The sequence below is a fragment of the Dorea sp. AGR2135 genome, assembly GCF_000420885.1.
Taxonomy (GTDB): domain Bacteria; phylum Bacillota; class Clostridia; order Lachnospirales; family Lachnospiraceae; genus Dorea; species Dorea formicigenerans.
On sequence record NZ_ATVU01000013.1, the window covers coordinates 1 to 57,671 of the forward strand.

Here is a 57,671-nt window from a genome sequence, read left to right on the forward strand (position 1 = left end):
ACAGATTAACAAACATCCGTAAAAACTATTTGAATCAGACCATATCTGAGATCGTAAATCGAAAGCCAAGATTTATTTGTATTGAAGATCTGAATGTCAGTGGAATGATGAAAAATAGACATTTATCCAAAGCAGTACAGGAACAAGGATTTTTTGGGTTTAGAAAACAGCTTGAATACAAATGCAATGATAAAGGGATCCAGCTTATTATGGCTGAACGGTTTTATCCATCATCAAAGCTTTGCAGCTGCTGTGGAAACATCAAAAAAGATTTGAAGTTATCTGACAGGGTTTATAGATGTGAATGTGGGAATATGATTGACAGAGATTTCCAGGCATCTATAAATCTTAAGGCCTATGGAGAACGATTTGCAAGCTAACACTGAAACGTTAATGCAAATATGTACGGATACGTTAGTTCGGAATTTACGCCTATGGAGAGTACAAGAACTTGTGAGTAGATAGATATTTATATCATCAAAAGCATACTCGTTGAAGTAGGAATGAAACATGGGAGTTTATAACTTTTTATAAGTTTTCAGTAACGGAAACCAATAATGACATCACTTAGTACTTTATGTTATATAGAAAAAGATGGGCAATATCTAATGCTTCACCGTACAGTGAAGAAAAATGATGTGAATAAGGATAAATGGATCGGTGTGGGCGGACATTTTGAAGCAGATGAAAGTCCGGAAGAGTGTGTGCTTCGTGAAGTGAAAGAGGAGACAGGATATACGTTGACTTCTTATCGGTTCCGTGGGATTGTGACATTTGTATCCGGAAATGGTGTGACAGAGTATATGCATCTGTTTACTGCTGATGAATTCGAAGGAAAATCCATAGCATGCGATGAAGGTGAACTGGAATGGGTGAAAAAAGAGGACGTGTTGAAACTAAATATCTGGGAAGGCGACCGGATATTTTTACGGCTTCTTGCAGATGAAGAGCCATTCTTCTCACTGAAGCTTGTCTATGATGGTCATGATACACTGGTGTCAGCAGTGTTGAATGGAAAGCCAATGGAGCTTTTTTGAGTCAGACATTCGCGAGCTGAAAGAAGAAGTGGAAGCGGTGCGCTGGATGGATTACGAGGAGTGCAGGCAGAAAGTTCATGACGGCACGATGCCGAACTGTATTTACGAAGATGAATTTCGAATGGTCGGGAAATACCTTGACAGAGTAAGTGTCGGCCGTTAAGATGAAGTCAGAGAAAATATAGTACAGACAGGCTGCACAAAGATGCAGTTATAAAAAATGAATCTGTGCAGATAATGAATAGATGAAAGGAAGGTAAGCATATATGGCAGTTGTACATGTAACAGGAGATACATTTGAACAAGAAGTATTGAAAGCAGAAGGAAAGGTACTGGTTGATTTCTGGGCCGGCTGGTGCGGACCATGTCAGATGCTGGGACCGGTTATTGAAGAAGTGGCAGTAGAAGTAGATGACGTAAAGATTTGCAAAGTGGACGTAGACCAGTGCATGGATCTTGCAAGACAGTATAAGGTTGTGTCCATTCCGATGCTTGTTGTATTTGAAAACGGAGAAGTGACAGGAAAGCAGCTTGGACTGATCAGTAAAGAAGAAGTATTACATTTAATTGGGAAATAAAAAGGAAACGGGTATACAAATGACAAGAACGGGAATTGTAAATGGAAGATTTCAGGTGCTTCACCTGAAACATATGGAGTATATTCTTGCAGCAAAGATGCACTGCGACAAATTATATATTGGAATCACGAATCCGGATGGAGCTCACACGCGGGATACGGTGCATGATGAGAACAGAGGAACGAAAGCAGGGAATCCATTGACCTATTTTGAGCGGTGTGAAATGATCCGTGGTGCAATGGAAGAATTTAATGTGCCTGCGAAAGAGTATGATTTTATTCCATTCCCGATCAGCATGCCGGAGTATATCACACAGTATACACCAAAAGAAGCAGTATACTATGTAGGAATGTTTGATGCCTGGGATGAGGAAAAGTACAAGATTTTACGAAGCCTTGACCTGGATGTGAATATTCTTTGGAGAAAAACGGAAGAAGAGAAAGGAATTACTGGATCAAAAATACGAGAGCTTATCGCCACAGATCAGGAGTGGAAACAGTTTGTTCCCAAAAGTGTGTATCATTATCTGACAGAAAATGAACTGGACAAGCGTGTAAAGCGTCTGGAACTTATGAGGATTGAAGAAAAAAAGGTCATTGAACAGATGAACATTGCAGAGGCAGTGGAACGTCTCGAAATGATGGAATCCCAGGATATGGATTAAAGGAATAGACAAAAAGTATGGCTGATAACAATTGAGAGAGATTTTTGTTATCAACCATACTTTTCTTTTAAAACATTTTTAAATTCAAGATGAAATCTAACGAATCACTGTTCCGGTCTTTCCTTCCAGCGCCTCGTTTAATTTATCGTAAGAAGTGATGAGTGCACTTCTGCCTTCTCTGCCTGCTACAAAGTTTACGGAAGCATTGAATTTCGGGAGCATGTTGTAAACTCCAAAATGTCCTTCTTCCATATATTTTTTAGCCTGATCGACTGTAATTTCGCCAAGGTCTTTTTCATCGGCACGTCCCATATGGATCTTAACTTTCTCAACACTTGTCAGAATGATCAACATATCAGCATCTGTCTCTTCTGCCATCTTACCGGCAGTCAGATCTTTTTCAATAACAGCGCTGGCTCCTTTAAGATGATTGTCCTGCTCAAGTACCGGAATTCCCCCACCGCCACATGCGATAACAACCTGATCTGCATCTAACAGGGCTTTGATCGCATCAATCTCGACAATGCTGACTGGATTCGGTGCAGATACGATTCGACGGAATCCCTTTCCCGGCTCTTCCACGATATAATTTCCCTTTTTCCGCTCCAGATTAGCTTCTTCTGCATTCAGATAACGGCCGAGAACTTTGGTTGGTGTATAGAATGCCTCATCATAAGGATCCACAACAACACTGGTAAGAATGGTACTGACTGTGCGGAAAATCCCACGGTCTAAAAGCTCTTCGCGAATGCTGTTCTGGAGATCATAACCGATATATCCCTGACTCATAGCTGAACAGATACACATAGGTGCTGCTGTATAATCTTCATGCTGCTTTGCAAACTCATTCAATGCGGTATGTATCATTCCGACCTGAGGTGCATTACTGTGTGTAATAGCTACTTGATATCCGTTCTGGATGAGATCGGCAATTACTTTCGCTGATTTTTTCACTGCCTCTAACTGTTCCGGCAATGTTGTTCCAAGTGCCCGGTGTCCCAGAGCGACAACAACTCGTTTCTTCATAGTATAGCCTCCTGCTAAAAGTATTCTACCTTTAATCATACATGAGTGGGTTAAAATTGGCAAGATTTTAAGTGATTCTTGAAGAAAAAACAATGCATAAATCCATGAAGGACCTCGACATTCTTACTGCATATATTATATTAGCTGGGAGATGGCTCCCACCTCTATAGGTGGTGAGAAACAAGCTGGTATCAGTGGTGGGAGTCAATCCCCCAGCTGATATAGCCTCCGGCAGGATTGCAGAGGTGCGCAGTAGAAGTATGTCATGCAATTGCATGACGCGCACCTCGCAGCAAGAATGCCGAGGCATTCTTGAATAAAAATATATGTGGAGGATGAATATGCGCCTGAACGATTTTCAAGGAAAAGAAGTCATCAACGCCTGTGACGGTAAAAAATTAGGCTACATTGTAGATTTTGTCTTTGACGAAAAATGTGGACAGATCGAAGCAATCATTATTCCAAAGACATCAAAGTTCTGTAACTTCTTCTGTGACGGCTCCGAATATATCATTCCTTACAAATGCATTTGCAAAATCGGACCAGATGTCATACTGGTAGAAATGCATGAGAAAAAATAAGAAAAATTTAAGAAAAAGTCCGGGAAATGGGAGTAATAGTGGTTTGACTTCTCGTACGCCACAAGATATACTAATAAGGAAAGATTAGGAAAAGGAGCGCGAAAGAATATGAAATGTCCATATTGTGGAAATCCTGACACAAAAGTAATTGATTCCAGACCTGCAGAGGACGGAAGCTCCATTCGAAGAAGACGTGCCTGCGATATATGTGGGAAGCGTTTTACAACTTATGAAAAGATAGAGACAATCCCTCTTATAATTATAAAAAAAGATAACAACAGAGAACAGTACAGCCGTCAGAAGATTGAAAACGGAATTATCCGGGCATGCTACAAGCGTCCGGTGCCGACAGAGAAGATCCAGCAGGCGGTGAACAATATAGAGACAAAGGTATTCAGTCTGGAAGAAAAGGAAATTCCGAGCAGTGTGGTCGGCGAACTTGTCATGGACGAACTGAAAGACCTGGATGAAGTAGCATATGTGAGATTTGCATCTGTATACCGTGAATTTAAAGATGTGAATACTTTTATGGACGAGCTAAAGAAGATATTAGATAAGGAAGAAAAATGAGAACATACAAATTAACAATTTCTTATGATGGCACCCGCTATCAGGGGTGGCAGAGACAGGCGACGACAGATAATACAATTCAGCATATATTAGAGTGGAGCATTGGAAAACTGGTCGGATACAGAGTCCGTGTAGATGGCTCCGGGAGAACTGACGCAGGGGTTCACGCACGTGGACAGGTTGCAAGCGTACAGCTCTCCAAGCTTTACGATGTAAAGGAATTGAAGGATTCCATTAACAGATATTTACCGGAAGATATCCGGATCATGAAAGTGGAACTGATGAAAAATGGGTTCCATGCGAGAAAAAGTGCAAAAGGCAAGAAGTACGAATATTATATTGACTGCAGAGAAAAACCAGATGTATTTTCCAGAAGATATTGCTATCATTATCCACATAAGCTGGATATCGAAGCAATGCGCGAGGCAGCAGATTATATGATCGGACCGAAGAATTTTACAAGCTTTACGGATGACAGTGAGAATAAGGATCCAGTCCGCAGGGTTACCAACATTAAAATTGTAAGTAATGGAGAAAAGCTCCGTATTACTTATTATGGAACCGGGTTTATGTATCATATGGTCCGGATTATGACAGGCACACTTCTGGAGGTCGGAACAGGAGAGCGTGAAGCCTCTATGATTCCGGTCGTCATTGCAGCAGAAGACAGAAGCCTGGCAGGATTTCTGGCACCGGCAAGGGGTCTGTTTTTAAGAAAAGTGTATTACTAATGCCGTTACTGTCAATTTTGAAAATGGAAAAAAATAGAAGACAAGAACACAGGAGACTAAAATGAAATTTATATCATGGAATGTAAATGGTATCCGTGCATGTGCCGGAAAAGGATTTATGGATTTTTTTCAGGAGACGGACGCAGACATTTTCTGCATTCAGGAGACGAAGATGCAGGAAGGACAGCTTGAACTGGACACACCGGGATATCATCAGTACTGGAATTATGCGAAGAAAAAAGGTTATTCGGGGACAGCAATATTTACCAAGCAGGAACCAATCAGCGTAAGCTACGGACTTGGAATCGAGGAGCACGACCAGGAAGGGCGTGTGATCACATTGGAGTTTGAAGATTTTTACTTTATTACCGTGTATACACCAAACTCCCAGAGCGAGCTTGCAAGACTGGATTATCGTATGAAATGGGAGGAAGATTTTCTTACATACTTGAAAAAGCTGGAAGAGACAAAGCCGGTTATTTTCTGCGGTGATCTGAATGTAGCGCACACAGAGATTGATCTGAAGAATCCAAAGACGAATCGGAAAAATGCCGGATTTACCGATGAAGAGCGTCAGAAATTCACAGAGCTTCTGAATGCCGGATTTGTAGATACATTCCGGTATTTTTATCCGGAGCAGACAGGTATCTACTCCTGGTGGTCTTACAGATTTAGTGCAAGAGCCAAGAATGCAGGTTGGAGAATTGACTATTTCTGTGTATCCGAGAGTCTGAAAGACAGACTGGAAGACGCGAAGATACTGACAGATATTATGGGATCAGATCATTGCCCGGTGGAATTGGATATAAAGTAACTTTAAATTTTAAAATGCGGTTTTGGATTTTAACTATCAAAATCGCATTTTCTCTTGAAATATAGGGATTTTGTGGGTATAATAATGTCATTAAAAAGAGGTTGAAAAATCCAATGGTGGAACAAGCTTATTGGTTTTTTGCACCTCTTTTTTCGATATCAGGAATAAAATTTCCAATATCAGATGCTTCCGGAAGAATGTATAAAAGCATCTTTCCAATGGATTTCTAAGAAAAAAACAGGAAAAAATAACAGAAACAACACATGAAAAGAGAGGATGACAGACATGAAATTTAAAGAGATTAATCCATCACCACGTACACTTATGACACCGGGACCAGTTGAAGCAGATCCTCGCGTACTTCGCGCAATGGGCGCACACATTCTCGGACAGTTCGATCCGGAATTTACAGCACTTATGAATGAGACAATGGAGATGGAGCGCTATGTGTTCCAGACACAAAATAAAATGACATATCTTGTAGATACCACATCAAGAGGAGGTCTTGAGACAGTTCTGACAGGAGCAATCTGTCCGGGAGACAAAGTTTTGATTCCTGCATTCGGACGTTTTGGATATCTGCTTGCAGAGATTCTGGAGAGATGTGGAGCAGATATCACACTTCTTGAGAGAGAATGGGGAACTGTATTCGAGCCGGAAGAGATTGAAGAGGCATTAAAGAAAGACAGCTACAAAGCCGTTGCATTTATCCACGGTGAGACTTCTACATCTATGATGCAGCCATTGAAAGAGATTGGTGAAATCTGTGAGAAATATGGTGCACTTCTGATTGTAGATGCAGTTGCAACACTTGGCGGAGCAGAGGTACACGTTGACGACTGGAAGTTATCCGCATGTATCTCCGGTACACAGAAATGTATTTCAGCACCTTCAGGTTCTGCACTGATCACATACAATGAGCAGATTGAAGAGATTGTTAAGAAGAGAAAGAAAGTAGAGAAAGGAATCCGTACAGCAGATGATGTAAATGGTTCACTTGCAGGAATCCCAAGCAACTATCTGGATCTTGCACAGCTTGAGGATTACTGGAGTCCAAGACGTCTGAACCATCATACAGAGGCTACAAGTATGCAGTATGCAGTACATGAAGCACTCCGCTGTATCGTGGACGAGACTCTGGAAGCAAGATGGGCAAGACACAGCCTTAATGACAAGGCTCTGTGTGCTGGTCTGAATGCAATGGGTCTTAGCATTTTCGGAGATATCGAGCACAAGATGCCGGTTGTAACAGCAATCAATATTCCGGAAGGAGTAGACGGAAAGGTAATCCGTGGAACACTTCTCAACGAGTTCGGAATCGAAATTGCAACATCATTCGGACCACTGGACGGCAAGATTTTAAGAATTGGTAACATGGGATATTCAAGCCAGAAGAGAAATATTCTGATACTTCTTGGTGCTCTTGAAGCAGTTATGCTTCAGAATCATGTTAAGATTGCTACAGGCGAAGGTGTGGCAGCAGCTATGGAAGTATACAAAAATGCTGAGAAATAAATAATGATATTGAAAAATATATGACAGATAAATGCCTCTTGGTGAATTGATTGCCAGAGGCATTTTTAATTGCATGTGTAATAATAATTTAATATTTATTTATACTAAAAGTATAGATAATTAAAACATAACATGTTATAATGTGACATAAGGATTTACAGGAAAGGAGCAATACAATATGCCGTTATTGAAAGAGGACATTTACACAATAAAAGATATATATGCATTACCAGCCGGAGAACGTGCAGAACTGATTGAGGGAAAAATATATGACATGGCACCGCCGTCAGCAGCTCATCAAAGAATATTAATAGCATTAAGTACAGCAATATATAATTATATTGATAGTAATAAGGGCTCTTGCGGTGTATATTTAGCGCCGTTTGCTGTTTTTCTGAATGAAGATGACAAGAATTATGTAGAGCCGGATATATCTGTGATTTGCAATCCGGATAAGTTGGACGATAAAGGGTGCAATGGGGCACCGGACTGGGTGATTGAAATTGTATCGCCAAGCAGTCAGAGAATGGATTACATGATAAAGTTGTTTAAGTACCGTACCGCAGGGGTTAGGGAATATTGGATTGTAGATTCATTGAAAAATAGAATTACTGTATATAATTTTGAAGAAGATACCATGCAGGAGTACACATTTTCAGAAGATATACCTGCAGGAATATATCAAGGCAAGCTTACAATTAATTTATCAAATATTCAGAGATAAGTGTAGAATATATGATTTACTCCGGAACATATACTGTTATAAAGGCAGATGTTCCGGAGTTTTTTCGTAGGTTGAAAATAGTAATTATATATATAAAATATCTATATGCATATGATGATTATAGAGAAAAGCAATTTGAAAAAGCTGATTATGAGTGCTAAAATATTCAAAAATACAACAAAAAAGAAAGAGGAAAAAGTATTATGAAAAGAATGAAGAAATTTGCAGCTCTTCTTCTTGTAGTAGCCATGACATTTGGTATGGTTGCCTGCAGCAGTTCAGACAAAAAAGAAGAGTCTACAAAAAAAGAAACTAAGACAGAAGAAAAAAGTACCAAAAAGCTTGATGGTACTTTGAAAGTTGTTACAACTGGAGATGCTTATCAGCCATTATTTGATAAGTTTACTGAAGAAGTTGGACCTAAAGTAGAATTTATTTCTATGTCTTCCGGAGAGGTATTATCAAAATTGAAAGCAGAAGGTGGAACGCCAGCAGCAGACCTTTGGTTTGGTGGCGGAATTGACGCATTTATGGACGCAAAAGATAATAATCTTCTTGAAAAAGTAGATTTTGATGCGGCAGATGAACTTTCACCAGACTTTAAGGATAGTGATAATTACTGGTTCTCTAAAGGTGTTACTGTAGTAGGATTTATTGTAAACAATGATATTTTAAAAGAAAAAGGACTGGAAGCTCCGAAGACATGGGATGATCTCACAAAGGAAGAGTATCAGGGAGAGGTACTGATGTCTAATCTGGCTATCTCAGGAACAAACTATGCAGTAGTAAATGCACTTCTTCAGACAAAAGGACAGGACGAAGGTTGGAAGTATTTTGAAGCACTTAATAAGAATGTAGATTATTATTCAAAACGTGGTTCAGATCCAAGTACTAAGACGGCAGCAGGAGAAGTTGGTATTGGTATCACATATATCAATGGTACACTTGATGAGTTAAAAGAACAGGCAGATGTTGATGTTATCTATCCTGAAGATGGAATGCCATATGTCCCAGAAGGTGTTGCAGCATTTGCAAATGCAGAGAACACAGAGGCAGCAAAAGCATTTATCGAGTGGTTCTTCTCTGATGATGAGAACATGAAAATGATGGCTGGTATTGACAAGAATAATACATGCCTTCTTGTAAAACCAAGCTTGAAGGGACTGGAACTGAATTTTGACGAGAGCCAGCTTATGAAAGAGGATCTGTCATTATTTGGATCAGAAAGAACAGAAATTCTTGACAAGTGGAGTACTTTGATGGGAGATAAAGGTGAACAATAGAAAACCTATAAAAAAACGGGCATCATTATATGATGCCCATTTTTATAATATATTAGATTATTTTATATTGGCAATACTGGTAGCCGGAGTATTGATATTTATTCTTTATCCGCTTCTTTGTATGGTGAAGCAGAGCTTCGCAGGAACAGAAGGATTTTCAACGGAAGTTTATAAAAGTATTTTCAGTGATAATCTGGTGTTAGTAAAAAATAGTGTATTTGTCGGAAATTTATCAGCATTTTTTTCTACGATTGCAGGACTTCTTGTAGCAATTTGTGTGTGGGCAGCTGGAAAGAAAATGGGAAAAGTCCTGGAGACAATTTTATTGATTAGTATGGTCTCCCCGCCATTTATTGCATCGCTGGCATACATTCAATTATTTGGAAGAAATGGATTGATTACAAAAGGAATTTTAGGCTTGTCATTGAATCCATATGGCTGGCTTGGGGTTGTTGTTATGCAGACTCTATTTTTTGCTTCATTAAATGCACTTATGATTCTTGGAATGCTGAAGAAAATGGACATGTCATTGGTCAGGGCATCTTTTGATTTAGGAGCATCATCGGGCTACACTTTATGGAGAATAGTAGTACCGTTGTTGCGCCCAATACTTTTAAGTTGTTATTTGCTTTCCTTTATCCGCTCAATTGCTGATTTTGGAACTCCAGTAGTAATTGGAGGCCGCTTTGAAACAGTTTCAACAGAAATATATATGCAGGTCATTGGCTATTCTAGATTGGACAAAAGTGCTGCGCTTAATGTATTGCTTCTTGTTCCTACAATTATTGTATTTGTATTATACCGTTATTTGATGAAGAAAAATGAAAAAGTTATTGATGGAAATAGCAATAAGACGATTGAGGCTGGAAATACTTTCAGACTACGAGGTATGTCGGCAATTGTTGTATGGCTGGGAGCAGGTTTCTTTTTTGTTATGATGGCGCTGGAATATGGATCTATTTTCTTGAATAGTTTCAGTAGAAATCTGCGAGGCAAAATTACATTTACAACCATGTATTTAAAAGCATTGCTTGAACGAGATATGGACACTTTTGTACGAAGTGTGGAATATGCGTTGATTGTTGCAATAGTAGGAAGTGTGATTGGAATGTTGCTTTCTTACTATATTGAAAGAAGAAAAATAAAATTAGGAGGAGTGCTAGATTTTATTATTACATTACCATATATGCTTCCGGGAAGTTGCTTTGGAATTGGTTATATTCTTGCATTCAATCATAGTCCGTTAAAGTTTACCGGAACAGCAGCTATTGTTGTGTTAAATATGATTTATAAGCAGATGTCCATTACAACAAAGGCTTCGTTTTCTTCACTGCAACAAATCAGCATAGAACTTGATGCTGCAGCAAGAGATCTTGGGGCAAACAAATTTTTGGTGATGAAAGATGTAATTCTTCCTAATATGAAACAAGCTTTTGCAACAGGATTTATTAATAATTTTACAAGTGCAATGGTTACGGCAGGTGCTGTAATCTTTCTGGTGACACCAGGACAAAAGATTGCTGTATTTACATTATTTGACTGTATTAATACAGGGCGATATGGCGAAGCATCAATGATTGCAACATTTATTATTGCTATTACAATTACTGTAAATGTGATATTTTCAATACTTGTTGCTTGGAAAGGAAGAAGAAAACGTGTATTTAGAACTGAAAAATGTAAGTAAAAGTTTTGGTGAAAAAGAAGTAGTAAAAGATTTATCACTTTCGCTTCCTAAAGGAGAGCTGTTATGTTTGTTAGGAGCATCAGGTTGTGGAAAGACGACAACGCTTAAAATGATTAGTGGTTTCTTAAAGGCGGATAAGGGGCAGATTTTGATTGATGGACATGATATTACTGAACTAGATCCAGAAAAGCGCCCAGTATCAACTGTTTTCCAGTCATATGCATTATTTCCGCATATGACGGTTTTGGAAAATGTAATATATGGATTAAAATTTCAGGGAATTAAAAAAAAGAAAGCCAGAGAAATGGGGATGGAGTATTTGAAAATCGTGGATATGGAAGAATATGCAGGATTTTCAATTGGCGAAATATCTGGTGGACAACAGCAAAGAGTTGCATTAGTCAGATCGTTAATTACAAAGCCGAAGGTACTTCTTTTAGACGAGCCACTTAGTAATTTGGATGCGAAACTTCGAGTCAAGATGCGTGAAGAAATTCGGGAAATTCAAAAAAAGTATGAGATTACAATGGTTTTTGTAACCCATGACCAAGAAGAAGCAATGGTACTTGGTGACAAGATTGCTATTATGGATCAGGGTAAACTTGTCCAAATCGGAAGACCGGAAGAAGTGTATTTGCATCCACAAAATGATTTCGCAAGAGATTTCTTGGGAATATCGAATCAGTTTACCGATATGCGAGGAAACCATATATGTTGTAGACCAGAAGAACTCGAATTTGTGGATAATGGTACTGTAAAAGGAATTGTAAAGCAGGAAGAGTTTTTAGGATTTTACCGACAATATTGTGTTGAAACAGAAACCCATGAAACCATCATTGTAAGAACGGATAGAGGGGTAAAAAAGGAAGTAGGAAAAGAAATTCAGCTTCAAGTTAAATAGAAGATTAAAAAGGATATAATTTATCAAAAAATAAAGATTCTTATAGAAGAATATATGATTTACTCCGGAACATATACTGTTATAAAGGCAGATGTTCCGGAGTTTTTTATGAGAAAGTTAATAAAACTTGAGAAAATAAGTATCAATTGCAAGCGTATTCAAAAGAAATGGAATAAGAAATGGTTGACTCGTGGGATTTTTACATGTGTGGTTGCAGTAGCATTGATAGGTTCATGTAGGTACATATCAGGAATTGTCAAGGTTTCAAGCAATGTCAATGGGAAAGAACTTCCGATTTACTGTGTCCAGACTGATGAAAAGAAGGTTGCGCTCTCATTTGATGCGGCATGTGCTGGTTGTTGATTGCGCAAATATGGTATGTATTCCCCAGTATATATGGGGAGTAGAAATGTATTGAGATTAGATAGCCTTTTTCTCCAAGTCCTCACAGTAAACGCTTGAAAATAAATGTTCCAGCTCATTTCCGAAGTTGTATGAGATTTTAAGTTTGCGGTTTTCATAAACTGTTATCTGGTCTATCATTTCCACAATAATATCTCTGTCTAATTCTTCAATGTCTTTCAGTTCCAACAACCGCCTTAACCACGGTGTTTCAAAAACATCTTCTGTTACATTTTCTTTTTTCTTTTCTTCCAGCGTTTCAATCTGTTTGGAGTAAAGCTTTTCTTTTTGTTGATAGTCCTCTCGATAAGAAAGAAATTCTTCTTTAGAAATCAGTTCGTCTTTGTAATCTTCATAAATTGACTTTTTCAGCTTCTTCACTCTTTCAAGCTCTGTTTTTAACTTTGTCAGTTCTATGTCGGTTGATTTTCTGATTTTTGTTGCTGTGAAAGATTGTGATTTTACAAGTTCCTGCAAATTCTCTACATTGCGGATAATCTGCTTTAAATCTCCCAGCACAATATCATTCAATACTTGAAACGGGAGCGTATGCGGAGTGCAATAATCTTTTCCACTTCTTTTGTAAGTTCCACAATAAAATGAATAGGACTTGCTTCCGTCAGCACGTCGCCAGAAATTTTTCATCATTGCCCGACCACAATCGCCACACTTGATAAAACCTGCAAAGATATTTTTATTTGTTTCCAAGTCAATATCCCTATGCTTTTTCGTCAGCAGTTTTTGTACCTTATCCCACAGTTGACGGTCTATAATCGGCTCATGTGTATTTTCAACCCTTATCCAGTTTTCTTTCTCAACTGGACGCTGTTTGCTTCTCATACGCTGATGTTTCTTTCCTTGTACCATATTTCCAATATAAAGCTCATTTTGTAACATCACTTTAATCGTGGAATACGTCCAATAAGAAGTTTTCTCTAAACGGTTGCAATTTTTGTAGTTTTCGCCGTTGAGCTTTTTATATTCCGACGGACAAAGGATACCCTCTGCATTTAGTATTTTGGCAATGCTTTGTTTTCCTACTCCTTGTGCATACATAGTAAACACTCTTTTTACAACTTCGGACGCATATTCATCAATTACAAGTTTATTTTTATTTGCAGGAGATTTCTTATAACCATAACTTGTGAAAGCTCCGATAAATTCTCCTGCTTTCTGCTTTGATTTTACAGTCGCTTGAACTTTATTAGAAATATCTCTGGCATACTGTTCGTTGAATATATTTTTAATAGGAAGTAACATATCGTATGCCTGCTTCATACTATCAATATTATCTGTTACAGAAATAAAACGAACATTAAGCTCTGGAAATATTCTTTCCAAATATCGCCCCGTATCAATGTAATCTCGTCCGAAACGGGAAAGGTCTTTTACAACAACGCAATTTACCTTGTTATCTTCAATATCAGCAATCATTCTATGAAAGTCTGGTCTATTGAAATTCGTTCCCGTAAAACCGTCGTCAATGTAAACATCATATAAGATAAAGTCATCATGCTTGTTCACATATTCTGTTAAAAGTTTTCTCTGATTTCCTACACTATCGCTTTCTTCCTTATCTCCGTCCTCTCGTGATAATCTGATATAAATAGCTACGTTAAATAAGTTTGACCCTTTTTGATAAATCATTTTTCTACCTATTCAACTGCCGTACCTATGATAATATTATACCATAAAGTACGGCTTCTTTCCATTGTTTTCAAAGGTTTTGCCCTCTTGATATGCCTTTTTTTACATGAGATTTCACGATACGGACAAGTAATTCTTCTACGGAAAATTTACCTAAAAATTCCCGTTCCACGATATATTGTGCAGGTTCTTTTTTAGCCAAGTTATCAACCCCCTTAACCAGCTATCTATTCTCAACATACGCACATAGGCTTATCCAATATGCGTATTTTTCACAATGTTATAGAAGCAGACAGACGGCTTTGGAAAGCTCCGTTAGTATCTCAACTATTCCCATTCTTGTGGGCAGAACCGCACCATGCGGACGTATCATTATTCTGTGAAGATAGGTCATGGCAAAACGACTTTTCCAACAGTCGCTCTCGGATCACTATACGGGTCGCTCGCTTTCTTTTGGAAAGGTCGTGGCGTACAGTCCCCGTGGCTCGCTATCTCACAAACGTATCCAGAAACAGGACTGTGGCGAAAGCGTGTTGCTTTCATGTATAAGCAGAGGCAGAGCAGGAAAGAGGGGATTGAACAAATCATGCTCTGCGGTTACTGCTTGTTATTTTTCGGTTTCTAAAGGAATATCAAAGTCCAAAATCATTTTGATAAGTGCTTCTCTGATACGTCCTTTTAATTCCATGTCTACGACTATGCAGACATTACCATATTTGTCGTAGAACGGACGCAAACAACATTTTGATATGTACGGGTCATACAATGCCAGTATCTTTTCAATCGAATTTACGTTGCCGTCCACAGCCGACGAGATAAGGTAAAATGACGGGCGTGTGTTATTCATCATTCATGTTCTCCTTTAATTTTTTCTTGATTTCTTCAAGTGAGTTCTTCCTACTGCGGAACGACGTTGAACGGTTAATCTTTAATTTTTTACCGATTTCTGTATCACTCATATCTAAGAAGAAATACATCAATAAGATTTCTCTGTCTTTTACAGGCAGATACTTAATTGCTTCTGCTAAATCATCATCAAGGACACGAACCTCAATACCACATACATCAAAGGCGGTATAATCGCTTTCGTATTCGTCCCAGACTGCCAGCTTTTCCACGACGATTTCCGGAAGTTCACAATAAGAAATTTCCTTATTTCTTCGCCGCTTTAATTCTTTGCGATAATTACGGACAATGCCTTTCACTACACGTTTGAGCTTGCAGTCAAATTGACATTGTATTGTCTTTTGGAAGTCCGACGGTTTCATATCATCACACCCCCTTTCCGCTATGACGTGAAAAGTGTTTATCCCTCTTTCCGCACCATATCTGTACAGCAAGGTGTGATTTGTTGCATGAATTTGAAAAAAAGTGAAAAAATTTTTTCGGGTACAAAAAAAAGCCCGCACAAAACATATAGTCTGTACGAGCTATTAAAGCTGTGAGATATTCAGTTGTTAATAAAATGCTGTTAGGTAGTGTATAAGTATATAAGATTATGTGGTGCTAGAATATAAATAGTACAAGTCAAAATGAGAATTCCTTATACAGTATTTCATGGTATGATGTATGTATGCACTGAAGGAGGATCTCATTATGGCAAAGCACTATGATAAACAATTTAAAATTGATGCGGTTCAATATTACCATGACCACAAGGAGTTGGGATTGATAGGTTGTGCTTCAAATCTTGGTATCAGTCACCAATCTCTGTCTCGTTGGCAGAAAGAACTTCGAGAAACAGGCGATATTGAAAGCCGTGGCTCTGGTAATTATGCTTCTGATGAGGCAAAAGAAATCGCACGGTTAAAACGCGAATTACGGGATGCACAAGATGCACTTGATGTATTAAAAAAAGCCATCAACATTCTGGGAAAATGACAGAAGCCATTTATCTCGAAGTTGCTGAGAAGGCAGAAAACGCCCACAAGGCTCGACGCCAGGTTTCTGTCTCCGGAATGTTGAAATATCTTGGCGTTTCCCGTTCTGGCTATCATGCGTGGATGAAACGTGTTCCTTCGAACACAGCCAAACGTCGTGAAGCTGTGAAAGCTCGCATTAAGGATATTTATGATGAATCCAAACAGAATTATGGTGCTCCGAAAATCACCAGGAAGTTACGTGAATCAGGAGAAATCATTTCTGAGCGAACAGTTGGTAAATATATGAAACAACTGGGTATTAAAGCCCAGTGGATCAAACCATGGACAATCACCACAAAAGATTCTGACTTCAGTAGTAAATTACAAAATATCCTTGATGAGCAATTCAATCCAGAACGTCCGAACGCCGTTTGGTGTTCTGATATTACCTATATTTGGACAATAGACGGATTTGTCTATTTGACCAGCATTATGGATTTATATTCCAGGAAAATCATTGCGTGGACACTTTCAAAAAGTTTGGAAGTATCCTGCGTGATTGAAACTATAAATAAAGCAAAAGCAAGACGCAACATTGAAGAGCCTTTAATTTTGCATTCAGACCGTGGCAGCCAATATGTATCCAAAGAATACAGACGTGTTACCGCCGATATGCAATGCAGCTATTCTAAAAAGGCTTATCCATGGGATAATGCATGTATTGAATCGTTCCATTCTTTGATTAAGCGCGAATGGTTGAATCGTTTTAAAATTCGTGATTACGATCATGCATATCGACTGGTATTCGAATATTTGGAAGCATTTTATAATACAAAGCGAATTCATAGTCATTGCAATTACATGTCGCCGAATGAATACGAAGAACTGTATTATAAGTTCCAGCGGGACGAATTAACCTTAGTAAGTTAAGATGAGGAAAACCTCATTTTAACTTGTACTAAATCTTGACATAGGACCAATGCTTAAAACTTTCCATAATACAAGCCCCCTTACAGCACTTAATTTTTATTACACTTTTGTCTTTTTTGTAATCTTGTAAATATATTCTTCTGGCGTAGGGCGTTTATTTCCAAAATACTTTTTGAAATTTGCCTGCACCGCTGGGTCTGTACTGTTCATAGCTTCATCAATCGTCGCTTCAATATCCGCACGAACATCAGCCAATGATACACCGCCAGCTTTTGCACCAGCTTTCAATGCTTTTTTAATATCACGTTTTTTTAATCCTATCATAATAATCCTCTATATTCACTTTTCCTCGTCTACAAATTCAAATAATTCTTCGACAGTTACATGAAATACTTTGGCTATATCCATAGCTAGTTTTAATGACGGATTATATCTTCCACCCTCAAGATGTACAATAGTTTCTCGCCTTGCGGAAACAAGTTCAGCTAATTCATTTTGCTTTAGTCCTGCTTTTTCCCTATATTCTTTGATTTTTGTTTTTAACATAAGCAATTACATTCCTTTCTTGTCAATAACAGTAAAAATAATTGCTCTTATAATCGCCAATAATACAATGCCTCCAACAACAAAATATCCTGCAATAATTCCTGCAAAATCGGCAAACACGCAAGCAAGAGTAGCAATCGTCATTAGCACAAAGGCAACTTTTAAACAAATAGAGTCAGTTGTCTTTAAGTTTTCAAGACCAAACTCGTCAAATATGTCATTTTTCTTTGCGTAAGAGATTTGCCACAAAACAAGTCCGCCTGCAAGTACAAGGGTAGAAGCATGAATATATCTAAAAATAGGATTATACCCATCTACTGTACATAACCAGTAATAAATTAAAAGTAATACTGCTGGTGTGATTTTAAAAAACATCCATGCTCTTAAATTTGTTTCTTTTTTCTTAGTTTTCATAGTTAATACCTCCGTGTGAATTATTTCTAACTTTGATGTTATAAATATATCACTCAGCTAAACAGAAGTCAATAGAAAATGTGAAATATTTTTAACTTTCTTTTATCCCACAATCTTCCAGTTACTATCCTTATGTAGCACAAGCTCATACTGTGAAACTAAAGTTGCTTTTGTCTGATTATCAAGGAATTTCACAGCTACCTTGACTTTCACATTGTCCCCGTCCTTTGTAAAGATAGGGTTTACCAGTTCAGAATAAAGGTAGTCCCTGCCGATAGGTTCAAGGACATTTCCTGCCACATAGTAAGCAAGTTCCTTTTCCGTTGCGGTCGGGTAGAGCTTAAAGAATGTTTCCAGAAATGCGGTAGCGTCATTGAAGGTATCAGCGTCTACACTTGCGTCTGCTTCTGGTGTCTTTGGCTCATAATCTGATTTTTCGATTGCTGGTGCAAGGGTAGGGTTCTGAACGATTACCATATCCCCGTCAGCATCCACATGGACTTTTACCGTATAGGTTGCCTTGACATTGCTTATCTGTTCTCCCTCTTTTATCTGCTGATCTACTTCGTAGGTAGCAGAAAAAGTGTCCGTTCCCGATTGCTCAATATGCCATACAATCACATCTGTAACTGTGGAGCTGGTCGGTATATCCGTTCTGATTGTATCCACATTCAAGTCTTGCAATTCCTTTGTCAGATAACCGCTGATTGCTTGCGTCCTTGCTTCAATCGCTTCTTTGCTGTTATTCCATGTGTAATAAGACTTCGCAAAGTTCTTCACGAAATTTTCTATCCCGTTGGTGTCCTGCAAGCGAAGCTCAATGATTTCTTTTTCATGGGTGGTGTGCTGGTCGATAGCGGTAAAATTCTTATACACCCCGAAACTCACGCTTGCGATAAGCACCACCCACAACGCAATCACGGTTTTCTTATGTGTGCCTACCTTGACAGTACGCACCTTTTTTTCTTTGACATTTTCAGTCGATTTCTTATTCTTCTTAAACATATTTTTCAAGTCCTTTCTATTGTTTTACTCGTCCTGCACCGATTAAGTGCTGTTGCCAATAACTACTGCTTAGGTCTGCATATCCTATCGGGTCGCCTGCATGGTACATCTGGTTATTCCCTACATAAATTGCAACGTGCGTTACATAAGTACCAGCGTTATAGGTAGAATGGAAAAACACCAAGTCCCCCGCCTTTGCCTGCGAAAGTGGAAGATGTTGGGTAGCGTCATACTGGGCTTGTGCCGTTCTCGGTAAGGAGATACCAGCTTTTCCATAACACCATTGCGTCAGTCCCGAACAGTCAAAAGAAGTGTTGGGATTGCTACCGCCATACACATATTTCCAGCCTTGATATTTTAACGCTTCATTCATTACCTTTTGTGCCAGCTCTCCCGATACCTGCGGAACAGTCAAATACTGATTGACTAATTCGACGTAAAATTGATTGCCATACTGATACCGCCAACCCCCGTTCTTCGCAACGGCTATCGGGTTGGTGTAGGTTACTTTCTTTCCACCCGATTTTTCACGGGCGAAGCTCTCTGCAAGATTGTATGTATGTTTCTTTCCTTTTCCTGCCACATATCCCACATAGCCACCGCCATAGTTATAGGACTGTATCGCTACATTCAAATCGTCGATACCTTGATTTTTGCAGGAAGAAAGCAGGGACGCAAAATACTTACACCCCTGCTTGATTGAGCTTTCCGTATCTAAAGAGTTAGGCGGTAAACCAAGACTTTCTGAACTTTGCATGACATCTTCTGCCGTACCGCCACTTTCTACTTGAATGATAGCCAGTAGCACATTGACATACTCGGAGATACCGTTTTCTCTGGCGTATTTTTCCACCATAGGCTGATGTTTCAAGACTTCTGCGGATAAATTCATACCCGCAATGCCAGAAGAAAAGTTGCTGTTCTCGTCGTCGCTGTCCGCACTAATCAACACCCCAAAGAAAAGCACCAGAGAAAAGAGGATAGGAAACAGACTGCCGATAATAGCGATATGTTTCAGTTTCATTTTTTCTTCTGTCCTTTCTTCGTTACAAGACTACGGTTCTTTTCGGTATGTTCTGTTGTACGCTTTGATTGTTCAAAGGTCTGTGTCTTTGTAGTACGCTCTGCTTTGTAATTCTGGCGTGTTTCCTGCGATACCACTTTTTCTACATTCTGCCTATGTACTTGCTGTGCAGGCTGGGTCGCTTTTCTATCAGAAGCACCAGAAGATAACGGACGCTCTTTGATAACATTTGTCTTGACTGGCTCACTTATCTTTGAAGTGGTCGCTGTGGCAGGGCGTTTCACTTCCTGCATTTTTTCCACACTCGGCTTTGGAATGGTTGAAGCTGTGGCTGGTCGCTCATGGGGACGGGTAGCTCCCGTTGTCGCTGATCCGTCAGCCTTTCGCTGTGCCTGCCTTGCTTCTTGTGCCTTTTGAAGCTCCATACGCTTGTCAGCGATATTTTGTCTATGCTGTTCCTGCCTTTCCAAGCGTCCCGTCTGTCTGGACTGCTGTTCCTGCACCATGCCACGCTTGAAGTCGGACACGCTGGACTTTGCTTTTTCCTTTGCGGAATACACCGCATAAGCGGTCTGTGTCGGCATATCCTTGATGTTTTCTTTGACAGCGTTAGCCTTGTCCTTGACTTTATTTTTCGTATCTAAGACAGCACCGACCTTTGAGCCTGCACGCTGTCCCATGCTGGAAGTGGTATTGCCCCGATTTTCTTTAGAAGCCGTATTTTTTCTTTCTGCCCGTTTGCCAGCAACGGTACTTCCAACCACCGCACCAGCCACACCGCCCGAAATACCGCCAGCACTTACCGCCCTTGCAATACGGTGTTCCATACGCCTAGCTCTATGACGCATAAACAGATACGGTCTGCGGAATATGCGTCGTCCCATGCTCTGACTGTCGTTAGCATTAAGTGAGAACATACTCATTAAATCGCCCAGCTTCATATAAATACCAGCGAAACACACTATCTGCAAGAACGCCACCATGAAAAACGGGTAATCTGTGGAGATGTTATAAAACATACTGGAAATGCTGAACGCCACCGTTACAATGAGCGTTATTCCTGCCCGTGTCATTATGGTATTAAATACCCTCACGATTGCCTGCTTTGCCATGCTTTCATAGCTCGGTATCATGGAAAGTAGAAAGCTGATAGGTAAAAACATTGCAAAAATAATAAAAAGTATCTGGCTGAACAACATCATGCCCGTAAGCAAGAATACAAATATCGTGATACCTAAGTTGAAGAACAGCAGGAAGAACACCATACCTAAACGGTTTACCACCTGTGGTATCGTCAGATTGTTGTTGTCGTTGTCCTCGATTTCTGTTTTCACGACTTCCTCTCTGGTCTTTCCGTCCTCGTCCTCTGGGCTTGCCGATACGAGAGCTTCCACACGGTCTGTCCCGATTTCCTCTGCGTTGCTGTTCCCGAATTGCAGAAGTAGCCACGGCTGTTCCACTTGAATAGAAAATAGGCTGTCCCGTATCAAGTCCACGCTGTCCTTGCCCACGCTGTCAGAATTGGGGAGCATGATTTTTGTTCCCAAGTCAAGTGAAGCGGTACTGATGTCTGATGAAAATTCATTTATCTTCTTGATATAGTCGGGAGCGTAGGCAATAAAGGAAGCGGACAGCACGAACACCACCACAAAGTTGATAACAGCGTGAAGTGCCTTGCTGGTTTCCCGTTTTATCAGTCCCGTATAGGCTACATAAAGCCCCACCACCAAGATAATGAGAAGCAGGAAACCGACATAGAAGCCCGTAGAAGAAAAGCCGTTCTGTGTTACGCCTGCTAAGGTCTGTATGCTCTTTCCGATACTGTCTGCCATATCGTTAATAAAATCAAGTTTATAGGCTTCCTGCACCACATAACCCGTTGCATTGCTTAAATAAAGGCTTATCGTCCAGACAAAGTTGGTAATACAGTAAAGCCCGTACTGCACCGATTTTCCAATCCCGTCCAGCCAGTTCCACGGCAACCATGACCAGCTATTATCTACATAAAAATCAAGCTGGTAGTTAGACAGCGGATATTTTGAGTAAAGATTTTCTGCGTTTATGGTATCGTCCACAAGCCCCGTCGCATGAGCCACCGTCCCCAGAAGTGAAAGCAGGATAAGGGAGAGTGCCACGACAAACAGAGCCATTTTGAGAAAGTGGAAAATCTTCTTTTTTGTGAACGCACCTTTTATCCTTTCTTTCATCACTCCACCTCATTTCTCTGTACGGGCGGTCTGGTATCAAAGGCGTGTAGCAGTTCTTCAAAGACTGGGTGTATCTGCACCACACCGACACGCCCGTATAAGTCCTGCAATAAGCATTGTCCGTTCTCCAAATCACGCAAGCGTTTCTGGTTGTTCTCGTCGTCCTTGTCGATACCGAAAAATTCTAAGGTCTGCTTTATCTCGTTAATATCCGTGCTTCTAAAGGCAAACTTCAAACCGATATTGTTTTTCAGACTTTCCTTTGACACGTCCCCAGAGGATTGTGTAACAAAATATACGCCTGCCTGCATAGCCCGTCCAGCACGCACCAGCTTATTTGATAAGGTTTCTCCTTGTGCCACATTTAAAAACGCCCACGCTTCGTCTAAATCGACAATCTTAAAAATACTTCTGTTCGAATGGATAAAATCAAGGGCAAAGGTACTAATCACAATCAGCATAGACACAGACAACAATTCAATGGTCGTGTATTCCTCAAAGGTCGTGTCCTTATCTGGCAACACAAGGTCGGCTACTTGAATGATGTTGAGCTGATTATCCAGACTGATAGCATTTTCTACCGTACCGTCTGAAAACAGCAGGTGTGCAAAATCGTAGTCCGTGAAGCTGTCGATATGGTCTGCGATATTTCTTGATACTAGCGTATCTTCACGGCGTAGCTCGTCTATCACATGGAGCAAGCCCCGACTGTCGCTTTGGGTAACGGAGCGAACCGCTTTACGAAGTACGGGGAATTTTTCGCCGTCCCTAGAAGAAATACCCGTAAGGAATGTTAAGATGTCGATTGCCAGACTTTCAGCGTCTTTTTCATTCTTCATAATCACAAACGGGTCAAGAAGTCCTGCATTGTCCTTGTCGCTGGTAAGATTTACGATATTGATTTCATGGGCGATTTCTGGGAGCGTTTCTTTCCAGTTGCCACGCTCTGATTTTGGGTCTAAGATAACCGCTTGTCCCCCAAAGAGAACCGAATAATACACCAGAAGATTATTGCAGAACGACTTACCACCGCCAAGCGAACCGACAAAAGCAGAAGCTAAAGCGTTGGTAACTGTACCTTTTACACCCTGCGAAGCTAAAGACGGTTGCAGGTACACATTTCTTCCCGTATCAACGGAATATCCCATATAGATACCCGTAGTTTCTCCTAACTGCTGGGTCGCTCCAAAGCCCAGCCCAGCCAAGAAGTCTGATTTTACATACTGCACATAATCATTGATATATCGCTTGCTGGCTGGAAGAAATTCAGAATGAAGCCCCAGCATATCCCCAGCAGGACGCACCAGCTTTACATTGAGGTCGTCGTAAAAGTCTTTGACTTCATCACAACGGCGTTTTAATTCGTCCAAATCATCAGCCGATACACGCACTACATAAGAGAGCTTATACATACTTTCTTTGCTCTGGTCTAAGTCTGTTTCCAGCTCGTCCACGCTGTCTAATGCGTCCACCACATTTGAACTGGTTTCACTTCCAGCTTGATAAGCGTGATTGTCAAGGTCTTTCAATTCCTTTTTCTTATTTCTTACGGTGGTAAGTGCTTTTCGGTTCTCCACGATTTCTACATTCATAGAAGTATCAACGGGGAATGTGAATTGCTGTTGCTGAAAATAGAAGATTTCACTTGACGGAAAATCAAGCTCGCCTACAATCGCATTGACGGTAAAGTAGGACACATAGCTTTCCTTGTCCTCATGTTCCAAGCGTAAATACCTTTGGCTTTCCTCAATCACACATCTTGTCGGACGGATAAGGTCGTAGTATTTTATCTGCGTTTCTCTCCTCAATTTCTTCTTTGGTAACTGATACTCATAATCTTCATAAGCGACACCGTCCCTACCGTAAAGATGTTCTATGAGATACCCGAAGTCGTTTGTTTCCAAGCGTCGCACCTTAAAGCGACGGGAGATTTTATTTTCCAGTAACTTTTCCATTTTCATGTAACGGTTGATTTCATCATTCGGCATGGAAACAAAATCATTCATCAGCGTGTGGTTCACTTCATGGAGAAATTCCGTGAACGTCAGCCACGCCGATTTTTTGATGTTCTTCAGATTGAGCTGTTCTTCCGTAACCATGAGCTTAAAGCCAAGAAAAAAGCGGTAGTCCACTTGATTATCCCCAATCATAGATACTAACGCTTCGGTCTGTTCGTCTATCTTCTGGTAGGCAACTTCCTTTAATTTTCCCGTTACCAGTTTCTTTGACTGCTCCTGCATACTTCGTATTGAGCTTTCTGTGGCAATCTGCAACGCATGAATTTTACCCTCACGGGACTGTGCAATGAGCTGTCGAAAGCTGTCATGCACGATAAATTTCTGCTCTGCGGATAAGAAAGAATAGTTGTACGGTATCAGCTCATAATAGGCAAACACCTCATTGTCCTTGTTCCAGACAAGGTTATTGTCAATATATTTTATCGGGAACATAGTTCACACTCCTTACTGCCGTGATTGTTTCATTGAGTATCTGCTTATGCAGTTTTACGGCTTTTCCTGCATAAGTGATTTTCGGTCGCAGGGCATAGGTTATCTGTGATTTCAAAAAGCTGTACGGCTTCTTTCCGTCAAAGGTTTTCTGCGACATAAACCAAGTGAGAGCAACGGGAATACCGAAGTATTTGAGAAATGCTCCCTCAATCATGGAAAGTGGGGGAATATCCCCAAACAGAATGATGATAAATTCCGTAATCACAAACCATGTAATCTGTGTAAAAGTAACGGGAAAGGGTAAGTTAAAGTCATTGATTGCATACAAGACTTTTTCCACGTTCCAGATACCCGTATAAGATTTAATCTTTTTCAAGTTCTTTCAGCTCCTTTCGTAAGCTCTTCAAAGAGAAAAGGACAGCCATGTTTCAGACTGTCCCTTAAAAGAGAAATACGCTGTCAGTAGCAACCATGCTTGTCGCTGATCTTCCAGCGTTAATATGGTATCTCGCACATACCTCGGCTTGTTTCAATAAAGCAACCGCCCATATCCAAATCTCGCCCGTAGGCTTCATAGTCAATGTAGTTCTGTAAGCTGGGTGGAATGTCCCCAAGTGCCTGCAATTCGTCTATGTAGTAATAGGCAACGTCTGTCATAGTTTCACAGTCGGGATAATAATAAATGTCGTCCTTGTGTTCCACGACTTCTTCCAGCGTCCCGTAGTGACTGATAAATTCGTCCAGACATTCTACGATATAGTCGGGAAGTTCCTCTATCATTTCATACATAGAGTTCAGTTCTTCAATGGAAACATACTCGCCAATCGCAATGGGAAAGTTATCGGTATCATGGATTGCGTATTCCTCATACTGTTCATTCAAGCCGATTTTTTCTTTCACATCTTCCCCGTCAATAGGAAATGTGAACCAAGCACCAACTAAATAGCCCTCATTGTATTTGCCAAGATTAGCAATGTAAACCGCCATATCATCAATCATAAACACCACCTCATTTCTTACTCTGGCAGTTCAAAGATACCGTGTTCTGTTACTAAAAATTTCCCGTGTTCCTGCAAGTGAGAAGCATAGGCTTCAAAGTCAAAGTAATATTCTTGACATTCCTCGGATAAATGCTTAAATGTCGGGTCGTTCATCAACTTTTGCCTTGCAACATCAATCATGCTTTTGCAGTCGGGATAAACCGTAATCACGTTCCTGCAAATATAAAGTGCTTCTAAATTCTCAAACACCGTAAGTAGTGATACATATTCTTCCTGCATATCACTTGAAAGCTGGCGGTACATAAAATCTAATTCGTTGAGCTGGTACACGCTGGTATGTTCGTGGACTTCATCAGCATAAGGCAACACCTTTTCGATAATACGATAATTCCCACTTTCTGCACCGATACCTAACTTTTCTTCAAACTCGGCAACATCTATCGGCAGTTCAAACCAGTATGATATTGTTTCCTCGCCAGTTGTTCCTCTCGTTTCCACCAGCACCCTTGTTTCCTGCATTGTTCCTCACGTCCTTTCTGTTGTTTCATCACATCTTTTATGGTCTGGTACGACATACCAAACACATACTTTGAGAAATCTTCTAACTGTCTTTCTTCATAGTCGGCAGGGTTCAGCCGTTTCATTTCATGCCATACCTTACGCTTGTAAGAGGGCAGGTCAGAAATATAATCACAGCCGACTTTTGACTGCATATCCTTAAAAATATCGCTCATTTCATCACTCCAATCTGAAATTTTGGTAAGAAAAAAGCAGTCAATCCTAAGACTAACTGCTTTGTGTATATGGATATAATTTGATTAAGTTTTAAAACCAGTTTGTTTTTTCATCTCTAAATTGAGGGTTATCGCTGTGCTGATATGGATTGTAGTTATTCAGATTGCAACCATATTCTTTTAATGATTTGATTTTGTTATCTTCTGTCCATTCAATTAAGGAAATACCGTCAAATTTTTCAACATTTCCCGTATTCATTTCATTTTTAAAATACCATTCTACGACAGTTTGATTTTCTTTATGAAAGAACTGTTTAATATCCCAAATAATGACTTTACCACGGGTATTCCATTCATTAAACCAATGTTTTACTGTTTTTAGATTTTCATATTTAGGACACCAGCTTTCCGTATAAACAACATCTTCTGTAAAAATTTTATCCATTCCTAAATCTTGCTGTTTCAGCCACATATCAAACCATAAACGAATGATTTTTTCTCTCTCACTCATAATAGAACACCTCAATCCCTAAGACTAAATGCTTTGTGTATGGATATGAAATCGTAAAACTGAAATTTTGCGATTACCTATTCAAATAATATTTATCAGTTTTTGTTCTAATTAAAATCTTATCTTTTACCAATTTGTCATTTAATTTTGAAAAAGCATTAGGATTAAATACACCTATTTCTTCTAATGTTTTTGCAGTTTCTTCTGATATTGCACCATTTTGTTCTAGTTTCTTTAAAATTATTCTTTTTCTCATCAATAATGCTGGTGATCCAAACATATTTCTCATCTCACTTTCAAATTCTAATTCGTCACTTTCTTCATATCCATATCATAACATTATCATATCAGCACTGCAATAAAATTTTATGCACCGATAATCTTATTGAACAGTTCTAACAGTACATCTTTCACACCGCCAGCATTGAATACTAAGCCGACAGCAATCAAGGCAACTACCAAGAAACCGATAAGTTTGGAAAACTCACGCTTGAACCCTAAGTAGATACCGATAACCACAATCGCCATAAGCACTAAGCTCTGTGCGTTTGATAAAAACCATTGATACAAATTTTGTCCGAAATTCATTTAATTGTCCTCGCTTTCTTCTAATTGTTTCATTTCACGGTCAGCTTCTTTGCCAACATTCAAAATACACATCAAGACCACACCGATACCCATTCCCATAGATACCAGCAGGAAGTCTTTTAATAATATCCACATTTTTCATCACTCCTAACTTTCTACTAAATCTTTTGCAGGGGTCGTCTGCTGTTTGATTATCATTTCATGTTTTTCTGTAAGTTTTGCCTGCTGTTCGATTGTTTCCATGTAGTCTGTACCGTTTCCTTTATCAATCTTTTTCAGCATTTTCAAGGTTGGTGCTACCTGCCTTTGTACCCACCGCAATGTACGGTCTAAGGTGTAAGGCTCTGGCTTTGTCGTCAGCTTCAAGCTCTGTCTGTTATCGCCGATAAACCAAGCCCAGCGGTCATTGAGTTTCCAGTCATTTTTCCGCTTGTCTGGTTCTTCATCAACAAACCGCACATACTGGTTGATGATAGAAAAGGCGGTCTGCTCTGCGTCGTAATAGGTCAGCAAATCTCGTACTGCATAATAGGCTCGTTCATTGCGAAGCCTTATCTCAAAACGATTGATAATGTCGGCTTCTTCAAGCGGTGTCCCTAACTTGACGTACTGCTCATAGTCCTTTTCATAGATACAGAAATACACATCTGATTTCAGCGAACCAAGATAAAGGGTACGTCCCATATATTCTCTTTCGTCCTCTCTGTGCTTGATAAGCTCGCCCGACTGATAAAACTTATAGCTTCTGGACTTTCCGATATATTCCCGTTTCCTGCATTTTTCCGCAAGCTCTGGAATATCCAAAATGCCCGTATGGTCGTTGATAGCAAGGTCGATACGCTTCATCACGCCACCGTCTATGAGTGCGTCCATGAGAAAGTCATACCAGCTTCTTTGCTGTGCCAGCAGGTAACTTTCAAACTGTCTGCAACCACGCCCCTTTAACTCTAAAAGGACACCTTTTTCTTCGTCAGCCGACGTATAGATAAAGATGTCCCCTAAAGAGTAATGCTCCGTATAACTATAATGTCCGTAATCTTCATGGAGCATATAATTGATATTCAGTTTTAATATATCTTTGATGATGTGCTGTATATCCAGCGTGGGAAAACGAATTTTTACATAATCAAACAGCATGGTAAGCGGTGCTTCTGGATTGAACCTTGCCAGTTCTTTATACAGCATTTCCAGAAGTTCCTTTGACGGCTTCATTTTTCCGCTTTCTATCTTGTTGAGATATTCCCTTGTGATACCAGAAGCTACCGCCAGCCTGCCTTGTGAGATACCGTAAGCAATCCGTTTCTCCCGTAATTCTTTTATCCATTGTTCTTCATTCAGAACCATACCCCCAATCTGTCAAGTGTGAAGTTTTTTAAGGCGACTTCACAGCCGATTTTTGCTAGGAAATCATGCCAGAAGCCTTATGTTTCCTATGTTTTTTGCCTATTGTCTATTTGCAAACGTACCCCTCTGTTAGATACCGAGGGGTTTTACCTGCTGGCGTGGCTTACGCCACACCAGCAACGGCTAGTCCGTGCCGTCGCCTTTCGCTTCGCACGTCGCCGTCCCGTCCTGCCTTGCTTGTGCAAGAGAGCCAATAATCTGCAAAAAATCATGTCCTTTCGGGACTAAAGGCGTGTAAAATTCACTGATAACGCTTGTTCCCACATCACAATAGCCACGCCCCTTGATACGCTTCTGGAAAAACTGCTTTTTCACATCTGAACCAAACAGCATACCGTAACCTAATTCGCTGATACGTCCAAGTCCCACACGGAAATTGAAGTTATCTCTGATACCGTCCGAGAAATACTTTGCGTCTGGACGCTGGCAGGCGACGATAAGGAAATATCCTGCTTGTCGTCCTAACATAACGATTTTCTTTAACTGGCTAAGTAAGCTCACGCTTTCTTTCGTCCCCAGCATTTCAAAAAATGCCACATATTCATCAAAGATAAGAAAGCGGGGTGGCAGTCCCAGATAGGCGTAGTTTTCGCCCGTCTTATAGTTCGGGTGTCGCTTCATTTCCTCACTTCGCTGTACCATTCCCTCATAAAAGGCATTGACGCAATCAATCATTTCTTCTTTGGTGTGATACACATTTCCCATAACTGTCCCTAAGTCTGCAAGGTCAGCGTTCTTCGGGTCTAAGATATAAAGGACAGCGTTGGTATGCAGTAAGGCTTCAATGAGCGTCAGCAGAAAATAGGTTTTACCGCCACCAGTCCCACCAGCAATCAGAGCGTGAGGGAGTGCGTCATATTCCCAGACAAGATTTTTCATCAATCTAAGACAGCCGTTCTCTGCCCGTACTTCATCAATGGTAATGCGGTTCGCTATCATATCATAAAGCAGGGTATATTCGATATAACCGTCACGTAGGGTCTTGTCGGTCAGCTCACAATACAAGCCACTTTCCAATTTGTCCTCTAACCGTAAAAGCTGGTCTTGATATTTCCCCAGCGTAATTTCACAGCGGATATGAAGCAATCCTTTTTCCATTTGATAATAAATCTTTGGAAACCAGACGATTTTTTCCCTTGATCTGCTTTGCAGGTCAGTAAAAAAACCGCTGTCTTGTACGGTATCGGCTTCATACCACTTATTTTCCAGTATCATTCGTGCCAGCTTTTGACGGTGCAGGAGCTTCTTGAAACTGTCGTAACAGAAGCGGTAATACAGAAAAGCGACCAATGCACAAACACCAGTCGCTATCAGTATGGTTATGAAGTTGTAAGGGGAGAGCGTCAAGCCGTTCTCTAACAAACTGAAATGTTCCCAATCGGTACGCATGAGCTGTTTCATATTCAGTAGCAGGAGAACCGCCACGAATACAAACAGAAGCGTTCCTATGGAAAAGTGGTAGACAAGGTGCTTGTCGCTGGCTCTGATACGGTGTCCTTTGTTCCAAATAGTACGCATAAATCAATCACTCCTTTCTGGGTATGAAAAAAGCAGTCAATCCTAAGACTAACTGCTTTGTATAATGGATATGAAGTTGTCAAACTAAGATTTGCATTATTTCTTTTTCTTACTTGCAATCACACCTGTTCCTATTGCAACAACTGCACACACCATAATTAACCAAAAATTAGGATGCATATTTCCACCTCCCTAAATTCTTTTTTTCTATCATTCAACTGAGCAAACTGAAATTTGTCCGTTTCTTCATACCCATATTATAGCAGTTCCATATATCCGTTACAATGAAAATTTATTCGGCAAGCCTATTTTTTCGGCTGTCCCTGCATGTTATTATTCTGTGGACTGCCTGCGTTTTGGTTGCCTTTGTTCTTCAAGACAATATCCTCTGCTTTTACATACCAGTCCACATCTGCACCACCAAACGTCTTTCTTGATACCGTATCGGCTACGGGATTGACAAGCTCCACGACTGCATTGTACGGAAATTCCCTTAACGGCACTTCTGGCGGTACAGATACGGGGATAATTCCACCATGCAGACTGCACTTCAAATCATAGATACGCTTTTTAAGCTGGGTACTCGGTGTCCCGTCCTCATTCTGTAAGAACACATCACGCACCGCTGTAAATTTTAATTCTCCAAATGTTTTCTCTTTGTCAATGACAAACCCGTTTGATAATCTCATAAATTCTTCACTCCTTTACTTTTCTTCAACTGCTACAATATCATCAGCAAGCAACACATAATCGGTATGTCCCATATCCCCGATTGCGTAACCTCTGCCGTATAACTTCGGATTGACAAGTTTTACTTTCTGTTCATACTTAAAATGCTTTTCGCCAGCCTGCACGGGAATTTCCACCACAACATTTTCGCCTTTCTGTACGTCAGAGTAAAGGTTATAGCTTCGTCTAGTTAAGACCCTTCGGTTATTTTTATCTTTTTCAAAGACTGGCTCGCTTTCGCCTGCAAATTCAAGAGTTCCAAAAGACTGTGCCATATCTGGCACGACATATTTCATTTCCATATTGTTTTACCTCGTTTCTTTCTATATTTGATAAGTTAATTACAATCAATTTCTTATTCTGGCGGTTAGGAAAGTACCAGCAATCCCACCGATAGTAAAGGGTAAAATAAATGCTTACGCACCCTTGACTATCCGTGTTCTTGCAGGTTGTTTGCAGATAAGCCAGAATAAGCGGAAGTCTGCCGTTTGACAGCTTCGGCGGAGAGCGTGATTTTTCTTTCCTCATACTGTTACCGCCTTATGATTTCTTCATTTTACGGCGTTTGTAAAGATATGTTCCAGCCAGTCCACCAGCAGACGCAAGCAACATCACGACAAATGCCATTACATTTGTACTGTCGCCCGTTTTGGGACTGTCGCTAGGCTTATTTGGCTTTTCTGGTGTCTGTGGTGTTTCGGGTTTCTCTGGTTCTTCTGGGACTTCTGGCTTTTCCTTAAAGGTAATCGTCTGTCCCTTGTCCTCAATGTCTTTATGTTCGGTAACTTTCTTCGGCTCGTCTGGATTGCTGAAATCGTACAATTCCTCAAAAGTTACAAGCTGTTTGCCGTCAAGAGAAGTAGCGTCAAACGTAAAAACAACTTCCACTTTCATAGTTTCACTGTCAGCAGTAAAAGTATAATCACTTTCCACACGCTTTCCATTGATAAGAAGTTCTGCATTTTCTTCTTTCAACATCTGCCAGCCCACAAGTTTGTACTGTGTACCGACTTCTAAGCCCTCTAAGGTTACGGTATCAAGGATTGTTACCTCTTTTCCAGCTTCAAGCTCTTTGTTGCCGTCCTTATCGGTAGCAGTCGTATGAATTTTGATGATACGCTCTGTGATTAAAACGGTTTGCCCGTCGTCCTCAATGTCTTTGTGTTCTGCAACTTTCACGGGCTCATCTGGATTGCTGAAATCATACAATTCTTCAAAGGTAACAAGGTTTTTGCCACCTAAAGCAGACGCATTGAATGTATAGGAAATTTCCACTTTCATTTCCTCATCATCAGCGACAAAGGTATAATCGTTTTCTACACGTTTCCCGTCAATAAGAAGTTCTGCGTTTTCTTCCTTTAACATCTGCCAGCCTTTGAGCTGATATTTTGTGCCTTTTGTAAGTCCGTCCAATTTTACAGTATCAACAATCGTAATCTCTTTTCCTGCAAGGATAGTCTTTTCGCCGTCTTTGCTGGTCGCTGTGGTATGGATAGAGATTTCTTTTTCGTATTCATCAGTTAGTGTTCCTAAATCAATCACAAGGTTATTTCTTGATACCACGATTTCAAAAGGTGGGATAAGTTCAAAGCCTTTGTTACTATCAGAGCGTAATTCTTCAATGATGTAGGTATCATAAGGCAACGCACCCTTGCTGTCGTCTGGTTCAGAAGTTCCAAACCATACACCGTCCTCACTGGTCTTGCCTGCGTTGGTATTGTGCTTATGTGAAGCCCAGTCAGAAGAAGTGGAGAATTGCCCGTTATCATCAGTTACCACTACATGATTTTCGCCCGTCGTCTTGCTTGTGATCCTAAAGGGAACATCAGCAAGACGCTTGTGTGTGCCTGCACCGATTTTCACGCCCTCAATATCCCCACGCTTAATCTGATTATAGATAGAATGAGCTTCGTCGGTTAAGTCTACGATTTTTCCATTTTCTGTGATTGTAAAATCAATCGGTTTTGCACCGTCAGTTAAATAACCGTCGGGAGCTTCACTTTCAACGATACGGAAATTTCCATAAGGTAAGAGGTCAGAAGAAGTAGAAGCGATACCCTCAATATCTGTACGAATTGTTTTTACCACTTCATTTTTCTTGTATAACTTGCCCTCAACCAATACCGCATTATCATTTAAGGAAATGATGTCAAAGGCAGTATCTTTCAAGGTTGCACTTCCTTGTGGTTTGGTATCGCCCGTTTCTAAATCTCGTTTCTGAATTTTCACACCGCCACGGATAACCTTGTCTGATACGGAAAACTGGTTACTTCCAGATAATACGGCAAGGTCGCCGTCCTCGGTAATCTGTGTTACATATAAGCCCTTTATCTGTTCGGACTTATCGCCAGTCTGCATATATGCACCCTCTAACAAGTAGCCGTTTGGAGCTTTTGTTTCTTCAACGGTTAGCGTTCCAAGTGGAAGAACCGCTTTGCCGTCCTGCATATAGAAGCTGTCGCCAGATACCTTGTATGCGTCCGCTAATTTTGTGATGTAATGAGTTGTCCCGTCACTGTCTGTTTCAGCGATTGTCTTTGTAACCCATGTACGAGTAGCTTCGGCAGGGAGATTTCCTTTATTGTAGAAGCCAGCATAATACTTCCATGTAAATTCCGCACCTGCTAAAGAAGCGTTCCCTTGCGGATTGTCTTTCTGTGTTTCCATATCAATCTTGAAAAGCTCAATCAAAGTGTCCGTTACTTTCGGTGTATCTGATACTTTCAAAGTCGCTGTTTTTCCAGCTTCAACCTTTAAGGAATATACAGTTTTATCTACTTTATATCCTGCTGGTGCGGATAATTCCTTGATATAAACTGTGCCAGCCTTTACCTCTGCAATATCAGTATTGCCGTTTTCATCAGTCGTAAGGGGGGCAAGCTGTTTCGTGCAGTCCTTATCAGCAAAGACACCATAGGTTGCACCAGCGACAGAGTAATTCCCGTTACCGTCTGCAATGCTGGCATTACTGGAAGTCTTTTGCAGTTTTGCATTTCCAACATTCAGTTTCGCCCAGAATTGTCCCAATTCCTGCCCCTCGCCAGAGTAGATATAACCGCCACATTCATAGCGCCCTTTATTTTCTTTGACAAAGGCTTTCGCACCAGCAAAAACTTCGTCCTGCGTTGCCTTTGGAATTTCATCATAAGAAGCTCGCACGTTATCACATTGCCAGCCAAGATGTACGCTCAATCTCTGCCAGACAACACATTGTTCCAACAGATAGACTTGCTTGTAGTTCAGTTCCTTGTGAGCTTCGCCATACTGTTTGACATACTCTAAGGATAACGCCACATCTGAAATCTGGTCGGCACTCATGCGTGAGCTTGCGTCAGCTCTGGTCTTGTAGCCGTTCTTAAAATCTGTATTGATGTCAATACAATAGGCAGTTTCGCCCTCGACTTTCATATAGCCCTCATTGAATGTCGAACCAATAGAACCGTCATTCATTACTTTTTCAATGATACCGACACGCTCCGCACTTTCCGTCCAGTATTGCTTACTTTCTGCATGGACGGGTATAGTCGGTAAAGCAGTAACGACAGTTGCAAGAGCTAAGAAGCCCGTACACAATCGTTTCAACATCTTTTTCATAAATCTAATGCTCCTTTCATTTTAGGTATAAAAATAGACGCTCATTTCTGAACGTCTACATTATTGAAAGGCTTGTCCTCTCACACATATTCTATTTTAATAGGTACAACAGTTGCCTTTCTCCTTGTATTTTCGTTGTTTTCATCACTTGCGTTATCTACAACCTCCATGGGGGAATGATGATACCCAGAGAATCCTGGACATTTTAAAGGAACATGATGTACATGTCACATTTTTCATGACTGGCGGGTGGGTCGAAAGTTATCCTGACGATGTGAAAGCAATCTATGAGGCAGGCCATGACCTTGGAAACCACAGTCAGAATCATAAGAATATGTCTCAGCTCTCCGATGAGGAGAAGACACAAGAGTTAATGAGTGTTCATGAAAAAGTGAAGGAGTTGACAGGAGTCAAGATGCAGTTGTTTCGCCCGCCATATGGAGATTATGATGACGCCGTTGTTTTAAATGCCAGGGAAAATGGATATTATCCGATTCAGTGGGACGTGGATAGTTTGGATTGGAAAGACTACGGGGTTGATAGTATTTTAAATACGGTGCTGAATCATAAGGCACTTGGAAATGGTTCGATTATCTTGTGCCACAATGGAGCGAAATATACGGCAGATGCTCTGGATGCATTGCTGGACGGATTGAAAGAAAAAGGTTATCAGGTAGTGCCGATATCGCAACTGATTTATAAAGAAAATTACCATATGGATGTGACCGGAAGGCAAATTCCGGACGCAAAATAGATTCCTCGAAAAGCCTGTAAAATGGGCGAAAAATCAGAACATACACATCAATTAAAGAACATATATAGAATAGTTTAATATTTGCTGTTCCTTTTATTTAAATTCTTGATTGGACAATGGAAAAGTAATTGTGGTAACATTAAATGTATACTTGTTAACGTTGATAATTATTGCTCAATAAAGCAGTGATACAACTGGAGAAAAAGAAAAGGAGAACTTTATGAAAAAGAAAATCGTAAGCGCACTTTTATGTGTCGCAATGATCGCAACTATGGCAACAGGTTGTGGTGGCAGCAAATCCAGTTCTACATCTGGAAATGCAGATTCTACAGCTAAGCAGTTTGAGATTAATGCAGCAATTGCAGCAAATCCACCTGCACTTGATCCACACACTGTAAATGCTAATGTTACAGGTGGAATTGGAATTCATATTTATGAAGCTCTGTTCCAGATGGATGAGAATTATGAACCACAGCCAGTACTTGCAGAGTCTTATGAGATGAGCGATGATGGAAAAGAGTACACAATCAAACTTCGTCAGGGAGTAAAATTCCACAACGGAGATGAGATGAAGGCAGATGATGTAGTAGCATCTATGAATCGTTGGGTGAAGCTTTCACCAAAGGCTAAAACACTCATTGACGGTTCAGTGTTTGAAAAAGTAGATGATTATACAGTGAAACTTACTGTAAATGAGCCGTCTTCTGATATCATCATGGTTCTTGCAAGCCCGATTCAGTTTGCAGCTATTTATCCAAAGTCAGTTGTTGATTCAGCAAGTGATGAGGGTGTAAAGGAATATATTGGAACTGGTCCGTACAAAGTAGCAGAGTGGAAGCAGGATCAGTATGTAAAACTTGAAAAATATGAGGATTATCAGCCGGCTGAAGGAGAATCCAGTGGTCTTGCAGGAGCAAAAAATGCACAGGCTGACACAATCACATTTAACATTGTAACAGATACAGCTACTCGTATTGCAGGTGTACAGAATGGTCAGTATGACATTGCTGAGGATATCCCGGCAGATCAGTACAAAGATCTTGCAGCAGACAAGAATCTGACTATGGATGTTCGTAGTGGTGGTACACTGAACCTGTTCCTGAATACAACAGAGGGTGTTATGGCTGATGAGAAAGTACGTCAGGCAGCTCTTGCAGCACTTAACTGTGATGATATTCTGATGGCAAGTTATGGAGATGCTGATCTTTATAAGCTGAATGCAGGTTGGTGTAATCCGGATGATGCTCAGTGGGGAACAGAGGCTGGCTCTGAATATTACAATCAGAATGATGTAGAGAAAGCGAAAAAGCTTCTTTCTGAGTCAAGCTACAACAACGAAAAAATCGTATTAGTTACAACACCAGAATACAATGAGATGTACAACGCAACATTAGTTGTTCAGGAGCAGTTAAAAGCAGCAGGATTCAATGCAGAAGTTGAAAGTTACGACTTCAGCACATTCATGGAGCACCGTGCAGATCCGAAACAGTTTAGTATGTATATTACAAGTAACAGCTACAATATGCTTCCAATTCAGTTATCAGTACTGGATAAAGGATGGGCAGGACTGGATCGTCCGGAAGTAACAGACGGAATCAAAGCAATCCGTTCAGCATCTTCTAACGAAGAAGCAAAAGCTGCATGGGAAGATCTTCAGTCATTCATTTATGAATATGGTGCAGCAAGTGTTATCGGACATTTCACAAATATTACAGCTATGAACAGCAAAGTTGAGAATTATCAGTACCTGAGATTCCCAATTTACTGGAATATCACTTTTGCAGAGTAATAGATGGAAGAGTTTGCTTACATCTAGGTGAGTCTTGAATAGTAAACACAGCGGCGGAATGCGAAAGCAACCGCCGCTTTTGCAAATTTAAGTAATATTTTCATTGAACTTAAAAACCATGGAGGAGGAAATTATATGTTATCTTATATTGGAAAACGTATTCTGTCATTGATTCCTGTACTCTTTGTTGTGTCGTTTGTGGTTTTTCTGGTTGTATATATGATACCGGGAGGACCTGCAACAGCAATTTTAGGACTGGAAGCATCAGCAGATCAGATAAATGCTTTGAATGCGCAGCTTGGTTTTGACAGACCATTTCTTGTACAGTATGGTGACTGGATTGTCAATGTATTTCAGGGAAACTGGGGGGATTCATTTTTTTTACATGAGTCTGTAACAGAAGCAATTGCTGAATATTTTGGCCCAACAATCAGCCTTGCAATTCTTGCGCAGTTAATTGCATTAGTTCTTTCTGTACCACTTGGGATTCTTGCAGCATATAAGAGAGGAAGCGCGACTGATGTAGCAGCAGTATCTGTGTCATTACTTGGTATTGCAATTCCAGGATTCCTTTTAAGTATGTTTTTAATGTTATTTTTTAGTGTGTATCATCGCTGGTTCCCGGTAGCAGGGTATGCACCATTGGCAAATGGACTGTTGGAACATTGGAAATATCTGTTTGTTCCTGCACTCTCACTTGGAATTGTACAAGCTGCTTATATTACACGAATGACAAGATCATCACTTCTTGAGGTGTTATATAAAAATTATATTCGCACAGCAAGAGCAAAAGGATTAAAAGAAAGAAAAGTAGTTCTTCGCTATGCACTTAAAAATGCGGCGCCTGCAATTCTTACAGCAGTCGGACAGTCATTTGGAAGTCTGATTACAGGAACAATCGTAACGGAGACATTGTTTAATATTCCGGGGCTTGGAATGTTGACGATGGGTTCTATTAATCGAAGAGATGTATATGTAATCCAGGGAGTTGTATTATTTGTAACATTATTGTATGTACTGGTAAATCTTGTGGTTGATATTTTATATGGATTTGTAGATCCAAGACTGCAGCCAGGCAGAAATAAATAACGGGAGGGCGGAAAATGGTATTAACAAGAAAAGGAATTTCTGCCTCCAGTGAGGCAATTATAAAAGAACAACGACAGATCACAAGAGAAAAATTACTCGCAAGTCCGGGACTGATTATCGGAACAATTGGATTTTTATTAATTCTGGTTACTGCAATATTAGTTCCGATTCTCAACACGCAGGATCCAAATGCAATGGTGGTCATGGATCGTCTGAAAGCACCAAGTGCTGCACATATTTTTGGAACAGATGAATTAGGAAGAGACTTATTTATCCGTGTAATGTACGGAGCAAGAGTTTCTCTTTGGGTTGGCGGTTGTGTTGCAATCTTTTCCTGTGTTTTGGGAACAATTATCGGACTTTATGCAAGTTATTTCAAAGTGCTTGATCAGATCCTTATGAGAATCTGTGATGGATTGATTGCAATTCCGGGAATCTTACTTGCGATTGCATTGATTGCGGCACTTGGAACATCAAGCTGGAATGTAGTTGTAGCACTTACAATTGTATATACTCCAAACGTAGCACGTACAGTACGTGCCAGCGCTATGGTTATTCGTGAGCAGACTTATGTAGAAGCTGCAAAAGTACAGGGAAGCGGAAATTTCAGAATCTTATGGAAACTGATTCTTCCGGGCGTTATTTCACCGCTGACAGTTCAGGCTTCTTACATTTTTTCACAGGCAATTATTTCAGAAGCATCTCTTAGCTTCCTTGGAGCGGGTGTTCCGGCACCGGCAGCCAGTTGGGGAAATATGCTGGAAGCAAGTAAAGCAGTACTTTCAAAGGCACCTTGGACAATGATTGTACCAGGAGCAGCAGTTATTATATGTGTACTGAGTCTAAATCTTTTTGGAGATGGACTTCGTGACTTTATGGATCCGAGAACAAAAGGAGGCGTGAAAAAATAATGAATGATACAATATTAGAGATTAAAGATTTACACGTTCTGTTCCCGGTACATAAAAAGTGGCTTCCGGCAGTAGATGGCGTGAATTTGAAGATTGAAAAAGGGGAGATTACAGGAGTAGTTGGTGAATCTGGTTCCGGAAAAAGTGTTATGTCCCAGACGATTCTAAGACTTCGTGATCATGATACAAATGTCCGATATGAAGGTGAAATTTTATTCGAAGGTGAAGATTTGTTAAAGCAGCCTTTAAATAAAATCCGTGATATCAGAGGAGACCGTATTTCGGTTATTTTTCAGGATCCATTGACTTCATTGAGTCCGGTTCATACTGTAGGCAGTCAGTTGAGTGAAGTACTGACTTTGCATAAAGGGTTAAATAAAGAACAGGCAAAAGAAAAAGCAATTGAGATGTTAAAGTTGACAGGAATCCCCAATCCGGAAAACTGTTTTAAACAGTATCCATATGAACTTTCTGGTGGTATGCAGCAACGTGTTATGATTGCAATGGCATTATCCTGCGAGCCAAAGCTTTTGATTGCGGATGAGCCAACAACAGCACTTGATGTAACCATTCAGGAACAGATTCTGCAGCTGATCCGTGAATTGAACGAAAAGCTTGGAATGTCTGTATTGTTTATTACCCATGACATGGGAGCAGTTGCGAATTTATGCCATAATGTAAAAGTTATGTATCTTGGCCAGGTAGTTGAAGAAGCATCTACAGAAGAATTGTTCCAAAATCCGCTGCATCCATATACACAAGGACTACTGTCATGTATTCCGCACCTTGGAGTGAAAAAAGGAGAACCGCTGCCAGTGATTGAAGGATCAGTGCCTCCGTTATCTAAAGTACCGGTAGGGTGTCATTTCTGTACCAGATGTAAGATGGCAGATCAGCACTGCATGGAACATGAGCCGCCAGCCTGTGAAGTTGCTCCGGGGCATGTAGTGAAATGTTGGAAATATGCCGAATCCGGAAAGCAGGAGGTGTAAAGATGAGTGAACATTTGCTTGAAGTAAAACATTTAAAAAAATCATATCCGGTGTATGATAATTCTGGAAAATTATTTGCAAAGAAGAAACATATGTGTGCGGTCGATGATATGTCTTTCTTTATTGAAAAAGGAGAAACTTACGGACTGGTAGGAGAATCTGGATGCGGAAAATCTACGACAGGAAGAACAATTGTTGGTCTGAATCATGCAGATAGTGGAGAGATTTTATACGATGGAAAGGACTTATGTAAATTAAGTGATAAAGAATTTCGCCCACTGCGTAAAGACATTCAGATGGTATTTCAAGACACTTTATCAGCGCTTAATCCGAGACAGAGAATCGGAGATGGTTTAAGTGAGACTTTAAAAATCCACGGAATGACAGATAATGAGAAGAGAAGAGAAGCCGTAGTTGAAATCCTGAAAAAGGTAGGACTTTCCGAAGAGCATTATTTCAGGTTCCCACATGAATTATCAGGCGGACAGGTTCAGAGACTTGGAATTGCCGGAGCTTTGATTATCCAGCCGAAGCTGATTGTCTGCGATGAGCCGGTATCTGCGCTGGATGTATCTATTCAGGCTCAGATTTTGAACATGCTTGTGGAACTTCAAAAAGAATTGGGACTGAGTCTTTTGTTTATTTCTCATGATATCGGTGTAGTACGTTTTATTTCAGACAGAATCGGAGTTATGTATCTTGGAACTCTGATGGAAGAGACAGAGACAGAAGAACTTTTTGAGCATCCATTGCATCCATATACGGAAGCATTGTTTGAGGCGGTTCCTGATCCGTATATCAAACGTACGGAATTAAAAGGATTAAGTGGAGAACAGCCGGTTCGAACAGAAGATTTTAAAGGTTGTGCGTTCTATACAAGATGTCCATATGCAACAGATCGTTGTAAGGAAGAAAGACCGGAACTTAGAGAAGTGAAAGCGGGACATAAAGTAGCCTGTCATAGATATAATAATGACTAGTATAAGCCTTTTAAATTAGCATAATAAATCAGAAAAAGCGTCACTTATATTTTGTATGAGCGGCGCTTTTTTTGATATGGTGTTGCTGAAAGTATTTAGTTGTAATTATCTTTTAGGCAGATTATTTTGAAAATGTAGAATAGATTTTTACCAGTTCTATGACCATGTCTACAACTTTATCCATGCTTTGGACAGAAATGTGTTCATAAGGACCGTGATAAGCGTGTGCCCCAGTTCCGATATCAGGGCATGGAAGTCCGCGAAAACTAAGATGACAACCATCAGTCCCTCCACGGATTGGAGAAATATTAGGAATTAGTCCAACTCTTTCACACGCAGATTTTGCATTTTCAATTAAGTGGATATTTTGTTCAATGATATCTTTCATATTATAATACTGGTCGGTTATACAAAGTTCTACGGTTCCTGCGCACCATTTTGCATTTAATTGTTCAGCAATGGAAAGAAGGTGATTTTTGCGATTTTGAAACTCAGTGTTGTCATGATCCCGAATAATATAATCCATATGAGCAGAACCACAGTCTCCAGCTATATGAACTAAATGATAGAAGCCTTCATAACCTGCAGTATCACGTGGTGTTTCGTGTTTGGGAAGTTGGTTATTAATTTCCATAGCGAGCAGACAGGCATTGATCATAGTATCTTTAGCAGAACCAGGGTGGACGCTCACGCCATGAATGTCAAAAGAGGCGCTGGCAGCATTAAAGTTTTCATATTGTAAGTTCCCCTCCGTAGAGCCGTCAAGTGTATATGCAAAATCGGCATCGAACAAATCTATATCAAAAAGGGAGATACCGGTTCCAATCTCTTCATCAGGCGTAAAAGCAATACAAATCGGGCCATGAGGTATCTGCTGGGACTGCAAGTGTTCAACCAGTGTTATAATCTCAGCAATTCCGGCTTTATCGTCAGCTCCCAGAATGGTTGTGCCGTCGGTCGTGATCAGTGTGTGGCCGGTTAGAGCTTTGAGATGTTCAAACATATCAGGACTAAGAATAAGACCACTGCTTCCAAGGGGCAGATCTTTGCCATTATAATTTTCAGTTATGACTGGCTGAATTGCATGTTCGCAATAATCAGATACAGTATCTATATGAGCAATAAAACCAAGTGCAGGAGCATTTTCATATCCTTTCGTGGCTGGAAGTTTTCCATAGAGAAAACAATGTTCGGTGAGGTGAATGTCAGAAACACCGAGGAGTTGCATTTCATCTTTCAGAAGATTAGCCAGGTCAAATTGACATTTCGAAGAAGGTGTTGTGTTACTGGTTTCATCGCATGGAGTGTTGATTGCGACATATTTTAATAAGCGTTCATAAGCTTTCATAGAGCTCTCCTTGTGTGTGATTTATATTATATATCGTAGCATATTTAAAGGGAAAATGCATTAGTTTTAAATCCCAGGAAAGCCCGTAAAATGGGAGGAAAACTAGAGTACACTCTATTTAAAGAACATATATAGAATAGTTTAATATTTGCTGTCTCTTTTATTTAAAATCTTGATTGGACAAATGAAATGTTAGCTTGATATAATAATGCTCGTACTTATGAATTGTTGACAATATGTGACAGGAAAAATACAGTGTCAACATGTAATGAATAATGCAAAGAAACAAAAGTAAACCTAAGGAGGAAACGAATGAAAAAGAAAATTATCAGCGCACTTTTATGTGTAGCAATGGTAGCAACTGTAGCAGTTGGTTGTGGGAAAAGTTCTGACAGCAAGTCTACAGATTCTGCTTCCAGCAGTGACAGCAGTTCACTGGTAATGCCGGTATCTGCAACAGTAACAAGCTTAAACGGTGACTTAGAGACAATGGCAGAGGGAGCTTTCCAGCTTGCTCCATACCAGGATAAACTCTACTATGTTGACCAGGACGAGACAAGATGGTACCTGGCTGATAGTTGTGAGGTTTCTGAGGATGGTCTTGAGTATACATTAAAATTAAAAGATAATCTGAAATGGCATGATGGTGAGCAGATTACAGCAGATGACGTAATCTTTACATTTAACTGTAACCTGAACACAGACAACGGTGCCGGTTATACCAATGTTGTATTTGTAGGTGACAAAGAAGTTAAGGCTGAGAAGGTTGATGACCTGACAGTTAAATTCACACTTCCAGAAGTTTCTGCTTCTTACTATGAGCTTCTTGGGAAATTAATTCTGATTCCAGAGCATGCATTTGACGGAAATACAGACATCAAGTCTGCAGATGCTAACCTTACAGATATCGGATCTGGTCCGTACAAACTTGTAGAGTTCAAAGACGGTGAGTCTCTGACATTTGAGAAGTTCGAGGACTATTATGGTGATGAGCCGCAGATTGACCAGATTACATTCAAAGTTATTCCAGATGCAAGTTCACAGGAAGTTGCATTTAAGAATGGCGAGATCAATTTCTTCGCAGTATCTTCTGATGATGTAGCAACAGAGATGGAAGAGACAGACGGAGTTACTCTTCATAAATTAGCAGAGGGACGTGTAAAATACCTCGCTTGGAACAAATACTGCCCTACATGGGAGAACCGTGATGCAGTAAAAGCTGTATTTATGGCACTGAACCAGGAAGAAATCGTTAAGGGCGCTTACGGAGATTCTATGGGAACAACAGCAAACTCTGTTTTCAGTAACAGAAACCTGTTCTACGATAAGGACGTAAAAGGGTATGAGCAGAATCTTGACGAGGCTAAGAAGTTAGCTCAGAGTTCAGGACTTGCAGGAAAGACAATTACTCTTCACTATAACACAGACAGAAGTTACATGGAGGCAACAGCACTTCTGATTCAGGAGCAGTTAAAAGCAATCGATGTAAATGTTGACATTCAGGGAATTGATGCAAACGGATTCTTCGATGTAGTATTCACAGATAAGGATGATTATGAGTTATACCTGAATGAGTATGCAGCAATCGGTGACCCAGGTGAGGTCGTAGCTGGTATGTTCGATGGAACATGGGGCAATAACATCGATACTCCACAGGAGATTCTTGACCTCTTCGAGCAGGGTAGAAAAACTACAGATGTAGAGAAGAGAACAGAGATCTACAAAGAGTTACAGGAGAAAGCAATGGAGTCTTATCTGACATACCCAATCGCTTACCCTAACTACTGCTTTGCTACAAGCGACAACCTTGAGGGAGCAGAGACATATTCAACAACACCAGTATTTGAGGATTATACAAAACTGTCTTTCAAATAAGATAAATGTAACAAGATAACGAAAAGCCGAAATAGATTCTGTTTTATGCAGAATCTATTTCTGAATATAGGAGAAAATCAGAATGAAAAAATTTATTGCAAAGCGGCTTGCACAGATGCTCGTTGTATTTGTTGCAGTATCCATGTTTGCGTTTTCTATTATTTATTTCTCTCCTGGAGATCCACTGTATCTGTATACTTCACCGGCAGTTTCATCATATAAGATGTCGGATGAACAGTTAGATGCCATGCGTGAATCTTTGGGGCTGAATGGAAATGTAGCAGAGCGTTATGTGAGCTGGGCAGGAAAAATGTTACAAGGTGACTGGGGACTGTCTGTCAGTAACCACCAGCCGGTTAAGAAACAGATTATGGATAAACTTCCGAATACAATCGGACTTATGGGAGCAGCGTTGGTACTGTCAATCCTGTTATCTATACCACTTGGACTTTTAGCAGGATATTATAAGAATAAATGGATTGATAATATCGTCAGTGGAATTTCGTACCTTGGAATTTCCCTGCCAGCTTTTTGGTTCGGAATTATGATGATCATTTTGTTTTCCCTGAATCTGGGCTGGCTTCCAAGTTCAGGTATGCACGCAATTGGAAATACATCTACTGGAGATTTGATTAAGCATGCAATCCTTCCGACACTTGTATTGAGTGTAAATAATACAGCAGTATTTGTACGATATATCCGTGCAAATACCATTGAGCAGATGGAAGAAGATTATGTTATGACAGCAGTTTCAAAGGGGGTGCCGCAGTTCCAAGTCATGAAAGGACATGTATTGAAGAACTGTCTGCTCCCGATTATTACAATGGTTGGAATGAACTTTGGAACACTGATTACAGGTTCATTCGTTGTAGAGTCTGTCTTTGGGTGGCCGGGACTTGGAACTCTTTGTATGAGTGCAATCAACAGCCGTGACTATACGATGATTATGGGAATCACGATGCTTGCCTGTGTCGTACTTTTAATTGGTAACTTCCTGGCAGACATTTTATATGGATTTGCGGATCCGAGAATTAAACAGGGAAAGGAGAAGAGTAATGGATAGAAAAGCAATGAAGAAAATGTTTCTTTCAAACAAAATGGCTGTTGTCTGTACAGTTCTGATTTTGATTATAGTAATTGCCTCTTTAATGGCTCCTCTTTCTCCGTATGATCCAGATGCATCTAACGTAGCAGAAAAAATGCAGGGAATCAGCAGTACACATATTCTTGGAACTGATGATATCGGACGAGATACATTTACAAGAACTTTATATGGGGGACGTATTTCATTGCTTGTTGGATTTGCAGCAATGTGCGTGGCAGTTATAGTAGGTACACTGTTTGGAACCATCAGTGGATACATGGGTGGTGCAGTTGATGCATTTATGATGCGTATCGTTGATGTATTTATGTCTGTCCCAAGCTTGCTGTTTATTATTGTTGTATATGCATTTATGCCACGTAACCTTGTAACATTGGTAGGAATGCTGGCCTTTTTCTCATGGACCAAGGTAGCCAGAGTTGTGCGTGCACAGACCCTGACACTCAAAGAGCGAGATTTTGTGATTGCTGCAAAAGCTCTGGGTGTAAGCCAGGGAACTATTATTCGTAAGCATATCATTCCGAATCTGATGCCGCAGATCATCGTGTCAGCAAGCCTTAGTATTGCAAATGCGATTCTGGATGAGTCTACACTTAGTTTCTTAGGTTACGGAGTTCAGCTTCCGATGGCTTCCTGGGGAAGTATGTTGCAGACAGCTCAGAAATTTATTTTACATAACCCAATTATGGCAGTGGCACCTGGAGTGATGATTCTTGTAACAGTTTTATGCTTTAATGTATTAGGAGATATGTTACAGCAGATGTTAGATCCGAAATTAGTGAAATAGTCAGGAAGGAGAGCAGAAAATGAGTAAAGTACTAGAAGTGAAAAATTTATCTGTATCATTCCGGACATTAAAAGGGGAAGTACAGGCTGTACGGGATGTATCATTTGATATAGAAAAAGGTAGTGTGACAGCTATCGTAGGAGAGTCCGGCTGTGGAAAATCTGTTACATCAAAGTCGATTATGGGATTGATTAAAAAGCCTGGATATGTAAGCAAAGACAGTCAGATAATTTTCCAGGGGGAAAATATTCAGGAATATAATAGGAAACAGTGGGAAGCTTACCGGGGACCGAAATGTTCCATTTGTTTTCAGGATGCGCTGACAGCGTTGAATCCGACTATGACTGTTGGAAAACAGATTATGGAAAAAATCCGAGTTCATAAGAAAGTGAGCAAACAGGAAGCGTGGGCAGAAGCAGTTCAGATGCTGGAGAGAGTAGGAATCCCGAATCCAGAGCTGCGTATGAAGCAGTATCCGCATGAGTTTTCCGGTGGAATGCGCCAGCGTGTTATGATTGCTATTGCAATGACACTGAATCCGGATCTTCTTATTGCCGATGAGCCGACAACTGCACTTGATGTAACAGTTCAGGCGGACATTCTGGATATGATGAAAGAGATTCAGAAAGAGCACCCGATGAGTATTATCCTGATTACACATGATCTTGGAATTGTTGCAAATTTTGCTACAGATATTATTGTTATGTATGCAGGAAAAATCGTGGAGCGTGGCACGGCAGAAGATATTTTCTATCGTCCGACCCATCCTTATACAAAGGCACTGCTGCGTGCAGTTCCGCGTCTGGATATGGAAGGCGAGAAACTGGAGACAATCGAAGGCGCACCGCCGAACATGATTAATCCGCCGAAGGGGTGTCCATTCGCACAGAGATGTAAAGAAAGAATGGACATCTGTGAAACAGCATTTCCGGAAGAAAGTAAGCTGAGTGAATGTCACGAAGTATGCTGCTGGCTTCAGAAGGAGGGACGATAGTGGAGAAGAACGAATATTTGTTAGAAGTAAAAGGACTGAAAAAATATTTCAAAGTCGGAAAAGGAACTTTAAAAGCCGTTGACGATGTCTCGTTCTACATTCGTCCGGGTGAGACACTTGGCGTCGTAGGAGAATCCGGCTGCGGAAAGACAACATGTGGAAGAACAGTTCTTGGTCTGTATGACAGAACAGATGGAGAAGTTCTCTACCGAGGAAAAGATGTACACAAACTGAAAGGTGAGGAGCGCAAGCAGTTCACGAAGCACGCGCAGATTATTTTCCAGGATCCGTATGCGTCCCTGGACCCGAAGATGAAAGTTCAGGACATCATCGCAGAAGGAATCCGAGCACATGGACTGGCAAAGAGCGAGAAAGAGATTAAAGAGAGGGTTAATGAACTTCTCGTAACAGTCGGTCTGAATGCACAGTATGGAGAGCGTTATATCCACGAGTTTTCAGGTGGACAACGGCAGCGTATTGGAATTGCCAGAGCACTGGCAGTAGAACCAGAATTTATCGTGTGTGATGAGCCGATTTCTGCTCTTGACGTGTCTATTCAGGCTCAGATTGTAAATCTGCTCGATAAATTGCAGGAAGAAAAGGGTCTGACTTATATGTTTATCGCCCATGACCTTTCTATGGTAAAATACATTTCCGACCGTGTTATGGTCATGTACCTTGGAAAAGTAGTGGAGATTACAGCCGCTGACCGCTTGTATGAGCAGCCGGCACATCCATATACACAGGCACTTCTGTCTGCGATTCCGATTCCAGATCCACACGTAGAGGCGAAGAAAGAGCGAATTAAAATGGGTGGAGAAATCCCAAGTCCGGTAGACCCACCAAAGGGATGCCGTTTCCAGAATCGCTGCAAATACGCAACAGAAAGATGCCGAGAGGAAGAACCAGCACTTCGCCTGATTGGGGAAGACCACTACGTGGCATGCCACTTGGAGGACGAATAAAGAAGTTACAGATGTGTAACAAAAATGTAGTGGTTATAATTTTTCAAAAACCTATTGACCTTTCTCTGAATATAGAGTAATATTTATGTAACGCAAAAACAGATTGCGCTCTATAATTTAAATTCTGTGAAGAGAAAGAGTAGAGATAAGAGATTTCCCTACAGAGAGCTGTCGGTGCTGAAAGACAGTGGGAGGCTTATTTTGAAAATCATCTCTGAGAAGGAAAGCTGAAAGAATCACATCAGGTAAGTTTTCACGGGGATTTCCCGTTATAGAAATCACGTATGATTGTACGTAGTGAATATCACTTGTTTTAGAAGAACAGGGTGGTTGCGGAACTGATAATATGTCCGTCCCTATTTCAGGGGCGGACTTTTTGTATATATGATGCCAGTGACACAAGCTTTGCACGAATAGAAGCATAGATGTAGAAGAGTTAAAGCGTGGAGTGATCCGTAGGCGTCATACTTATACACAACAAGAGAAAGGAGAAGATGCATGAGTAATCACACAGAGATCAGATGGCATGGCCGTGGCGGTCAGGGTGCCAAGACAGCAGCATTACTGTTAGCTGATGTTGCATTTAAGACAGGAAAATACGTACAGGGATTTCCGGAGTATGGTCCGGAGCGTATGGGTGCGCCGATTACAGCGTACAACAGAATCAGCGATGAGGTGATCCGTGTACATTCTAACATTTATGATCCAGAGTTCGTAGTTGTTGTAGACGAGTCACTTCTTGAGACTGTAGATGTAACAGCAGGACTGAAAAAAGAAGGGGCAATCCTTGTAAATACAGCCCGCCCGAAAGAAGAGATTATTCCACATCTGAAAGGATACGAAGGAAAACTTTACACGATAGATGCACACAAAGTATCTATGGAAGCTATGGGGAAATATTTCCCGAATACACCGCTTCTTGCAGCAATCGTAAAAGTTGCAAATATCATGGACGAAGAGACATTTTTAAGAGAGATGCAGGCTTCTTTCAAACATAAATTCGCCAGCAAGCCAGAGGTTATCGATGGTAACATGAAGGCTCTTGAGATGGCACTGAAGGAGGTAAAATAATGGCTACAGATATCAGCAAATTAGGAGTTAAGACAAAATGGCAGGATCTGACTGAAGGAATGATCGTTGCCGGAGCAGGAACTTCAAAGGATTTCCACACCGGTGAGTGGACAAGTGTAAAGCCGGAATTTATTGAAGACAAATGTAAACAGTGCCTGTTATGTGTACCTGTCTGTCCGGACAGTTGTATCCCGGTTAAGGATATGAAAAGAGGCGCATTTGATTATGACCATTGCAAAGGATGCGGTATTTGCGTAAAAGCATGTCCGTTCGGTGCAATTACGATGGAAGGAGTGAAATAAGATGGCAGGAAAAAGAGATCGTTTATCAGGAAATGAAGCAATAGCAATCGCTTTAAGACAGATTAATCCGGACGTATTTCCGGCATTCCCAATCACACCATCTACGGAGATTCCACAGTATTTCGCTTCATTTGTAGCAAATGGACAGGTGGATACAGAATTTATCCCAGTCGAGAGTGAGCATAGTTCTATGTCAGCAGCAATCGGAGCATCCGCTGCAGGAGCACGAAGCCTTACAGCAACTTCTTCTTGTGGACTTGCTTATATGTGGGAGGAACTTTACATTGCAGCTTCTAACAGACTTCCGCTTGCACTTGCACTTGTAAACCGGGCACTGTCTGGTCCGATCAATATCAACTGTGATCATTCTGACAGTATGGGAGCAAGAGATGCAGGCTGGATCCAGATTTACGCAGAGAATAATCAGGAAGCTTATGACAACATGGTTCAGGCTTTCCGCATTTCCGAGCATAAAGATGTACGCCTTCCAATCATGATCTGTCAGGATGGATTTATCACAAGCCACGCCGTAGAGAACATTGAACTTCTGGAAGATGCAGACGTCAAGAATTTTGTTGGTGAGTATGAGCCGGAAGATTATCTTCTGAATCCAGAGTGCCCGATGGCAGTCGGCCCTTACTCTATTACAGATTATTATACGGAAGCAAAGCGTAACCAGGCAGAAGGAACAAGAAATGTCAGCCGTGTCGTAAAAGAAGTGGCTGAGGATTTTGAGAAGCTTTCCGGCAGAAAATACGGACTTTTCGAGGAGTATCGTATGGAAGATGCTGAACGTGCAGTTGTTATCATTGGTTCCGCAGCAGGAACAACAAAAGATGCAGTAGACAGACTTCGCGAGCAGGGAGAGAAAGTCGGACTGATTAAGATTCGTCTGTTCCGTCCATTCCCGGCTGATGAGATTGCAGAAGCATTGAAAAATGTCAAGGCAATCGCGATCATGGACCGTGCAGAGAGTTATACAAATCACGGTGGCCCACTTGGAGCAGATGTGATGTCTGCATTATTCCGTGCAAGAAGCCAGGCACTCGCAATTAACTATGTATATGGACTTGGTGGACGTGATGTGCGTGTCGAAGATATGGAAAATGTATACGAAACACTGAAACAGGTCATTGCAGATGGTGATGCCGGAGAAATGTATCGTTACATGGGAATCAGAGAATAAGGAGGCGCGAAGAAGATGAGTTATAATTTTAAAGAGACAATGAACAAACCAGAGCGTCTTGCTCCTGGACACAGAATGTGCGCCGGATGCGGCGGAACAATCGCAGTAAGAAATGTCCTTCGTGGTCTTCATGAAGGGGACAAAGCAGTCATCGGAAATGCAACAGGATGTCTGGAAGTTTCTACATTTACATATCCATACACAGCATGGGAAGACAGTTACATTCACAATGCATTTGAAAATGCAGGGGCAACACTCAGCGGTGTTGAAGGCGCTTACAAAGCGTTAAAGAGAAAAGGAAAATTACAGGATACAAACTACAAATTTATTACATTTGGTGGAGACGGCGGTACATACGATATCGGACTTCAGTCATTATCCGGGGCAATGGAGCGTAATCAGGATCTTGTATATGTGTGCTACGATAACGGAGCTTATATGAACACAGGTATCCAGCGTTCTTCTGCAACACCAATGTATGCAGATACAACAACAACACCAGTTGGAAGCGAGAGCAATGGTAAACCGCAGAACAGAAAAGATCTGGCATCTGTAATTGCGGCACACGATATTCCGTACGTTGCACAGACTACATTTGTTCAGAACTTTAAAGATCTGCACATCAAATCCGAAAAAGCTATCTATACACCGGGTGCAGCATTCCTAAACATTATGGCACCATGCCCGCGTGGATGGAGATACAACACACCAGACATTATGGAAATCTGTAAACTTGGTGTAGAGACATGTTACTGGCCGCTGTTCGAGGTCGTAGAAGGGAAATGGATTCTGAACTACGAGCCAAAGAAGAAACTTCCAATCGAGGACTTCTTAAGACCACAGGGAAGATTCAAACATTTATTCAAGAAAGGCAACGAAGACCTTCTTGAGGCATTCCAGAAGGAAGTGGACAGAAGATGGGAAGACCTTCTGTTCAGATGTTCAAGATAAATGTAAGATGCGTTCATAATCTGCAGGCGTGGAGCAGCAATAGGTTCGCTCCGGACTTGTAGATATAGAATATGGTAAGATTTATGAATTAGGGAAATGAGGTAAAGGCATGGGACTTGCAATACCAATCGAGACAAGTGCAAGGCACATTCATCTGTGCCGGGAAGATTTTGAAATATTATTTGGAAAAGGAAAAGAACTGACATTTAAGTCAGAACTCAGCCAGCCGGGACAGTTTGCCTGTGAAGAGCGCCTGGAGGTCCGCGGACCAAAAGGAGCATTCGAGAGGGTTGCAGTTCTTGGACCTTTCCGTGGGGAGACTCAGGTGGAAATCTCTATGACAGATTCCAGAAAACTGGGAATCCCGGGAATGATACGTCAGTCCGGAGACACTGCAGGGACACCTGGATGTACACTGGTGGGACCGTGTGGAAGCGTGGAATTAGACCACGGTGTGATTGTGGCAAAACGCCATATCCACATGACACCGGTACAGGCATATCAGTTAAATGTAAAAGATAACGACTCTGTATTCGTTATTACACAGAGCTTTGAACGGGCACTGATCTTTGCGGATGTGATCGTCCGTGTCAGCCCGCAGTTTGCACTTGCAATGCACGTAGATACAGACGAGGCAAATGCATTCGCAGGAACCGAGAACCCGACAGGAACACTGCTCAAGCTCTTCGGAGGAAAATCCGAAGAACTACAAAGATGGGCAGATGAGATTCAGAGTGGTATTCATCGGATATAAAATTATATAATACAGGCACAAGAATAGTCCTATAAGGCACACTCGCGCTACCTTCCGCTGGTAGCACTTACGATTATGATTGCAGAATCAAAACTAGATGAAATGGAAATGATGATTACAGTTATTATGAATTGTATGAAATAGATTACTTGCACCTGTGTCGGTTTGTGTGTATACTTGATTTAGAATATTTGTGCGTGAGTACGAGAAATAGGAGGTAGTGGTATGCGTGATTTTTTAGATAAGGTGAAGGAAGTTTTTGACCGTGAATGGTCAGGTGAAGAGAAAGTTCTGATTATGCTTTGTTGTGTTCTTTTAGGAGTGATTTATGGATTTTTAATTTCTCCAATTAAAAAAGGAATTTCCGTTGGCAATAACAATGGAAATAATTATAACGAATATGCAGATGACTACTGGTTAGATGACGAAGAGTAGAATAAAAAGTAAGAAATATTGATGCCGGATCAGAGTGATATGTGCCTGAAAATTTGGACATATTTTATGAGGTAACTTAAACAAATGAGGATTTTCTGTGTTGAACAGAAGGTCTTCATTTGTTTCTTTATGTAAATAGGTATTGTTTATAGTGTCTATTTGAAATAGACAATGTATATACGATATCGTCTTGTGTATAAGACAATTTATACCAGATATTGTCTTGTGCATAAGATAATATTAATCAATTGTCAGGATTGACAAAGCATCATTTTCTTTTTATAATCATAAACATGTGAGACAACGGCGTTTTCATCCTTGTATGAGAGCGCCCTTTTTTGCTATAAAAGTATTATCAATAGATAGCTTGGAGGCATGTTTATATGCATTACAGGCTATCTATTAGATAATCTGAGCTGCATGAACAAGAAGGGCGAAAGCCCAGATTGTGAATGTGGCAGCAGATGCGGGAGTGCAAAGCACGGAGCATCTGGCTTTTATAGATTCAGATGGTAAAAATAAAACAAGCGGGAGGTTTCTTATGAACAATTACACACGCGAGGATATTTTGAGGATGGTTGAAGAGGAGGACGTTGGTTTCATTCGTCTTCAGTTCACAGATATGTATGGAACTTTGAAAAATGTAGCAATCACCAGCAGCCAGCTTGAGAAGGCGCTGGATAATGAGTGCATGTTCGATGGTTCTGCCATTGAAGGTTTTGCGAGAATGGAAGATTCGGATATGTATCTTCGCCCGGATCTGAATACATTTGAAATCTTTCCGTGGAGACCGCAGCAGGGGAAAGTAGCAAGGTTGCTCTGTGATGTACAGAAAGCGGACGGCAGTATGTTTGAAAGTGATCCAAGATATGTGTTAAAGAAAGTGATTGCCGAAGCAAAAGAGATGGGGTATACATTTGACGTGGGACCAGAGTGTGAGTTCTTCTTATTCCATACGGACGAAGACGGACTTCCGACTACATTTTCTCATGAGAAGGCAAGCTATTTTGATCTGGGACCGTTAGATTTAGGAGAAAATGCAAGGCGTGATATTGTTCTGACACTGGAGGATATGGGATTTGAAGTAGAAGAATCTCACCATGAATTTGCACCGGCACAGCATGAAGTGGATTTTAAATATGATGAGGCACTTTTAACTGCGGATAATATTATGACATTTAAACTAGTCGTAAAGACGATTGCCAAGCGTCACGGGCTTCATGCTACATTTATGCCGAAACCGAAGTACAATGAAAATGGCTCTGGTATGCATATGAATATGTCCCTTCATAATGAAGCGGGGGAAAATGTATTCAATGACAAGAATGACCCGAATGGTATGAGTAAAGAGGCATACTATTTTATTGGCGGTTTGATGAAGCACATTAAAGCCATGACATTTATCACGAATCCTATTGTAAATTCTTATAAACGGTTTGTGCCGGGATTTGAGGCACCGGTGCATATCGCATGGTCCAGAAAGAATCGGACGCCACTTATCCGAATTCCGGCAGACCGTGGGGGGAACGTCAGAATCGAACTTCGTAGTCCGGATACTGCAGCAAACCCTTATCTGGCACTGGCAGTATGTCTGGCAGCAGGACTGGACGGTATCCGTAGTAAGATTATGCCACCGGACAGCATCGACCGCAACTTATTTGAGATGAGCGAGGAAGAACTCAAAGAGGCAGGAGTAGAAAAGCTTCCAATGAATCTGATGGAAGCGTGTCAGGAATTTGAAAAAGACGAGTATATTAAAAATGTACTTGGAAATGATCTGGTGCAGAAGTATACACAAGCTAAGAAAAAGGAATACGAGGAATATGTAACCCAGGTCACAGAATGGGAGCTTAATAAATATTTACATCGAATCTAAGCCCGCTGTTGTGTGAAATATTTCTTATCAGAGAGAAGAAAAGATTCAGGAAGCTGCTAAAAGCGGACAGAAGGTCGGTTTTATCAGCGATACACAGCAGGAGGTGGCAAATTGGTAGGTATTATAGTTGTATTTCCGAACAAGGATAATGCGACCAATATCCGAAATCTGTTAGTGCGTGCAGGGCTTAATGTTACTGGAGTGTGCACGACAGGAGCGCAGGCGATGAACTACGCAGATTCTGTTGATGAAGGAATTATCGTGTGTGGATACAAACTAAAAGATATGATGTATTCAGAATTAAGAGAATATTTGCCGGATCGCTTTGAGATGCTTTTGATTGCGTCACAAGGGAAATGGGAAGAAGGGCTGGCAAGTGGTGTCATGGGACTGACTATGCCGATCAAAGCGTATGATCTTATGAATACCCTTCAGATGATGCTTCAAAATATGGACCGGCGGCGCAGAAAACGTAAGAAAACGATTAAGAGCAGGACTCCTGAACAGGAAGCATTGATCCGAAAAGCAAAAGAATTGCTGATGGCGCGAAATAATATGACAGAAGAAGAGGCACACCGGTATCTTCAGAAGAACAGTATGGACAGCGGAACGAATATCGTAGAGACAGCGGAGATGGTACTTAGCATTATGAATGAATAAAGATGGGAGAAATAATAAAAATGAAATTCACAAAAATGCAAGGTCTGGGGAACGATTACGTTTATGTAAATTGTTTCAAAGAAAAAATCGACAATCCACCTGAGGTGGCAAAGATTGTCAGTAACAGACATTTCGGAATCGGGTCAGACGGTCTGATCATGATCAATCCGTCTAAGGTGGCTGATTTTGAAATGGAGATGTATAATGCAGATGGTTCCAGAGGAGAAATGTGTGGAAATGGAATCCGTTGTGTTGCAAAGTATGTCTATGATTACGGACTGACTGATAAGACACACATTTCCGTGGAGACACTTGGAGGAATTAAATATCTGGATCTGACGGTGAAAGATGGAAAAGTTGCACTGGTACGTGTTGATATGGGAGAACCGGAGCTTGACCCGGAGAAAATTCCGATTATAATGAAAGGGTATTCCGATGAAACTGATAGGGTACTAAATGCTCAGATTAAAGTAGACGGGAAAGAGTATCATATGACTGGTGTATCAATGGGAAACCCTCACGATGTTGTCTACATTGATGATGTACAGGGACTTGACATTGAAAAAATCGGACCGAAATTCGAGAACCATGAGAGATTTCCACAGCGGATTAATACAGAATTCGCAAGAGTTATCGACAGAAAGACCGTGGAAATGCGTGTGTGGGAGAGAGGATCCGGCGAGACACTTGCATGTGGAACCGGAGCATGTGCTGTAGCAGTCGCGAGCATTTTAAACGGATATACAGAGCGAGAAGTAGAAATCCGTCTTCTGGGAGGAAATCTTCAGATTGAATGGAATGAAGAAGATAATCATGTCTATATGACAGGTCCGGCGACCGTTGTATTTGACGGGGAGATAGAACTGTAAGAAGATATCACATAATGAATAAATAAAGGAGACTAGAAAGATGTTTAAAGTAAACGAAAATTATCTGAAATTACCAGGAAGTTACCTTTTTTCAACGATTGGAAAGAAAGTATCAGCATATCAGGCAGCTAATCCAGACAAGCAGATCATCCGACTTGGAATCGGTGATGTAACACAGCCACTTGCACCTGCGATTATCGAGGCCATGCATAAAGCAGTCGATGAGATGGGACATGCCGAGACATTTCACGGATATGCACCAGATCTTGGATACGAATTTTTAAGAAGCGCCATGGCAAAGAACGATTATCAAGATAAAGGCTGCGACATTCAGGCAGACGAAATCTTTATTTCTGATGGTGCAAAATGTGATTCAGGAAATATTCAGGAAATTTTTGCGGCAGACAGTAAGATTGCAGTGTGTGACCCGGTTTACCCTGTGTACGTTGATACAAATGTAATGGCAGGACGTACCGGAACTTACGATGCAAAGACAGAGACATGGAGCAATGTGATCTACATGCCTTGTACAAAAGAAACAAACTTTGCACCGGTATTGCCGGAAGAGACACCGGACATCATTTATCTGTGTTTTCCGAATAATCCGACAGGTTCTACAATCACAAAAGCACAGCTTCAGGAGTGGGTAGATTACGCTAATAGAGTCGGAGCAGTCATCATCTACGACTCTGCATATGAAGCATATATCTCCGAGTCAGACGTACCACACACCATTTACGAGTGCGAAGGAGCAAGAACATGCGCAATAGAGCTTCGAAGCTTCTCTAAGAATGCAGGATTTACAGGAGTACGTCTTGGAGCAACCGTTATTCCAAAAGATCTGAAATCCGGAGACGTGATGCTTCATTCCCTGTGGGCAAGACGTCATGGAACAAAATACAACGGAGCACCTTACATCGTACAACGTGCAGGGGAAGCGGTATACAGCGAAGCGGGAAAGGCTCAGTTAAAAGATCAGGTCGCTTATTACATGAACAATGCAAAAACAATCAAACAAGGACTGAAAGACGCAGGATACAACGTATCCGGCGGCGTGAATGCACCATATATCTGGTTAGAAGTACCAAAAGGAATGACATCCTGGGATTTCTTCGATTATCTGCTTGAAAAAGCAAACGTAGTCGGAACACCAGGTTCAGGATTCGGACCAAGCGGAGAAGGATATTTCCGCCTGACAGCATTTGGAACATACGAAAACACAGTAGCAGCAATCAAGAGAATCAAAGAAATGTAAATTGCAGTAAAATTGTAGATGGGGACGTAGCATTTTGTGAAAATGCTAC

General features: G+C 40.8%; 63 protein-coding genes, 1 pseudogene and 1 other annotated feature. Of the genes and pseudogenes, 38 read left to right on the top strand and 26 right to left on the bottom strand.

The features are described 5' to 3' along the window. The 5 genes from G593_RS0109370 to G593_RS0109390 all read left to right on the top strand — a co-directional run. A partial coding sequence (locus tag G593_RS0109370) for an RNA-guided endonuclease InsQ/TnpB family protein (protein ID WP_029731523.1) occupies positions 1-380 on the top strand: 380 nt, incomplete at its 5' end. Positions 381-557: 177 nt separating this feature from the next. Next, positions 558-1,037, top strand: a complete 480-nt coding sequence (locus G593_RS0109375; RefSeq protein ID WP_005341014.1) for an NUDIX hydrolase — start codon at positions 558-560, stop codon at positions 1,035-1,037. Next, positions 1,012-1,200: a hypothetical protein gene (locus G593_RS21265; RefSeq protein ID WP_029731524.1), complete on the top strand. Its 189-nt coding sequence runs from the start codon at positions 1,012-1,014 to the stop codon at positions 1,198-1,200. The genes G593_RS0109375 and G593_RS21265 overlap by 26 nt, the downstream gene beginning before the upstream one ends. Before the next feature lie 103 nt (positions 1,201-1,303). Further along, positions 1,304-1,615 (top strand): thioredoxin, encoded by a 312-nt coding sequence (gene trxA / locus G593_RS0109385; RefSeq protein WP_005341012.1) that lies wholly within the window; start codon positions 1,304-1,306, stop codon positions 1,613-1,615. A gap of 19 nt (positions 1,616-1,634) precedes the next feature. Continuing rightward, positions 1,635-2,279, top strand: a complete 645-nt coding sequence (locus tag G593_RS0109390) for an adenylyltransferase/cytidyltransferase family protein (protein ID WP_029731526.1) — start codon at positions 1,635-1,637, stop codon at positions 2,277-2,279. A 96-nt stretch (positions 2,280-2,375) separates the two neighbouring features. Here G593_RS0109390 and arcC read toward each other — a convergent pair whose 3' ends face one another. Beyond that, positions 2,376-3,305 carry a carbamate kinase gene (arcC, locus tag G593_RS0109395; protein ID WP_029731527.1) on the bottom strand — a complete coding sequence of 310 codons (930 nt, stop codon included), beginning with the start codon at positions 3,303-3,305 and terminating at the stop codon, positions 2,376-2,378. A gap of 341 nt (positions 3,306-3,646) precedes the next feature. Here arcC and G593_RS0109400 point away from each other — a divergent pair, with 341 nt between their 5' ends. The 10 genes from G593_RS0109400 (at position 3,647) to G593_RS0109455 (ending at position 12,474) form a co-directional block, all read left to right on the top strand. Then, positions 3,647-3,886 carry a YlmC/YmxH family sporulation protein gene (locus tag G593_RS0109400; RefSeq protein WP_022278453.1) on the top strand — a complete coding sequence of 80 codons (240 nt, stop codon included), beginning with the start codon at positions 3,647-3,649 and terminating at the stop codon, positions 3,884-3,886. A 108-nt stretch (positions 3,887-3,994) separates the two neighbouring features. Then, positions 3,995-4,456 (top strand): transcriptional regulator NrdR, encoded by a 462-nt coding sequence (nrdR, locus tag G593_RS0109405; protein ID WP_005330544.1) that lies wholly within the window; start codon positions 3,995-3,997, stop codon positions 4,454-4,456. Continuing rightward, positions 4,453-5,187 carry a tRNA pseudouridine(38-40) synthase TruA gene (gene truA, locus G593_RS0109410; RefSeq protein ID WP_005330545.1) on the top strand — a complete coding sequence of 245 codons (735 nt, stop codon included), beginning with the start codon at positions 4,453-4,455 and terminating at the stop codon, positions 5,185-5,187. The genes nrdR and truA overlap by 4 nt, the downstream gene beginning before the upstream one ends. A 61-nt stretch (positions 5,188-5,248) precedes the next feature. Continuing rightward, positions 5,249-6,001 (top strand): exodeoxyribonuclease III, encoded by a 753-nt coding sequence (locus G593_RS0109415; RefSeq protein ID WP_005330547.1) that lies wholly within the window; start codon positions 5,249-5,251, stop codon positions 5,999-6,001. 285 nt (positions 6,002-6,286) lie between these two features. Beyond that, a complete protein-coding gene (locus G593_RS0109425) occupies positions 6,287-7,516 on the top strand; it encodes a pyridoxal-phosphate-dependent aminotransferase family protein (protein WP_005341008.1) in 1,230 nt (409 codons plus the stop codon). A 178-nt stretch (positions 7,517-7,694) separates the two neighbouring features. Then, entirely contained in the window at positions 7,695-8,240 is a 546-nt protein-coding gene (locus G593_RS0109430; RefSeq protein WP_005341004.1) for a Uma2 family endonuclease, read from the top strand. 203 nt (positions 8,241-8,443) lie between these two features. Next, positions 8,444-9,523, top strand: coding sequence for an ABC transporter substrate-binding protein (locus G593_RS0109440; protein ID WP_029731529.1), 1,080 nt, complete (start codon positions 8,444-8,446; stop codon positions 9,521-9,523). Continuing rightward, a complete protein-coding gene (locus G593_RS0109445; protein ID WP_005341002.1) occupies positions 9,513-11,210 on the top strand; it encodes an ABC transporter permease in 1,698 nt (565 codons plus the stop codon). Before G593_RS0109440 ends, G593_RS0109445 begins: the two co-directional genes overlap by 11 nt. Further along, positions 11,182-12,111, top strand: coding sequence for an ABC transporter ATP-binding protein (locus G593_RS0109450; RefSeq protein ID WP_005341001.1), 930 nt, complete (start codon positions 11,182-11,184; stop codon positions 12,109-12,111). The genes G593_RS0109445 and G593_RS0109450 overlap by 29 nt, the downstream gene beginning before the upstream one ends. Before the next feature lie 108 nt (positions 12,112-12,219). Next, positions 12,220-12,474: a hypothetical protein gene (locus tag G593_RS0109455; protein WP_330360829.1), complete on the top strand. Its 255-nt coding sequence runs from the start codon at positions 12,220-12,222 to the stop codon at positions 12,472-12,474. Between the two features lie 57 nt (positions 12,475-12,531). Here G593_RS0109455 and G593_RS0109460 read toward each other — a convergent pair whose 3' ends face one another. The 4 genes from G593_RS0109460 to G593_RS0109480 form a co-directional block, all read right to left on the bottom strand. Beyond that, entirely contained in the window at positions 12,532-14,160 is a 1,629-nt protein-coding gene (locus G593_RS0109460; protein WP_029731531.1) for a recombinase family protein, read from the bottom strand. A gap of 70 nt (positions 14,161-14,230) precedes the next feature. After that, positions 14,231-14,362: a hypothetical protein gene (locus tag G593_RS21120; RefSeq protein WP_255348526.1), complete on the bottom strand. Its 132-nt coding sequence runs from the start codon at positions 14,360-14,362 to the stop codon at positions 14,231-14,233. 405 nt (positions 14,363-14,767) lie between these two features. Beyond that, on the bottom strand, positions 14,768-15,007 hold the full coding sequence (locus G593_RS0109475; RefSeq protein ID WP_029731532.1) for a helix-turn-helix domain-containing protein: 240 nt from the start codon (positions 15,005-15,007) through the stop codon (positions 14,768-14,770). Then, positions 15,000-15,428: an RNA polymerase sigma factor gene (locus G593_RS0109480; RefSeq protein ID WP_029731533.1), complete on the bottom strand. Its 429-nt coding sequence runs from the start codon at positions 15,426-15,428 to the stop codon at positions 15,000-15,002. Before G593_RS0109480 ends, G593_RS0109475 begins: the two co-directional genes overlap by 8 nt. Positions 15,429-15,756: 328 nt before the next feature. Here G593_RS0109480 and G593_RS0109485 point away from each other — a divergent pair, with 328 nt between their 5' ends. Continuing rightward, the gene (locus G593_RS0109485) at positions 15,757-16,041 is read left to right on the top strand and encodes a transposase (RefSeq protein WP_029731534.1); all 285 of its coding nucleotides are present in this window, start codon (positions 15,757-15,759) and stop codon (positions 16,039-16,041) included. Beyond that, positions 16,038-16,952 (top strand): IS3 family transposase, encoded by a 915-nt coding sequence (locus tag G593_RS0109490; protein ID WP_029731535.1) that lies wholly within the window; start codon positions 16,038-16,040, stop codon positions 16,950-16,952. Before G593_RS0109485 ends, G593_RS0109490 begins: the two co-directional genes overlap by 4 nt. A 99-nt stretch (positions 16,953-17,051) precedes the next feature. Here the strand turns inward: G593_RS0109490 and G593_RS0109495 are convergent, their stop codons facing one another. The 20 genes from G593_RS0109495 to G593_RS0109590 all read right to left on the bottom strand — a co-directional run bounded on the left by G593_RS0109495 (position 17,052) and on the right by G593_RS0109590 (position 34,677). Continuing rightward, positions 17,052-17,276 carry a hypothetical protein gene (locus tag G593_RS0109495; RefSeq protein ID WP_029731536.1) on the bottom strand — a complete coding sequence of 75 codons (225 nt, stop codon included), beginning with the start codon at positions 17,274-17,276 and terminating at the stop codon, positions 17,052-17,054. Between the two features lie 15 nt (positions 17,277-17,291). Further along, a complete protein-coding gene (locus tag G593_RS0109500; protein ID WP_029731537.1) occupies positions 17,292-17,498 on the bottom strand; it encodes a helix-turn-helix transcriptional regulator in 207 nt (68 codons plus the stop codon). Between the two features lie 6 nt (positions 17,499-17,504). Then, entirely contained in the window at positions 17,505-17,912 is a 408-nt protein-coding gene (locus G593_RS0109505) for a hypothetical protein (RefSeq protein WP_029731538.1), read from the bottom strand. Positions 17,913-18,014: 102 nt separating this feature from the next. Continuing rightward, a complete protein-coding gene (locus G593_RS0109510) occupies positions 18,015-18,917 on the bottom strand; it encodes a conjugal transfer protein (RefSeq protein ID WP_029731539.1) in 903 nt (300 codons plus the stop codon). 16 nt (positions 18,918-18,933) lie between these two features. Then, a complete protein-coding gene (locus tag G593_RS0109515; RefSeq protein ID WP_029731540.1) occupies positions 18,934-19,941 on the bottom strand; it encodes a C40 family peptidase in 1,008 nt (335 codons plus the stop codon). Beyond that, positions 19,938-22,148, bottom strand: coding sequence for a CD3337/EF1877 family mobilome membrane protein (locus G593_RS0109520; protein ID WP_029731542.1), 2,211 nt, complete (start codon positions 22,146-22,148; stop codon positions 19,938-19,940). Before G593_RS0109520 ends, G593_RS0109515 begins: the two co-directional genes overlap by 4 nt. Next, positions 22,148-24,598: an ATP-binding protein gene (locus G593_RS0109525; RefSeq protein WP_029731543.1), complete on the bottom strand. Its 2,451-nt coding sequence runs from the start codon at positions 24,596-24,598 to the stop codon at positions 22,148-22,150. The genes G593_RS0109520 and G593_RS0109525 overlap by 1 nt, the downstream gene beginning before the upstream one ends. After that, positions 24,576-24,974 carry a conjugal transfer protein gene (locus tag G593_RS0109530; RefSeq protein ID WP_003061368.1) on the bottom strand — a complete coding sequence of 133 codons (399 nt, stop codon included), beginning with the start codon at positions 24,972-24,974 and terminating at the stop codon, positions 24,576-24,578. The genes G593_RS0109525 and G593_RS0109530 overlap by 23 nt, the downstream gene beginning before the upstream one ends. A gap of 119 nt (positions 24,975-25,093) precedes the next feature. Next, on the bottom strand, positions 25,094-25,597 hold the full coding sequence (locus G593_RS0109535) for an antirestriction protein ArdA (protein WP_029731544.1): 504 nt from the start codon (positions 25,595-25,597) through the stop codon (positions 25,094-25,096). 17 nt (positions 25,598-25,614) lie between these two features. Further along, a complete protein-coding gene (locus tag G593_RS0109540) occupies positions 25,615-26,118 on the bottom strand; it encodes an antirestriction protein ArdA (protein ID WP_029731545.1) in 504 nt (167 codons plus the stop codon). Then, entirely contained in the window at positions 26,037-26,333 is a 297-nt protein-coding gene (locus tag G593_RS19455; RefSeq protein ID WP_081646525.1) for a conjugal transfer protein, read from the bottom strand. Before G593_RS19455 ends, G593_RS0109540 begins: the two co-directional genes overlap by 82 nt. Before the next feature lie 91 nt (positions 26,334-26,424). Further along, a complete protein-coding gene (locus G593_RS0109545; RefSeq protein WP_029731547.1) occupies positions 26,425-26,844 on the bottom strand; it encodes a nuclear transport factor 2 family protein in 420 nt (139 codons plus the stop codon). Between the two features lie 73 nt (positions 26,845-26,917). Continuing rightward, a complete protein-coding gene (locus G593_RS0109550) occupies positions 26,918-27,124 on the bottom strand; it encodes a hypothetical protein (protein ID WP_029731548.1) in 207 nt (68 codons plus the stop codon). A gap of 86 nt (positions 27,125-27,210) precedes the next feature. Further along, positions 27,211-27,432, bottom strand: coding sequence for a hypothetical protein (locus G593_RS0109555; RefSeq protein ID WP_002323342.1), 222 nt, complete (start codon positions 27,430-27,432; stop codon positions 27,211-27,213). Next, positions 27,433-27,567 carry a DUF3789 domain-containing protein gene (locus G593_RS0109560; protein WP_029731550.1) on the bottom strand — a complete coding sequence of 45 codons (135 nt, stop codon included), beginning with the start codon at positions 27,565-27,567 and terminating at the stop codon, positions 27,433-27,435. It abuts the gene before it with no gap. Between the two features lie 12 nt (positions 27,568-27,579). Then, positions 27,580-28,776 (bottom strand): MobT family relaxase, encoded by a 1,197-nt coding sequence (gene mobT, locus G593_RS0109565; RefSeq protein ID WP_029731551.1) that lies wholly within the window; start codon positions 28,774-28,776, stop codon positions 27,580-27,582. Between the two features lie 183 nt (positions 28,777-28,959). Next, the gene (locus G593_RS0109570; RefSeq protein ID WP_029731552.1) at positions 28,960-30,354 is read right to left on the bottom strand and encodes an FtsK/SpoIIIE domain-containing protein; all 1,395 of its coding nucleotides are present in this window, start codon (positions 30,352-30,354) and stop codon (positions 28,960-28,962) included. 305 nt (positions 30,355-30,659) lie between these two features. Then, positions 30,660-31,043, bottom strand: a complete 384-nt coding sequence (locus G593_RS0109580) for a YdcP family protein (RefSeq protein WP_028087239.1) — start codon at positions 31,041-31,043, stop codon at positions 30,660-30,662. Between the two features lie 15 nt (positions 31,044-31,058). Next, complete coding sequence (locus G593_RS0109585) at positions 31,059-31,385, bottom strand: YdcP family protein (protein ID WP_002323337.1); 327 nt, start codon at positions 31,383-31,385, stop codon at positions 31,059-31,061. A 238-nt stretch (positions 31,386-31,623) separates the two neighbouring features. Next, positions 31,624-34,677 carry an SrtB-anchored collagen-binding adhesin gene (locus G593_RS0109590; protein WP_029731553.1) on the bottom strand — a complete coding sequence of 1,018 codons (3,054 nt, stop codon included), beginning with the start codon at positions 34,675-34,677 and terminating at the stop codon, positions 31,624-31,626. Positions 34,678-34,846: 169 nt separating this feature from the next. Between G593_RS0109590 and G593_RS0109595 the strand changes: the two are divergent. The 6 genes and pseudogenes from G593_RS0109595 to G593_RS0109620 all read left to right on the top strand — a co-directional run. Continuing rightward, positions 34,847-35,431 (top strand): annotated as a pseudogene (locus tag G593_RS0109595) (polysaccharide deacetylase family protein); the annotation flags it as partial. A 220-nt stretch (positions 35,432-35,651) separates the two neighbouring features. Further along, complete coding sequence (locus G593_RS0109600; protein WP_029731555.1) at positions 35,652-37,220, top strand: ABC transporter substrate-binding protein; 1,569 nt, start codon at positions 35,652-35,654, stop codon at positions 37,218-37,220. A 135-nt stretch (positions 37,221-37,355) separates the two neighbouring features. Continuing rightward, a complete protein-coding gene (locus tag G593_RS0109605) occupies positions 37,356-38,309 on the top strand; it encodes an ABC transporter permease (protein WP_029731556.1) in 954 nt (317 codons plus the stop codon). 14 nt (positions 38,310-38,323) lie between these two features. Next, positions 38,324-39,220, top strand: a complete 897-nt coding sequence (locus tag G593_RS0109610) for an ABC transporter permease (RefSeq protein ID WP_029731557.1) — start codon at positions 38,324-38,326, stop codon at positions 39,218-39,220. After that, complete coding sequence (locus G593_RS0109615) at positions 39,220-40,212, top strand: ABC transporter ATP-binding protein (RefSeq protein WP_029731559.1); 993 nt, start codon at positions 39,220-39,222, stop codon at positions 40,210-40,212. Before G593_RS0109610 ends, G593_RS0109615 begins: the two co-directional genes overlap by 1 nt. A gap of 2 nt (positions 40,213-40,214) precedes the next feature. Then, positions 40,215-41,192: an ABC transporter ATP-binding protein gene (locus G593_RS0109620; protein ID WP_029731560.1), complete on the top strand. Its 978-nt coding sequence runs from the start codon at positions 40,215-40,217 to the stop codon at positions 41,190-41,192. Between the two features lie 121 nt (positions 41,193-41,313). Here G593_RS0109620 and pepT read toward each other — a convergent pair whose 3' ends face one another. Next, positions 41,314-42,540: a peptidase T gene (gene pepT, locus G593_RS0109625; protein WP_029731561.1), complete on the bottom strand. Its 1,227-nt coding sequence runs from the start codon at positions 42,538-42,540 to the stop codon at positions 41,314-41,316. A gap of 312 nt (positions 42,541-42,852) precedes the next feature. On the opposite strand from pepT, the gene G593_RS0109630 reads away from it, so the two are divergent. The 15 genes from G593_RS0109630 to G593_RS0109700 all read left to right on the top strand — a co-directional run bounded on the left by G593_RS0109630 (position 42,853) and on the right by G593_RS0109700 (position 57,622). Beyond that, a complete protein-coding gene (locus G593_RS0109630; protein WP_005340989.1) occupies positions 42,853-44,415 on the top strand; it encodes an ABC transporter substrate-binding protein in 1,563 nt (520 codons plus the stop codon). Positions 44,416-44,497: 82 nt separating this feature from the next. Continuing rightward, positions 44,498-45,478, top strand: coding sequence for an ABC transporter permease (locus G593_RS0109635; RefSeq protein WP_005340988.1), 981 nt, complete (start codon positions 44,498-44,500; stop codon positions 45,476-45,478). Then, the gene (locus G593_RS0109640) at positions 45,471-46,304 is read left to right on the top strand and encodes an ABC transporter permease (RefSeq protein WP_029731562.1); all 834 of its coding nucleotides are present in this window, start codon (positions 45,471-45,473) and stop codon (positions 46,302-46,304) included. Before G593_RS0109635 ends, G593_RS0109640 begins: the two co-directional genes overlap by 8 nt. Positions 46,305-46,323: 19 nt before the next feature. Continuing rightward, positions 46,324-47,298: an ABC transporter ATP-binding protein gene (locus G593_RS0109645; RefSeq protein WP_029731563.1), complete on the top strand. Its 975-nt coding sequence runs from the start codon at positions 46,324-46,326 to the stop codon at positions 47,296-47,298. Further along, a complete protein-coding gene (locus G593_RS0109650) occupies positions 47,298-48,263 on the top strand; it encodes an ABC transporter ATP-binding protein (protein ID WP_005340985.1) in 966 nt (321 codons plus the stop codon). The genes G593_RS0109645 and G593_RS0109650 overlap by 1 nt, the downstream gene beginning before the upstream one ends. Before the next feature lie 117 nt (positions 48,264-48,380). Further along, positions 48,381-48,624 (top strand) — a binding site (T-box leader). Positions 48,625-48,761: 137 nt separating this feature from the next. Next, the gene (locus G593_RS0109655) at positions 48,762-49,334 is read left to right on the top strand and encodes a 2-oxoacid:acceptor oxidoreductase family protein (protein WP_005340983.1); all 573 of its coding nucleotides are present in this window, start codon (positions 48,762-48,764) and stop codon (positions 49,332-49,334) included. Beyond that, positions 49,334-49,636 (top strand): 4Fe-4S binding protein, encoded by a 303-nt coding sequence (locus G593_RS0109660; protein WP_005330565.1) that lies wholly within the window; start codon positions 49,334-49,336, stop codon positions 49,634-49,636. Before G593_RS0109655 ends, G593_RS0109660 begins: the two co-directional genes overlap by 1 nt. Before the next feature lies 1 nt (position 49,637). Continuing rightward, a complete protein-coding gene (gene porA, locus G593_RS0109665; RefSeq protein WP_029731565.1) occupies positions 49,638-50,822 on the top strand; it encodes a pyruvate ferredoxin oxidoreductase in 1,185 nt (394 codons plus the stop codon). A gap of 15 nt (positions 50,823-50,837) precedes the next feature. Further along, entirely contained in the window at positions 50,838-51,773 is a 936-nt protein-coding gene (locus G593_RS0109670) for a thiamine pyrophosphate-dependent enzyme (RefSeq protein ID WP_005330572.1), read from the top strand. 109 nt (positions 51,774-51,882) lie between these two features. Next, positions 51,883-52,527, top strand: a complete 645-nt coding sequence (locus G593_RS0109675) for a PduL/EutD family phosphate acyltransferase (protein ID WP_029731566.1) — start codon at positions 51,883-51,885, stop codon at positions 52,525-52,527. A gap of 225 nt (positions 52,528-52,752) precedes the next feature. Continuing rightward, complete coding sequence (locus tag G593_RS0109680) at positions 52,753-52,962, top strand: hypothetical protein (protein ID WP_022279229.1); 210 nt, start codon at positions 52,753-52,755, stop codon at positions 52,960-52,962. A gap of 541 nt (positions 52,963-53,503) precedes the next feature. After that, positions 53,504-54,838: a glutamine synthetase family protein gene (locus tag G593_RS0109685; protein WP_029731567.1), complete on the top strand. Its 1,335-nt coding sequence runs from the start codon at positions 53,504-53,506 to the stop codon at positions 54,836-54,838. A gap of 111 nt (positions 54,839-54,949) precedes the next feature. Next, entirely contained in the window at positions 54,950-55,498 is a 549-nt protein-coding gene (locus G593_RS0109690; protein WP_005330590.1) for an ANTAR domain-containing response regulator, read from the top strand. A gap of 20 nt (positions 55,499-55,518) precedes the next feature. Then, complete coding sequence (dapF, locus tag G593_RS0109695) at positions 55,519-56,367, top strand: diaminopimelate epimerase (RefSeq protein ID WP_029731568.1); 849 nt, start codon at positions 55,519-55,521, stop codon at positions 56,365-56,367. 40 nt (positions 56,368-56,407) lie between these two features. Beyond that, positions 56,408-57,622, top strand: a complete 1,215-nt coding sequence (locus G593_RS0109700) for an LL-diaminopimelate aminotransferase (protein ID WP_029731569.1) — start codon at positions 56,408-56,410, stop codon at positions 57,620-57,622. The last annotated feature ends 49 nt before the right edge of the window (positions 57,623-57,671 follow it).

Coding starts and splice junctions, on each gene's coding strand:
- G593_RS0109375 (WP_005341014.1), top strand. CDS start 558: ATGACATCACTTAGTACTTTATGTTATATAGAAAAAGATGGGCAATAT.
- G593_RS21265 (WP_029731524.1), top strand. CDS start 1,012: ATGGAAAGCCAATGGAGCTTTTTTGAGTCAGACATTCGCGAGCTGAAA.
- trxA (WP_005341012.1), top strand. CDS start 1,304: ATGGCAGTTGTACATGTAACAGGAGATACATTTGAACAAGAAGTATTG.
- G593_RS0109390 (WP_029731526.1), top strand. CDS start 1,635: ATGACAAGAACGGGAATTGTAAATGGAAGATTTCAGGTGCTTCACCTG.
- arcC (WP_029731527.1), bottom strand. CDS start 3,305: ATGAAGAAACGAGTTGTTGTCGCTCTGGGACACCGGGCACTTGGAACA.
- G593_RS0109400 (WP_022278453.1), top strand. CDS start 3,647: ATGCGCCTGAACGATTTTCAAGGAAAAGAAGTCATCAACGCCTGTGAC.
- nrdR (WP_005330544.1), top strand. CDS start 3,995: ATGAAATGTCCATATTGTGGAAATCCTGACACAAAAGTAATTGATTCC.
- truA (WP_005330545.1), top strand. CDS start 4,453: ATGAGAACATACAAATTAACAATTTCTTATGATGGCACCCGCTATCAG.
- G593_RS0109415 (WP_005330547.1), top strand. CDS start 5,249: ATGAAATTTATATCATGGAATGTAAATGGTATCCGTGCATGTGCCGGA.
- G593_RS0109425 (WP_005341008.1), top strand. CDS start 6,287: ATGAAATTTAAAGAGATTAATCCATCACCACGTACACTTATGACACCG.
- G593_RS0109430 (WP_005341004.1), top strand. CDS start 7,695: ATGCCGTTATTGAAAGAGGACATTTACACAATAAAAGATATATATGCA.
- G593_RS0109440 (WP_029731529.1), top strand. CDS start 8,444: ATGAAAAGAATGAAGAAATTTGCAGCTCTTCTTCTTGTAGTAGCCATG.
- G593_RS0109455 (WP_330360829.1), top strand. CDS start 12,220: ATGAGAAAGTTAATAAAACTTGAGAAAATAAGTATCAATTGCAAGCGT.
- G593_RS0109460 (WP_029731531.1), bottom strand. CDS start 14,160: ATGATTTATCAAAAAGGGTCAAACTTATTTAACGTAGCTATTTATATC.
- G593_RS0109475 (WP_029731532.1), bottom strand. CDS start 15,007: ATGAATAACACACGCCCGTCATTTTACCTTATCTCGTCGGCTGTGGAC.
- G593_RS0109480 (WP_029731533.1), bottom strand. CDS start 15,428: ATGAAACCGTCGGACTTCCAAAAGACAATACAATGTCAATTTGACTGC.
- G593_RS0109485 (WP_029731534.1), top strand. CDS start 15,757: ATGGCAAAGCACTATGATAAACAATTTAAAATTGATGCGGTTCAATAT.
- G593_RS0109490 (WP_029731535.1), top strand. CDS start 16,038: ATGACAGAAGCCATTTATCTCGAAGTTGCTGAGAAGGCAGAAAACGCC.
- G593_RS0109495 (WP_029731536.1), bottom strand. CDS start 17,276: ATGATAGGATTAAAAAAACGTGATATTAAAAAAGCATTGAAAGCTGGT.
- G593_RS0109500 (WP_029731537.1), bottom strand. CDS start 17,498: ATGTTAAAAACAAAAATCAAAGAATATAGGGAAAAAGCAGGACTAAAG.
- G593_RS0109505 (WP_029731538.1), bottom strand. CDS start 17,912: ATGAAAACTAAGAAAAAAGAAACAAATTTAAGAGCATGGATGTTTTTT.
- G593_RS0109510 (WP_029731539.1), bottom strand. CDS start 18,917: ATGTTTAAGAAGAATAAGAAATCGACTGAAAATGTCAAAGAAAAAAAG.
- G593_RS0109515 (WP_029731540.1), bottom strand. CDS start 19,941: ATGAAACTGAAACATATCGCTATTATCGGCAGTCTGTTTCCTATCCTC.
- G593_RS0109520 (WP_029731542.1), bottom strand. CDS start 22,148: ATGAAAGAAAGGATAAAAGGTGCGTTCACAAAAAAGAAGATTTTCCAC.
- G593_RS0109525 (WP_029731543.1), bottom strand. CDS start 24,598: ATGTTCCCGATAAAATATATTGACAATAACCTTGTCTGGAACAAGGAC.
- G593_RS0109535 (WP_029731544.1), bottom strand. CDS start 25,597: ATGATTGATGATATGGCGGTTTACATTGCTAATCTTGGCAAATACAAT.
- G593_RS0109540 (WP_029731545.1), bottom strand. CDS start 26,118: ATGCAGGAAACAAGGGTGCTGGTGGAAACGAGAGGAACAACTGGCGAG.
- G593_RS19455 (WP_081646525.1), bottom strand. CDS start 26,333: ATGAGCGATATTTTTAAGGATATGCAGTCAAAAGTCGGCTGTGATTAT.
- G593_RS0109545 (WP_029731547.1), bottom strand. CDS start 26,844: ATGAGTGAGAGAGAAAAAATCATTCGTTTATGGTTTGATATGTGGCTG.
- G593_RS0109550 (WP_029731548.1), bottom strand. CDS start 27,124: ATGTTTGGATCACCAGCATTATTGATGAGAAAAAGAATAATTTTAAAG.
- G593_RS0109555 (WP_002323342.1), bottom strand. CDS start 27,432: ATGAATTTCGGACAAAATTTGTATCAATGGTTTTTATCAAACGCACAG.
- G593_RS0109560 (WP_029731550.1), bottom strand. CDS start 27,567: ATGTGGATATTATTAAAAGACTTCCTGCTGGTATCTATGGGAATGGGT.
- mobT (WP_029731551.1), bottom strand. CDS start 28,776: ATGGTTCTGAATGAAGAACAATGGATAAAAGAATTACGGGAGAAACGG.
- G593_RS0109570 (WP_029731552.1), bottom strand. CDS start 30,354: ATGCGTACTATTTGGAACAAAGGACACCGTATCAGAGCCAGCGACAAG.
- G593_RS0109580 (WP_028087239.1), bottom strand. CDS start 31,043: ATGAGATTATCAAACGGGTTTGTCATTGACAAAGAGAAAACATTTGGA.
- G593_RS0109585 (WP_002323337.1), bottom strand. CDS start 31,385: ATGGAAATGAAATATGTCGTGCCAGATATGGCACAGTCTTTTGGAACT.
- G593_RS0109590 (WP_029731553.1), bottom strand. CDS start 34,677: ATGAAAAAGATGTTGAAACGATTGTGTACGGGCTTCTTAGCTCTTGCA.
- G593_RS0109600 (WP_029731555.1), top strand. CDS start 35,652: ATGAAAAAGAAAATCGTAAGCGCACTTTTATGTGTCGCAATGATCGCA.
- G593_RS0109605 (WP_029731556.1), top strand. CDS start 37,356: ATGTTATCTTATATTGGAAAACGTATTCTGTCATTGATTCCTGTACTC.
- G593_RS0109610 (WP_029731557.1), top strand. CDS start 38,324: ATGGTATTAACAAGAAAAGGAATTTCTGCCTCCAGTGAGGCAATTATA.
- G593_RS0109615 (WP_029731559.1), top strand. CDS start 39,220: ATGAATGATACAATATTAGAGATTAAAGATTTACACGTTCTGTTCCCG.
- G593_RS0109620 (WP_029731560.1), top strand. CDS start 40,215: ATGAGTGAACATTTGCTTGAAGTAAAACATTTAAAAAAATCATATCCG.
- pepT (WP_029731561.1), bottom strand. CDS start 42,540: ATGAAAGCTTATGAACGCTTATTAAAATATGTCGCAATCAACACTCCA.
- G593_RS0109630 (WP_005340989.1), top strand. CDS start 42,853: ATGAAAAAGAAAATTATCAGCGCACTTTTATGTGTAGCAATGGTAGCA.
- G593_RS0109635 (WP_005340988.1), top strand. CDS start 44,498: ATGAAAAAATTTATTGCAAAGCGGCTTGCACAGATGCTCGTTGTATTT.
- G593_RS0109640 (WP_029731562.1), top strand. CDS start 45,471: ATGGATAGAAAAGCAATGAAGAAAATGTTTCTTTCAAACAAAATGGCT.
- G593_RS0109645 (WP_029731563.1), top strand. CDS start 46,324: ATGAGTAAAGTACTAGAAGTGAAAAATTTATCTGTATCATTCCGGACA.
- G593_RS0109655 (WP_005340983.1), top strand. CDS start 48,762: ATGAGTAATCACACAGAGATCAGATGGCATGGCCGTGGCGGTCAGGGT.
- G593_RS0109660 (WP_005330565.1), top strand. CDS start 49,334: ATGGCTACAGATATCAGCAAATTAGGAGTTAAGACAAAATGGCAGGAT.
- porA (WP_029731565.1), top strand. CDS start 49,638: ATGGCAGGAAAAAGAGATCGTTTATCAGGAAATGAAGCAATAGCAATC.
- G593_RS0109670 (WP_005330572.1), top strand. CDS start 50,838: ATGAGTTATAATTTTAAAGAGACAATGAACAAACCAGAGCGTCTTGCT.
- G593_RS0109675 (WP_029731566.1), top strand. CDS start 51,883: ATGGGACTTGCAATACCAATCGAGACAAGTGCAAGGCACATTCATCTG.
- G593_RS0109680 (WP_022279229.1), top strand. CDS start 52,753: ATGCGTGATTTTTTAGATAAGGTGAAGGAAGTTTTTGACCGTGAATGG.
- G593_RS0109685 (WP_029731567.1), top strand. CDS start 53,504: ATGAACAATTACACACGCGAGGATATTTTGAGGATGGTTGAAGAGGAG.
- dapF (WP_029731568.1), top strand. CDS start 55,519: ATGAAATTCACAAAAATGCAAGGTCTGGGGAACGATTACGTTTATGTA.
- G593_RS0109700 (WP_029731569.1), top strand. CDS start 56,408: ATGTTTAAAGTAAACGAAAATTATCTGAAATTACCAGGAAGTTACCTT.